Below are 57671 nucleotides of genomic sequence, written 5' to 3'. Positions count from 1 at the left end.
ACAATTAGGTAATTAGATCCTAATGTAGACGATCTTAGTAATCTGATAGGATTTTGATCACCTTTTGAGAGATTGAATTGAACCCCTTCAATGTTTTCGTTGATACTAATGGTATCGGTAATAAAATCAAATGCTTCTGACTTGTATTCTGCTTTAAGGCTATTATTGTCATCCTGCCAAGCATAAGCCAGATATTTGCCTGCTTTAATATTTGAGATATTGAATCTACGGGCTGAATCAACCTGAGTCAAGTAATATGGGGGTGCTATAAAGACATTTGTGGTATCATTTATTGGATATAAACCCACTATGGCGTCTTCCGGTTTGTCATTTTTTCCCGAAAAGTATGAATTCACTGATCCTGAAAATGTGAGACTGTCTATACTTTTCCCTGTTGAAAATACTAGCTTGAGATTTTCAGCCGGATTTCCTTCGGACAAATCTTGAATTGACTTCTGGAAGTTGAATACATAGGTTGTGCTATCTTCTAATTCCTGATTTAGCTTGATCACCAATGTATTTTTCAATGCAGTGAAAATTACTTCGTCCTTGTTTATTCTTGGTGTAATAAGAATGTTTTTGTTGGCATTATCGAGTTTGATGTATTCATCAAATGTTATGATGATCTCTTCAGGTTTTGTATTCAGACTTTGATCCTTTGGGTTCATGTCTGTAACTTTGGGTGGATCCTCATCCCTTGGCCCGCCCATTGGTGCACTTTGTTTTGCACATGAAAAAGCTAATATGCTTATAACTAAAAGTATGATTAGATTATGTTGTTTCACTTCTTTTTGAAAACGAATAAGTTGCTAGAATAATTTCCTGCAGTTTTAACTGCTTCTTTATTAGATTTTTTTCCTGAAATAATAGCTTTCCAATATTTCTTTAACGTTGATTGCTGTGGATCTGCATATCCTTCAGACAAGAGTGAGACGTAATAGCTGTCAAAAGACATTGGCAATATTTCCTTTAGTTGCAAATCGAAGATTTCTGCGAAATTTTCAATGGCTTGGAGATTGAAGTGGTAGAGATGTCTTGGTACATCCCAACCTGCCCAATGTTCACCATATTTTGTAGCATCATGACTTTCGGGATTTGGTATAGCAATTAATATATAACCATTTGATTTCAAGTGTTTTATAAGTGTTTTTACTGTTTTTCTGAGTGAATGAATATGCTCTAATACATGGTAGAGCGTTATGATGTCAAAGGAGCTTCCTTTAGGTAGCCCATTGATGGATTCGTATACCTTTCCACTTATTTTTGAGTTAGCTAGTTTTCTGGCTTTTTCATTTGGTTCTATACCTGTTACTTTCCATCCGAGGGTATGAGCATGTACCAATAACTCAGCAGTTCCGCATCCGAAATCCAAATAATTTCCTTTACGAGGCTTGAGACTGGTTAAAAACCTTAGTTTTTGGGATATATTGTATTTTCTGACTTTTTGATAGACGAGTTGGGTTAGGTTTTTAGCCTTATCATCGTGGGAGAAATATTCAGGGAAATCGTAATAGGGAGCAATTGTATCTTCAGTAGGTCTTGGGTTTGTGAATTTTAATCCACAGTTTGTACAGTTGCATAGCATGAAAGGCTCTTGGCTGACTGCGTAATCTTGTATTTCTCGATAGTTAAGAAAATGTCCACTCTTGCAGAGCGGACATTTAGTAAGTCTTTCCAACATTTTATCTTCCAAGGTAGACGGTAATTATGGATAAGTCTGCAGGAGTCACTCCGCTGATTCTAGAAGCTTGACCCATGGTCTCAGGTCTTATCTTATTGAGCTTTTGTTTTCCTTCGGCAGAAAGTGCAGGAATGGATATGTAGTCGAATTTTGAGGGGATTTTGAAGTTTTCCATATTACTGAGCTTCTCTACCATTTGCTGCTCTTTCTCTATGTAGCTGTCATACTTGATTTGTATCTCAGCCTGTTCAAGCACATCATTAGAATACTTGGATAGATACTCCCCTATTTCTGTATTGAAACTCTTCAAATGTTCCAGACCTATTTGTGGTCTTTTCAGCAGTTTTTCAACGGATATTTTTTCTTTGATTAATGCTGAGCCGGATTCTTCAAGGCCTTGATTGACACTTTCGGGACTTACTTTCTTTTGTTTTAGCTCATTGATCAGTTTTGCAGTCTGCTCCTTCTTAACGTTCATTTTCTCCAACCGCTTATCAGAAGCTAATCCTATATCATGTCCTTTCTTGGTTAGCCGAAGATCAGCATTATCCTGACGGAGTAGAAGCCTAAATTCAGCTCTGGAAGTAAACATTCTATAGGGCTCTTCAGTACCTTTATTGATCAGGTCGTCTATGAGTACGCCTATATAGGCATCTGATCTCTTTAGTAAGAAAGGATCTTTTTCTTGAGCTTTTAGGCTGGCATTGATTCCTGCTACCAATCCTTGTGAAGCTGCTTCCTCATATCCTGTAGTTCCGTTAATTTGGCCTGCGAAATATAAGTTCTCCATTAATTGAGTTTCTAACGTGAGTTTCAGCTGAGTTGGTGGAAAGAAATCATATTCTATTGCATAACCGGGGCGAAACATTCTTGCGTTCTCGAATCCCTCAATTTTCCGTAATGCTTTATATTGTACATCCTCAGGTAACGAAGTGGAGAAGCCGTTGATGTACATTTCCACGGTATTCCATCCTTCCGGCTCCACGAATATTTGATGTCTATCTCTCTCTGCAAAACGGTTGATTTTATCTTCGATGGATGGGCAGTATCTTGGTCCAAGCCCTTGTATTCTTCCATTGAACATGGGTGATCTATCAAATCCTTCTTCCAGACTGGAGTGGACTTCTTTATTTGTATAGGTAATCCAGCAAGTTCTTTGCTCCTTTAGTGTTGAAGTGGTATCAGAATAGCTGAATTTTTCCGGTTTTTCATCGCCATATTGAACTTCCATTTTCGAATAATCCAAACTTCTTCCGTCCACTCTTGGAGGCGTTCCGGTTTTCATTCGACCGGATTCGAAGCCTAATTGTACCAGTTGCTCGGTAATTCCTCGAGCTGCTGCCTCACCGGTTCTTCCTCCTCCAAATTGCTTCTCACCAATATGAATGAGGCCATTTAGAAATGTACCATTGGTTAATACAACACTTTTGGCTTGTATTTCTAGACCAATACTTGTTCTTACTCCCTTTAACTGTCCGTTTTTTACCAATAAACCTGTGATCATTTCCTGCCAGAAATCCACGTTTGGCGTTTGTTCTAAGGCTAACCGCCACTCTTCTGCGAATTTCATGCGATCATTCTGGGATCTTGGCGACCACATAGCAGGACCCTTAGACCTGTTAAGCATCCTGAACTGTATCATGGATTTATCTGAGATAATCCCTGACATTCCCCCCAGCGCATCTATTTCTCTTACAATTTGCCCTTTTGCCACCCCTCCCATTGCAGGATTGCATGACATTTGGGCAATAGTGTTCATGTTCATAGTACAAAGCAGTACTTTAGAACCCATCTGTGCCGCAGCATGTGCTGCTTCACAGCCTGCGTGCCCTGCCCCTACTACTATGACATCGTATATTGGAAACATTGTCTTCTCTCTCGTTTACTGTTTCACGTGAAACATTTTTAAATTCCCCACTGTACAGCGGGAACTGTTTCACGTGGAACGTTTAAGTTTCATCGAATAATTTTATTGCAAAATCCTCTTTGCTTCTCATTAAGCTCAGTTCTGTTTTTGACTTATCCTTGTAACCCAGCAAGTGAAAAAGACCATGACTGATTACTCTGCTAAGTTCTTTTTCCAGTTGGGTGTTTAGCATTTCCGCGTTTTCCTTTACGCGCTCTATACTTATGAATATATCGCCTTCTATAATTTCTTTGTCATCGGAATTATCAAAAGTGATAATATCGGTATAGGTGTCGTGGTCTAAATATTCTACATTAATGTTGTGCAGGTATTCGTCAGAACAGAAGATATAATTTAAATCTGTAATTGTGTGATTCTCTGCTTCAGCAAGCAGCTTGAGCCAAGTTTTTCTTTTTCTCTTTTCTTTTAGAGAAAATGAAACATCTTCAGTAAAGAAATTGACGGGCATAGCTTAATTCATATAGAATGATAAAACGGTCTTTGTGCCGTTCTCTTCAAATTTTACATCATCCGAAAGGTGCTTTATCAGGAATATTCCTCTGCCACCCGTTTTTTCGATATTTTCGGGAGATGTTGGATCCTTAAGCTCATTGTGGTCAAATCCACTTCCTTCATCCTGGATAGTGAATAGAAGTAGGTCTTCCTCAAGAGCTAATTCCAAATGGACAAGTTTGTTTTTATCGCCTTGATTTCCGTGTATGATAGCATTACTGATGCATTCAGTTACCGAAATCATGATATTGCCATAGATATCATCATTGATCTCAAATTTTTCACGAGCATTGTCGATGAAACTTTCAATTATTTTTATGTTCTCAAGAAGAGAAGGAATAGAAATTTTTATGCTTTTCATCATAGTTGTATTCAATGAGTAAGAAGTATCTATTTTTATTCTACTTCTATTAATATTGGACAATGATCGGAATGCTTAGCATCCGCTAGTATAACGGAATTTTTCAAACGCTCTTCCATAGAAGTGGTGGCCATGTGGTAATCAATTCTCCAGCCTAAATTTTTTGCCCGAGAGTTTGATCTATAACTCCACCAGGTATAATTATGAGGCTGGTCGTTGAATTTTCTGAAACTATCCACAAATCCTGATTCTGTAAATTTATCCATCCAAGCCCGCTCTTCAGGCAAGAAGCCTGAAGTGTTTTTATTAGATATTGGATTATGAATATCTATAGCTTTATGACAAATATTATAATCTCCACTCAATATGAAATTGGGGGTTGTCTGCTTTAGATCTTGTATATAACCAAAGATATCGTCTAAGAATTCGTATTTAAATGTTTGGCGAATATCACCAGTGGTGCCTGATGGGAAATAAGCTGTGAGAAATGAGAAATCTTCAAAATCTGCCTGAAGGAGCCTTCCTTCATCGTCGTATTTTGAATAATCCATTCCTAATTTTACCGACTTTGGCTTTATTTTACTCAAAATTGCTACTCCACTATACCCCTTTTTAAACGCTGGGTACCAATATATTTCGTAGCCCAAGTCTTGGAAAATAGTAGCATCTATCTGATCTAAATTGGCTTTAACTTCTTGTAAACCAATTATATCTGGATTTACTTGTTTAAGCCAATCTATAAAACCCTTATTCATCGCAGCACGAATGCCGTTAACGTTGTATGATACTATTTTCACAATTTATTCAATTACTATTTCGTATTCCTTTTCAAAATATTCCAATACCTGAATCTTTAAAAGCTTCTCTTGCTCTAGCAAATCAAAATGTGGGAGCTCCTTTATCAATTTCCAATGCGGCCAACCATCCTGATCCACATAGTCAAGTTCATAAAATCCATCGTAACTCAAAACTTTGCAAACAGCGATGTGCATCAAGTCTTGCTTTTGCTCTTTGCTGAATATTTTGTTTCCTTGGCCAAGTTCCTGAACACCTATAAGGAAGAGTACGCCATTTAGGTCCGCAGGTTTTTTACCTATGGTTTCTTTAAGGCCTTCTAGCAGCTTCGACCAGCGTTTTTCTAATTCCAGATCACGTTTGAACATTGTAATCTACTGATTTTCAAGTGTTTCCAAGTATTCTGTAGCTCTTCTCAAATGTGGGATTACTATTGTCCCTCCTATCAAAGTCGCGATCGAGAATACTTCAAATATTTGTTCTTTCGTCAGGCCTGCTTCATGGCATTTTCCTAAGTGATACTTGATACAGTCGTCACATCTTAATACCATAGAACAAGCGAGTCCAATCATTTCCTTAGACTTTATATCTATAGATCCTTCAGCGTATGCATTGGTATCAAGATTGAATATACGCTTGATTACTTTATTGTCTTCAGCCAAAATTTTATCATTCATCCGGCTGCGGTACTCGTTGAATTCCTCTATGAGATTCATTATCTTAACTGTTTAGGAAAGAATTAAGTAGCAAATATACCACTATTTGCCCTTGGCAGATATGAACAAGCCTTTTTCGCAATGCGTTTATTTTTTGTAAAAGATTTTTTGGATTTGGTCTTTCCACGCAATTGTCTTTTGTGTGGAACGTCTCTTCACGATCATGAGAAAAATCTATGTGTAATTTGTAAGGGCACACTTCCTGTTACCAGCTATCATTTAAGGCCAATTGACAATGATTTATGCGAAAAGGTAAAAGGACTAAGTACTGTAGGAATGGTAATGGCCTACCTGAAATTTACCAAAGGTGGGCGCAGCCAAAAACTTTTGCATCAGCTTAAGTACAGGAATAAGCCGCAATTGGCTCAAGAGCTGGGATACTTGTATGGTAAAACTCTAAGTGATCATGGATTTGAAAAGAACTGGGATGTCATCGTGCCTGTACCGTTGCACCCACTAAAGCAAAGCCGAAGAGGATACAACCAGAGTGAGCAATTTGGAATAGGCCTAAGCAAGGAATTGTCTGTGAAGTTGGAAAATGAATTAATTCGTGGAAAATTTACTGAAACACAAACCCAGAAATCCCGACTGGAGCGAATGAATAATATGGACGGTGTATTTCAGATTTCACCCCATAATTCTATCACCGATAAGTCAATCCTCCTAGTAGATGATGTGATGACGACAGGAGCTACTTTGTGTGCTTGCGCCAATGTGCTTTTGGCAAGTGGGGCAAAAAATGTAGATTTGGTTACCATCGCAGCCGGAGGATAAAATTATGATTGATATAGAATTATTGAAGTACCCAATAGGTAAATTTCTGAAGCCTGAAACTATTTCAGACCAACAGTTGAAAGAGGCTAGTGCCTATCTTCGTTTATTTCCAGAGTATTTAAAAGACACAGTGGGCACGTTCACAACTGAGCAATGGAATACGCATTATCGCCCGGGAGGCTGGACTGTAAGACAGGTAGTCCATCACCTATCCGATAGCCATATGAATGCGCTGATACGGTTCAAATTGGCTCTAACAGAGCAAAATCCCACCATCAAGCCTTATGATGAAGCTGCTTGGGCAAGAATGCCTGATTATTCTGTAGCTATCGATACCTCTCTTTCTTTGATAGAGGGCATCCATCTAAAATGGTCAGCTATATTGGAGAGCATGACTTCGTCAGATTTTCGTAGAACGTATTTTCATCCAGAACATCAATCTACCGTTCAGTTAGCTGAGGTTACACTGATGTATCATTGGCATTCGATGCATCATTTGGCACATATTCAGCATTTGATCATTCGTGAAAAGTGGTAATGGGATTGCTGTTTCTTCCAGAAAATTTCAGCTTTCATAAGCTTTAAAGAAAATTCAAGTCTATGAATATTTCCCTCAAAAATCAACGAATACTAGTTACAGGGGCTTCGAGAGGCATAGGTAGGGCTATTGCCAAGCAACTTTCGGAATCAGGTGCTGAAGTGATTATTCATTTTAACAGCAATGCCGCCGAAGCAGAAAAACTCTTGTCGGAATTGGTAAATCCGGCGTTTATTGAGTCTTGCGATCTTTCTGATGTAAACCAAGTTGTGGGTTTTATCCCAAAACTGGTAGAAAAATATGGGGCGATCTCGGGTTTGGTTAACAATGCGGGTATTGCCAGATCAGCACCGGACGACCTTCCAACAAGTAAATGGCTTGAGATTTGGCAAGAAACACTGCAAGTTAACACAACTGCTCTTGGCATTCTCTGCAAGGAATTTGTAGCGCAATCTCTAGTTAATCAAAATGGCAGAATTGTTACTATATCTTCCAGAGCTGCTTTTCGTGGGGATACCCCAGACTACCTTGCATATGCGGCTTCTAAAGGAGCAATCGTTAGTTTGACACGATCTATAGCGAGACATTATGGAAAGCAGGGAATCAAGGCTTTTCTGATTGCCCCGGGCTTCACCCGTACAGATATGGCCCATGACATTCTCTCTCAATACGGAGAGGATTTTGCCCTTAATGACATAGCACTAAATGAATTGACCAAACCTGACGACATTGCTCCGATGGTGACTCTTCTTTGTTCTGGATTAGCCGATCATGCCACCGGTACAAGTATCGACATCAATGCAGGCTCCTATGTACATTGATTCTTTCTATCGTTAAGTAAAATCATCATGCCTCAAAGGCGAAAAGCCAACGATACCCTTTCGCCCGAATTAATCAAAATTTTAAAGATTTTTGGGGTGATTTCTATTGGTTTGGTATTGCTTCTTTCTTTTTTCAATACCAAGCGGGCAAATAACTCGGGTGAAGATCTTAGTTTTCGGATGACTTCTTCGAGCCGTATGTATTTTCTGAATGTACGGGCAATCAACTATGACAGGGAGACCAGGTCTGATGCAGGTATGCTTCTTTTTCGTCATGGGAAAAGAAAAGTTTCCAAGAGTAGTCCTACGCTGGATTTGGTGATAATCCTGAATAGTCAAAAAGACGAGGCTTATTTGTATATAGAACCTGTAAATGTGGATTGGCCGCTGGAAATCCGAGCTTCTTCAGACGGCAAACAGGAGGAAGTTCAACTTCAAAATGGCAATAACTCTGAATTTTTAGGGTATGTTAGAAAACTTGAGCCTTGGATAACCAACGAGGCCAAATTTGAAATAAAGCAAAACGCGACTTGGGTCGATATTTGGGCTAATCCAAAAGAAAAAGTAGCGCTAAAAACTATATTGGAAGACTATTTTAGATTGATAAATAAACAAGGATAATGCTATGGAGAACTTGAATCCCTACTTGGAGCATTTTAGAAAATTGATTGGGCAAAAACTTGACAAAACACCTTCAATGGCTGGAAATTGGCTTGCTGGAACCCTTTTGGAAATTGACAAAGGAGTGATAAGAGTAGCTTATACTGTCCTACCCGTGATGTGTAACCCTGCCAAAATACTTCACGGAGGGGTCGCTTCCCTGATGATAGATGATGTGATCGGAATGGGAAATTTTGTGGCAGGTTCCGAGTACTTGATGACAAGCATCAATTTGAATGTTGACTTTTTATCAGCAGCTCAGATCGGGGAGACATTGGAAGTTTCTGCAAAATTAGTCCGCTCCGGATCGAACCTGAATCATTGGGATGCCGTAATTACTAAGGATTCAGGTAAACTTGTGGCTAAAGCCAGTTCTAACATGATTAAAACACATGTGAAGCTGAGTGAGCTTGAATTTTAAACTTTTATACAACCTAATTTTACACAAATGAAAAAAATCCTTTTGATTGTCTGTTTTAGTTTATTTTCGGTAGTTGGTTTTTCGCAGACTACGATTACTTTCCACCAAAGTAACTTGCCTTTTTTGGGCGTAAATTATCAATTTGGAGAACGGTTTATTCCGGAATTCAGGGTGGGTACAGATACTTTCTTAAGTGATTTGAGCGTAGAGTTGGTTGCCAATTACAAGTTCAAAACAACAGACAGATTTGAGTTTTACGGAGGGATAGGACCGAGAATAGGAAATTTTGATGGGATAGTAGTTCCGGTTGGATTAAACATCTACCCATTTGAGCAAAAAGATTTTGGATTCCATATAGAAGGGGCACCTATTATTGGGTTTAGTGATGATTCTATTTTTCGTGGATCGTTTGGTTTAAGGTACCGATTTAGCAAGAACTAGAACTGTTTCATTTTTACCATCAAATCCCAAACTGCTATCCCAAGTGATACGGAAATATTCAAGGAGTGTTTGGTGCCCAACTGGGGAATTTCTAACACCTCATCACAGGCATTAAGCACTTCTTCTTCTACTCCAAAAACTTCATTTCCAAATACCAGCGCATACTTTTTACCCTTTTCGGGTATAAAATCATTCAGCATCAGGGAGCGGTCCACTTGCTCTAGAGCACAAATATGATAGCCTTCTTCTTTTAGTTTTTCTAGTGCAAGCATGGTATTCAGGCAATACTCCCATTCGACCGACTCTGTAGCTCCCAGTGCGGTTTTCTGAATATCGCGGTGGGGAGGCGTACCTGTAATACCACAGAGGTAAATTTTTTCTATACCAAAAGCATCTCCTGTCCGGAAGGAGGAACCCACATTATTCAGACTGCGAACATTGTCCAGAACGAGCACAATCGGTGATTTATCCATTTTTTTAAACTCTTCCACAGATACCCTTTCGAGTTCTTCCATGCTTAATTTCTTCATCCTTTTTTGTTCTCCTTTGTGAATGGCTTATTTTCGACTTTATTCTGCGAGTGAATTTTCGAAATTAAGTATAAAAGTAAGCATACCCCATGAGTAAGTCTAAAGACGGCAAAGAAACGCCTTTAATGAAGCAATACAATGCTATTAAAGCTAAGCATCCCGGTGCATTATTGCTTTTTCGGGTAGGGGATTTCTATGAGACTTTTGGAGAAGATGCCGTTCGGGCCAGTAAAATCCTGGATATAGTCCTGACCAAACGGGCAAATGGCTCCGCATCACATATTGAGCTTGCGGGATTCCCGCACCATTCTTTGGATACTTATCTGCCCAAATTGGTACGTGCAGGAAATAGAGTGGCTATCTGTGATCAGTTGGAAGATCCCAAGTCCGTAAAAGGCATTGTAAAGCGAGGAGTGACGGAGCTGGTGACACCGGGACTTTCCTTTAATGACCAAGTCTTGGACACCAAGAGAAATAACTATTTGGCATCTATTTCTTTTGAGAAGGATAGGCATGGAATCGCTTTTCTGGATCTTTCTACTGGAGAATTTATGTGTGCGGAGGGGACTGCATCCTATTTGGAGAAGTTGATTCAAAGTTTTGCTCCGGCAGAGATTATTTTCTCGAAAGCCGCTAAAAAGGCTGCCGTCGATTTACTCAAGAATGATTTCATCACCTTTCACTGTGAAGATTGGGTCTATCAGTATGATTTCACCTACGAAAAACTCAAAACACATTTTGGCACAGCAAATCTCAAAGGGTTTGGTGTAGAAGAAATTGAGGCTGGAATTATAGCTGCAGGAGCGATTTTATACTATTTGGAAGAAACGGAGCACAAAGAAATACAGCATATTTCTTCGATTTCGCGGATAGCGGAGGAGAAATATGTGTGGCTGGACAAATTCACCATCCGTAATCTGGAACTGGTATTTCCTCAGCACGAAGGAGGAGTTCCATTGATCAATATTTTGGATCAGACAGTGACACCGATGGGTTCTCGCATGATGAAAAAATGGATGGTGTTGCCTCTGAAGGAGAAGTCAGCCATAGATGAACGGCTGAATGTAGTGGATTTTTTCTTCCAAAACTCAACCTTAATTGATGACATGGTTGATCCGCTTAAGCATATCGGCGATTTGGAACGATTGATTTCCAAAGTAGTGGTAGGGCGGGCAAATCCGCGTGAAATCAACCAAATCAAGCGGGCGTTGAAAAATACGAAGCCGATTAAGGAGCTCCTGAAAAACCAGAAGAATCCTACATTGAAGCGTCTTTCCGATCAGCTGTATCCATGTGAGTTTCTTCTTGAGAAGATTGATAAGGAGCTCAAGGAAGATGCGCCTATGCTTACCCATCAAGGAGGTATTATCAATGATGGGGTGGATGCGGAATTAGATGAATACCGTGGGTTGGCAAACACCGGAAAGGATTTCTTGGTACAAATCCAGCAGCGGGAAGTTCAAAAAACGGGCATTTCTTCACTTAAAATAGCCTTTAATAAAGTCTTCGGATATTATCTTGAAGTTACTCATTCTCATAAGGATAAGGTACCGGCGGAGTGGATTCGTAAGCAAACTCTGGTAAATGCAGAGCGGTATATCACACCGGAACTGAAGGAATATGAAGATAAAATCCTGAATGCAGAGGATAAAATGATTGCCATTGAGCAGCGGTTTTTTCTGGAGTTAGTGCAAGAGACTGCTCAGTTTGTTACTCAAATCCAGCAAAACGCCAGAGTTTTAGGTACGCTGGATGTATTACTTTCCTTTGCCCAAATTGCGCTTTCCAATGGCTATTGCAGACCAAAAATCTCAGACACAGAGACGTTGGAAATCAAAGACGGCAGACATCCGGTGATCGAGAAGCAGCTGCCTCCCGGTGAGGACTACGTGCCTAACGATATATATCTGGATCACGATTCTCAGCAGATCATGATCATTACCGGTCCAAATATGGCAGGTAAGTCAGCATTGCTACGCCAAACGGCACTGACAGTCTTGATGGCTCAGATGGGAAGCTTTGTTCCCGCATCTTTTGCGAGAATCGGGATAATTGACAAGGTTTTCACCCGTGTGGGAGCTTCAGATAATTTATCAAAAGGCGAGTCAACCTTTATGGTGGAGATGACAGAGACAGCAAGTATTTTGAATAACCTTTCGGATCGAAGCTTAGTTTTAATGGATGAAATCGGACGTGGTACGTCCACTTATGACGGAATTTCTATTGCTTGGTCCATCGTGGAATATTTGCACAATCACCCTACTTACCGGGCGAAGACTCTTTTTGCTACGCATTATCATGAGTTGAACCAACTGGCATCTGATTTTCCGAAAATCAAAAATTTTAATGTTTCCGTGAAAGAAGTAGGCAACAAGGTAATTTTCATGAGGAAGCTAAAGCCAGGCGGAAGTGAGCACAGCTTTGGTATTCACGTGGCCCAGATGGCAGGCATGCCTAACCCAATCGTATTGAGAGCAGCAGAGATTATGTCTCATCTGGAGAAGGACAAGGCTGTGGCAGACCAAAGGGAGAATATAAAATCTATTCCAAAGAACAACTATCAGCTAAGTATGTTCGAGCTTGATCCCAAGCTCCAAGAGGCTAAGGACTTAATAGAAGGAATTGATATCAATTCAATCTCGCCGATAGAAGCACTTTTAAAATTGCATGAAATCAAAAAGAAAATCGAAACATAAGAAGTTCGGTTTCGTGTATTAAATAAGCTTTTAGATAAATAGATTTTTTTATGGATAAGGTACTGTTGAAAGACCTTAGGAAGCAAAATACGTTCACTAAACTCTTTCAGGAATGGAAGGAGCAGGAATTTCAAGAGCATCCTGAGGAGCAAAAGAAAATGAATGAACTTGAGCAACTAAGCCAACATATCGGCATGCGGGAGGGAATGACTATTGCATGCTTTGACTATAGAAATCTGAGTTTGGCTTTTTTTACGGGAAACGTAGAAGAGTTGACTGGGTATCCTGAGTCGATGTTTCGATCTAAGGGAATGGAAACATCTTTTGCAATGATACATCCTGAGGACAGGCCTGAACTTTTTCGCTTTCAAAAAATAGTTTTTGACAGTTTTCATCAGCTTACTTTGGAAGAGAGGCATACATTCGAATTTTCATACACCACACGCTGGGTTCATCGTAAAACCAATGTAATCTCTTGGATGCTTGGCAAAGTACGGCCATACTTGATTGATTCAGTGGGTAATTTTGCCATGGATTTACATATCATTGTTCAGTTGCATACTCCACCCAAATCAACTGGTTATGATTGGAATTATTCTTACCAAAAAGAGGATGGGACGCGGATATTTGTGAGTAAAAATTCCCCTAGCAGTCGGGTAATTTCTTTGACTCGGAAGCAAAAAGAGATTGTAAAACTGATTTTGGACGGAAAGGAATCCAAGGAAATCGCGGCTGATTTGAATATTTCAGTGAATACAGTGGCGACGCATAGGAAAAACATCTTAAAGAAGCTCCAAGCTAGAAATGTGGGAGAAATGGTGAAAATATTATCAATGTATCCGTTTTCATAGTTCATTGAAAATCAATGACAAGAGCATTGAGTCGAGAAAATCAACAAAAAAATAACGGAGGAATGCTTGTGATTTTATTTCTGACGCTTACCTTTGCATCCACAATTCAACTGGATCACGTTCTGGTTAACACAATGCGAGAGTAGCTCAGCTGGTAGAGCACGACCTTGCCAAGGTCGGGGTCGCGAGTTCGAATCTCGTCTCCCGCTCAAAAAGCCCTTGATTCAAGGGCTTTCTTGTTTCAGGTAATTAGTAGTTCCGACACGTCGGAATGAAGCCGGGATGGTGGAATAGGTAGACACGCAAGACTTAAAATCTTGTGGGAGCAATCCCGTGCGGGTTCGATTCCCGCTCCTGGTACATAAGCCTCGTAGAGATACGGGGCTTTTTGTGTTTTACCGATTGTCTCTAGCTATCCATAAATATCCACAAAAGTATAAACTCTTACATAAGGGGTAACTCATTCTTCTTATTACCCGTACATTCATTTTTTGTACTTTAAGACCTATGAATGAATTAGAAAAGGCCGGCTTTAATATGCCCGGCCCGTATCGTGGAATTGAAGAATTATCAGGGAAAGGAATTGAAAACCTCCGCCTTGGATTCTTTATGATTTGATGATTCCCTCAAGATCAGCAGGTGAATAGGCTACGGATTTCAGTGTTTTTCTGTCCCCTTTCCTGAAGACCAAGTACAGATCACCTTCTTTTTCATAGAAGCATTCTGTTCCTTTGGAATCATAGTGTGCCACAGTAGCTTTTGCTTCCTCTTCCGTTTTGCAAGCTTTGCTCATATTTGAGCGCTGCACTTCGTCGAAGAGAGTTTTGAATTTCTCTCCTAAGCCAAACTCCAAAATTGCCCCGGAAAGCACATACTGGAGGTCACATAAAGCATCTGCCACTTCTACTAAATCATCGTTTGCGATAGCTTCTTCCAACTCTTTCAGCTCTTCGGCCAAAAGGGATACGCGTAAATCGCACCTTACTTTCTCCGGAATAGTTGGAGAAGGCAAAACGGGGTGCTTGAAGGTTTCGTGGAATAAAGCGACAGAAGTAAGTGACTTAGGATCTTGCATTTTTTTGATTAGTTGAAAGGCTGAAATAACTAAAAAAGACCGGGATTTCCGGCCTTTCTTGGATGGTTTTCTGACTTAGAATTATGTGGAAGCTGCAGCAAACCGCTCAGCTACTGTCTTCCAGTTCAATACATTCCAAAATGCAGAAACGTAATCAGGGCGTTTATTTTGATAGTTTAAGTAATAAGCATGTTCCCACACATCAAGCCCCACCAGCGGGGTTCCTTTGAAATCAGAAATATCCATCAAAGGATTGTCTTGGTTCGCAGAAGAGCCCACTGCAAGTTTTTTATCCTCTCCTATTACCAACCAAGCCCAGCCTGATCCAAATCTGGTTTTGGCGGCATTCTCAAATTCTGTTACAAATGCATCATAGCTACCGAAAGAAGAATCAATCGCTGTAGCTAGGTCACCTTCGGGCTTTCCACCTCCATCTGGGGACATGATGCTCCAGAAGAGTTCGTGGTTATAATGTCCTCCTCCGTTATTTCTCATTGCTGTAGAGTACTTGGAGATATTTTTCAGCACATCTTCTAGCGGCTTGTTAGTATCTACCTTTTCTTCTTCTAGTGCTGCTTTCAGGTTTGAAGCATAAGATGCAGCATGCTTAGTATAATGAATTTCCATTGTCTTGGCATCAATGTGCGGTGCCAATGCGGAATAGTCGTATGCCAAAGGGGTTTGGGAATAACCGGTGGCTAAAATGGCTTTTCCGTCTCCTTTGGCATCATTGGAGCAAGAAGAAAGAATACCCGTGCCCACGAAACCCATTGCGAGACTGGCTTTCGTGGTATTGGACATGAAAGTTCTCCTAGATATAGACTTTTCAAGTTGTTGCATAGATAAAATTTGGTTTAGTTGTCTTGATTTTGATCAAGTGAGCATGAAACTAAACATTTTCCGTCGGTTTTTAAATTGAGAATCAGACAATAAGTCTGATTTTGTGACAAGATGTTTAAGTTTGTATTTCAACGTTCGCTTGGATGGGTTTTTGTCCCGATGTACCACAACAATTTTCCATGGAAATATCATTTTATAAATATCAAGGAACCGGTAATGACTTCGTTATGATCGATGATCGTGCTCAGAAGTTTGATGATTTGGATTTGGCACTAGTAAGTAAGCTGTGCGACAGAAGGTTTGGTGTAGGCGCTGATGGATTGATTCTCATTAGAAATCATCCGTGGTATGATTTTGAGATGATCTATTTCAATGCCGACGGAAGCCAGAGCATGTGTGGCAACGGAGCGAGATGTGCAGTGGCCTTTTCGGCATTTCTGGGGATTGTGGCTGAGAAAACAAGTTTTCTGGCTATTGACGGAGCTCATGAGGCCATTCTGAAAGAGGGGCTGGTGCATCTGCTGATGGGCGATGTGGCCGGAATAGAGGAAAAAGGAGCTGATTCTTTTGTCAATACGGGCTCACCACACCACATTCGCTTTGTTCAAAACATTCATGAATACCCTGTTTTTGAGGAAGGGGCAAAAGTCAGGTATGATCAGATGTATGCTCCAGGGGGCACAAATGTCAACTTCGTGGAAAAAATAAGTGAGGATGAAATCTTTGTCAGGACTTATGAAAGAGGGGTTGAAGATGAGACACTATCCTGCGGGACAGGAGTCACAGCCGCTGCGATTGCAGTGGGCAAAGATCTACATGCCGCTACTATTAAAATCAAAACCCTTGGCGGTCAGCTATCTGTGAAATTTAAAGCGTCTGAAATGGGTAGCTTCAAAGAAATATGGCTGATAGGTCCTGCTGAGTCTGTTTTTGCCGGGAAAATAAGTGTTTAACCAGTCATTGGAGTTCTTCTTCCAAGAACCTGTTTTATTATCAATTATAACAAAAAGGGCTTAATTTTGAAGTCCTAATAGAGAATCACAATAAGCTAGCATGTTAGATATTATAGCAAAAGGACTTGCAAAAGTATTTGGAACCAAGTCCGACAGAGATATCAAGGAACTTCTTCCGATCGTAGCAAAGATCAATGAGGTTTTTTCCGGATTAAAGAGCCTCAGCGATGATCAATTGCGGGGCAAAACCGAAGAAATCAAAGCTGAAATCAATGCGCATCTGAAGGAATATGATGACAAGATCAGCACGATCAGATCAAAGGTAGATGAGTTGCCTGTGAAAGCTATTCATGAAAAAGATCAGCTTTTCAATCAAATAGATCAGATCGAAAAGGATCGAAATCAAGCGCTGGAAATAGTTTTGGAGAAAGTTTTGCCGCAGGCTTTTGCAGTAGTGAAGGAAACGGCAAGGCGCTTTAAAGAAAATGGAAAGCTGGTTGTGAAGGCTACTGATCGTGACCGTGAACTCTCTGCAGGCAAGCAGAATGTGGAGATTCAGGGAGATGATGCAATTTGGCATAACAAATGGATGGCAGCAGGCACTGAGGTGGTGTGGGATATGGTTCACTACGATGTGCAGTTGATCGGTGGGATGGTTCTTCATAAAGGGAAAATTGCCGAAATGGCGACAGGTGAAGGTAAAACGCTGGTTTCTACCCTACCCGCTTACCTTAATGCACTTGCCGGACGTGGAGTTCATATCGTAACAGTGAATGATTACTTGGCCAAGCGTGACTCTGAATGGAATGCGCCACTTTTTGAATTCCATGGTTTAAGCGTGGATTGTATAGATAAATATACTCCTAACTCAGCCGGACGCAAGAAAGCCTATAGATCGGATATTGTGTATGGTACCAATAACGAATTTGGCTTTGACTACCTAAGAGACAACATGGCCCGTGAGGCTGGGGATCTTGTTCAGGGCAAGCATCACTTCGCAATGATTGATGAGGTCGATTCTGTACTTATTGATGATGCAAGAACCCCATTGATTATATCCGGACCGGTACCAAAAGGCGATGTACATGAGTTTGATGACATGAAGCCGAGAGTTTCTACGCTGGTAGATGAGCAGCGCAAGCTGGTGCAGGGCTTCTTGAGTTCAGCCAAGAAAATGATTGCCGATGGCAATGAAAAAGAAGGCGGTTTGGCGCTTTTCCGCGCATTCAGGGGAATGCCTAAGTACAAGCCATTGATTAAATACCTTTCTGAACCGGGAATCCGCGTGATTCTTCAGAAGACAGAAAATTATTACTTGCAGGACAATAAGCGCCAGATGCCTGAAGCAGATGAGCCGCTATTGTTTACCATAGATGAAAAAACAAACGTAGTCGACCTGACCGATCGTGGGATAGAGACAATGACTACCAAGAATGAAAATACAGAATTCTTTATTCTTCCTGATATAGGGGTAGTGATTGCCGATTTGGAGAAGGAAGAAGGAATTACGGATACAGAAAAGCTTGTCCGTAAAGAAGAAGCAATCAAAGACTACAGCATAAAAGCGCAACGGATTCACACCGTAAACCAATTACTCAAGGCGTATTGTATGTTTGAGCGGGACACGGAGTATATTTTGGTGGACGGTAAAGTGAAAATTGTAGATGAGCAGACTGGCCGTGTGATGGAAGGGCGACGATACTCTGACGGATTGCATCAGGCTATTGAGGCGAAGGAAAATGTGAAAGTGGAAGACGCTACCCAAACGTATGCTACGATTACGCTACAGAACTATTTCAGAATGTATCACAAGCTGGCGGGGATGACCGGTACGGCGGAGACTGAAGCGGGAGAATTCTGGGAAATCTACAAATTGGACGTGGTGGTTATCCCTACCAACAAGCCGATTATCAGAGCAGACCGTGACGATAAAGTTTATAAAACTGTCCGTGAGAAATTCAATGCAGTAGGCGATGAGATCAATGAATTGGTCGCTGCAGGGAGACCTGTGTTGGTGGGTACTACTTCGGTAGAAATATCGGAAGTACTCAGCAGAATGCTGACTTTGAAGAAAATCCCCCATCAGGTATTGAATGCGAAGCAGCATGCTAAGGAAGCGGATGTAGTGGCTATTGCCGGTCAAGCAGGTACGGTTACAATTGCAACCAATATGGCTGGTCGTGGGACAGATATTAAGCTGACTCCTGAGGCCAGAAAAGCAGGAGGATTGGCAATCATAGGCACCGAGCGTCATGAATCCCGTCGTGTGGATAGACAGCTCCGAGGTAGATCGGGTCGTCAGGGGGACGTGGGATCTTCGCAGTTTTTCGTTTCCTTGGAAGATAGCTTAATGCGCCTTTTCGGGTCTGACCGTATCGCCAAATTGATGGATAGAATGGGTCTTGAAGAAGGTGAGGTGATCCAGCATAGCATGATATCCAAGTCTATAGAGCGAGCCCAGCGCAAAGTGGAGGAAAATAACTTCGGCACAAGAAAGAGACTGCTTGAGTACGATGATGTGATGAACTCGCAGCGTGAAGTAGTGTATAAGAGAAGAAGAAATGCGCTGAAAGGAGAAAGACTGGAACTGGATATCCTGAATATTCTCTATGATGTCTGCGAAAGCTTGGTAGATATGGGTAAATCCAATGCTGATTCGGAGGATTTCAGAATGAATGTATTCACTACGTTGGGTGTGGATTATAACATAACGGAAAGCGATCTGAAATCTAAAGACGCAGGGCAATTGACCCAAGAGCTTTATACAGTTGCTTTTGAAACCTATCAGAAGAAAAGTGAAGTGATGATGAATACGGCGTTTCCGATCTTCAAGCGGGTTCAAGATGAAAGAGGTGCTACTGTGAAGGATATCATGGTTCCTATTTCCGATGGAGTTAAGCAAATCGGGGTGGTGGTGAATCTAGAAGAGACGGTTAACTCTGAAGGCAGAGAATTAGTGAGAGCAATCGAGAAAAATGTATCGCTGGCTATCATTGACCAGAACTGGAAAGAGCATCTGAGAGATATGGATGACTTGAAGCAGTCGGTGCAAAATGCCGTTTATGAGCAAAAAGATCCACTTTTGATCTATAAGTTTGAAGCGTTTGAAATGTTTAAGCGTTTTATCGGCAAGCTTAATGAAGACATGACCACTTTCTTGACACGCGCAGATTTGCCTAAACAAGATCCGAATCAGGTACATGCTGCTGCTCCTCAGCGGAGCCCGGAGCCTCAAGTACAGGCTTCTAAGGCTGATGTAGATAGTACGTTAAATCCCGGTGCTAACCGTGCGGCAGTAGCAGCTTCCAACGCCGGAAGACCTGCCCCACAGGTAGTGGCACCTAGAAAATCTGATAAGGTGTACGGAAGAAATGACAAAGTTTCTGTCCAATACACGAATGGAACCACTAAAAATGATGTGAAATACAAAAGTGTGGAACAGGATGTGCAGGAAGGAAAATGTGTAATCATTGATAACTAAGCTAAACATGAGAATTTTCTGGATTTTAGGATTTGTAGTTATATTGGTGGGGTGTAAGACTTCTCGCAAGGCCTCTAGTTCTGCCTCAAACTATGCAAACTATCAGGAAAATTTGAATCCATCTCTTCCTCTATATCCTGATTATCGTGCGCAGATGAATTCAAAATCATCTGTTGGATCTTCTGAATCCACCGGAGCGATTGATGATGAGTTGGATCAGCTTCAGGCAAGTTTAATCAGTAAGAATAAGTCTGAGCCATATTTTAGCGGATATTCAGTTTTGGTTTATTCGGGAGTAGACCGGGATAAAGCATTCAAAACACGCAATGATATAACCATGAATTTTCCTGATCTTATACCGGAGATGCAATACCAGCAGCCAAGATATCTTGTGAAGATTGGAAGATTTGTACATAAAATAGAAGCTCAAAAAAGCTTTGCCGAAGTAAAAACACAATTCCCTACAGCGCGAATAATTCAAGATAGGTTTCAACGGGAAGATTTCAAGACTCAAAAAGAACCCAACCAATAAGATGCTGAAGGAAAAAATTAAATCTCTGGCTAAGGATTATAAGGAAGAAGTAATTGCAAATCGACGCCATCTTCATGCAAATCCCGAACTTTCTTTCCAAGAGTACAATACATCGAAATTTGTAAAGGAAAAATTACAAGAAATAGGAATTACGACCATTGAATCCAAGGCAGACACAGGCTGGTCAGCTTTGATTGAGGGCAAGAATCCCGGGAAGCGAGTGGTGGCACTTCGGGCAGATATGGACGCATTGCCAATCATTGAGGCAAATGAGGTTTCCTATAAATCCAAAAATCCGGGTGTGATGCATGCCTGTGGACATGACGCGCATACTGCATCTCTACTTGGAGCGGCCAAAATATTAAATGAAGTCAAGAATGACTTCGAAGGGACCATCAAGCTAATTTTTCAACCTGGGGAGGAAGTGGCTCCCGGTGGCGCGTCTTTGATGATTGCGGATAAAGTGCTGGAAAACCCAAGACCAAACGGAATTATTGGTCAGCATGTAATGCCTTTTATAGAAGTGGGCAAAGTAGGCTTCCGTCCCGGAATCTACATGGCCAGTGCTGATGAACTCTACGTGACAGTAAAAGGTAAAGGCGGTCATGCGGCTATGCCTGAGACATTGATTGATCCTGTTTTGATCGCATCCCATATGATTGTGGCTTTGCAGCAGGTGGTCAGTAGAGCTGCCAGTCCCAAGATTCCTTCTGTACTTTCCTTTGGAAGAGTGGAGGCATTGGGAGCTACCAATGTAATTCCTAATGAAGTGAAGATACAAGGTACATTCCGCACGTTAGACGAAGGTTGGAGAGCAAAAGCACATGAAAAAATGCTTTCAATTGCTAAAGGAATAGTAGAAGGAATGGGTGGAGAAGTGGATTTTGAGATCAAAAAAGGATACCCATTTTTGAAAAATGACCCAGAACTGACTGAACGATCCCATCAGGCAGCCATAGCCTATCTAGGAGAAGAGAATGTTCTCGATCTGGATATTTGGATGGCAGCAGAGGATTTTGCTTTTTATTCTCAGGAAGTTGCAGGCTGTTTCTACAGATTGGGTACAAGAAATGAAGCCAAAGGAATTACCTCAGGAGTTCATACGCCTACTTTTGATATTGATGAAGATGCGTTGGAAGTTGGAGCGGGACTAATGGCATTCTTGGCCGTGTCCGAACTCGAAAAAGCATAAACTTACCTTAACTTCCCTTCAGTTCTTTTCGAGTAAATTCCCACTTTATTAGACCCTCTCTACGATGAAAAAACTCCTTTCTACTTCAGTTTTTGCTTTTCTACTTGTTACCCAAACATTCGCTTGGGGTCAGCTAGGACACTATTTGATAGGCTATATGGCTGATAAGCAGTTAAAAAAGTCTGTGCGAAAAAAGGTAGAGAGCGTACTTTACCCGATGTCTATCGCTAGAAGTGGAACTTGGATGGATGATATCAAATCGGACCATGCATATGATTATGCTTATTCATGGCATTATATGACCAGCAAAACCGGAGAATATGATGAGTCCATTCAGGAAAAAGGAGGAAATATCTTTGCTGAAATCAACCGCATCAAAAGCGAGCTGAAAGCTGGGGATCTTGAGCCCCGGAAAGAAGCAGAACTGCTAAAAATGCTCATCCATATGGTAGAGGATATCCATCAGCCGCTGCACGTAGGAACGGGTGAAGATAAGGGAGGCAATGATGTGAAGCTCGAGTATTTTGGCAAAACTACCAATCTCCACGCGGTATGGGACAGCGGAATACTTGACGGGAAAGGGATGAGTTATTCTGAAATTGGAGATGAACTTTCGAGAAGGGTAAACAAGAAGATAATCTCAAAGTACCGTGCGGGCACTATGCAGGACTGGCTGGAAGAGGCGGTGGCAGCAAGACCAACAGTATATAAGTTACCGGAAAACAGGAAAATATCTTACGCATATGGCTATGAAAGTACCCCGCTTTTAGAGGAAAGATTAATTGCCGCCAGTGTTAGACTGGCACAGATTCTAGAGGAAATTTATAGATAAACAAGAAAAAATTTGGTAAATGCCGTTTGACTATTGATAACTAGCGGCATTTTTTTGTATTTTCCTAGCCATAACTTCAGGTAAATGCAAAGACTTCTCTCCTTGAGTCTAGTTTTCACTCTTATCTCTTTCGTTTCTTTTTCCCAAGACCTGAGAAAAAGACTTGGGAGAACGTATGCAAATCCTGATTCAGTAGACATTATTTTTGAGCTTGAAAAAGAGAATCTGCAAACGCCCAATGATAGTGGAGTTTATTATTTTTTTGTTGGGGAGAGATACAACCGGAATTATGAAAATGCGCTTGCACACGAAACTTTTCTTAAAAGTGCTTCCCTTCTTGATCCTACACTTAGTAATGACCTGATCAGTTTGTGCTATATCCGTTTAAATCGCCTTGAGGCCAACTCCGGTAATTGGGATCAGGCCTTGATGTACTCTCAAAAAGGTCTTGAAAATGCTACTTTCGGCCTGGATAGTAATTACATAGGTTATGCGCTTTTGGATATTTCTGTAGTTTATCATGACATGGAAGACTATGCCAAGGGAGTGGAATATGGGAAAAAAGCATATGATCTACTGACTCATTTTAGCAAAGCTAATCCTACCTTTGTCGCCTATTCATTGAATGCAATCGGGATCAATTTTGATGATTGGAATAAGCCGGATTCTGCCCTTTTTTACCATTATAAAATTTTTGAAAATATAGAAAAGCTAGATAGTACCAGGATCACTTTTACCTTCAATAATATAGGGAACACTCTCCTGAAACAGGAGAAATATAAGGAAGCGGAGTCTTGGATACTGACGGCTGTCAACTTGAACAGAAAAGATCAGGATTTCTATAGCTTAGCAGCAAATTATACCAATCTTGGTACGATTGCTTACAAGCTTCGGGACTTTTCAAATGCCGAAGTCCTTCTGGATTCTGCCTATAAATATGTGGAGCTGAGTCAATCCATGGAGAAAATGCGGGACTACCTGGAGGAGCAATACCTATTTCACAAAGCCAGAGGAGAACTAGCGGTTGCGATGGACTATCTAGAGCAATATTCTGCGCTCAAGGACTCTATTTTCAAAGAGGAGCGAGTGAAAATGCTAGGAGAACTGGAAGCGAAGTATCAGGTTCAGACGAAAGAACGTGAATTGGCTGAATCCAGAGCTGCACTTATTGAGCATGAACTATTGGTGAAAAACAGAAATAACCAGATTTTGCTATTAGTGGTCTCCCTGCTCATTATTTTGGGAGTGGCTTTTTTCTTTTACTACAGGCAGAAAACTAAAAACAGGCACTTAGAGCAGGAAGCGAAACTTCATAAGATCTATGCAGAGCAAGAAACCCAAAAACAGCTTCATGAGCAGCGTTACAGAATTTCCTCAGATCTTCATGACAATATTGGTGCGCAATTGACCTTTATAGTTTCTTCATTGGACAACTTGAAATTCTTTAAATTGAGCAAGGAAAAAATGGCCTTGAAAATAGATCAGATTTCATCATTTACTATCGAGACAGTGAATGAGCTTCGAGATACAATCTGGGCGATGAACAAGGATAGTGTCAGTCTTGGGGATTTGCAGGCTCGTTTAGCAGGATTAATAGTCAAAGCCAAAGAAGCTTGCCCACAGATTGAGTTTGACCTTGAACTGCAAGATGGCTTGCAAAATGACTTGCTGCTCAACTCCATGGAGGGGGTCAATTATTATCGAGTGGCACAGGAGGCGGTGAATAATGCCATTAAGCATTCGGGAGCAGATCATATTAAAATTGTCTTCTCCCGGCAGAATGGGCACATCCGTATTTGTATAGAAGATAATGGTAGAGGAATGGACCAAGCAGGTATTGGCAACGGGCTTATAAATATGAAAAACCGTGCAGAACGGATAGGAAGGGATTTGAAAATCCAGTCATCACTGGGGCAAGGCACACAAGTTTGTATCTTTTAGCTGCTTAAATCTCTCAACACTCATGTCAATAAAAATAGCAATTGCCGAAGACAACAGTTTTTTACTCAGGGCCATCTTGGAAAAGCTTTCTTTTTTTGATGAGCTGGAGGTGAAGTACTCCGCCTATAATGGGTTGGAACTCATGGAGAAGTTGGAAAAAGATTCTAATGTTCACCTGATCTTGATGGACATAGAAATGCCCAAAATGAATGGGATAGAGACGGTAGCTCAGCTTTCGCAGCGGTATCCACAGATCAAGACTATCATGCTTACGGTATTTGATGACGACGAGTATATTTTCAAGGCCATTCAATCCGGTGCCAATGGCTATTTTCTGAAAGAGGTAGATGCAAAAACCCTTCATCAAGGGATATTGGATACGATGGAGGGCGGTGCTGCAATGACTCCATCAGTTGCGATGAAAGCGCTTAAGCTACTTCGTAACCCGCCTAATTTCTCCGAACCTGCGGAAAATATAAAGCTGACAAGAAGGGAAATCGAGATTTTGGAGCAGACATCAAAAGGACTGAATTATAATCAGATCGGGGAAAATTTATTTATTTCTCCTAAAACCGTTCGGAAACACACTGAGAATATCTACCGAAAATTACGGGTTCACAGCAAGTTGGAAGCCGTACAAAAGGCTTTGAAAAACAGGATTATTGGAGGGTGAAAAATGATTTCTAATTTCGCACTATAGATGTCAGAGGAATTATGATCTTTCCAAAAATTTATGGAATCTATCTACATTTTCAGATAGCGTCCAGTCTATTCATGAAGCATTTTATCAGTGTCTTCTGATGAAGAAACCTTTTCTTCCTTTTTCAATCGCTGTTTTTTTGTTCAGGTGAAAGTTCATACACAGTATCCAACTCAGATTCTAAATCCACCGGCGTATTGATTTCCTCCAATATTTTCCCATCTGAAATTGAAGTAATTTTACTGATTAGTTGAATTTTAAGGTCTGATTATGGCTTTGATCTATTTCGTATTAGATAAGTTTGCATAAAATAATTGTTGATCCAAAACGAAGAAAAACTACTTAAGTTTTCACATCCCCTCAAACAACCCTCCCATTCCCTGAGCAGGCTTTATTTTCAAATGGGTATATGCTAATTCAGTAGCCATACGGCCACGGGCAGTTCGCTTCAAATACCCTTCTTGGATTAAAAAGGGTTCATATACTTCCTCTATAGTTTCTGCTTCCTCCCCACAAGCTGTGGCTATGGTACTAAGACCTACCGGTCCTCCTTTGAATTTTTCTATAATGGTCAGCAGGATCCGGTTATCCATTTCATCCAATCCATTTACATCTACATCCAGCGCATCCAAGGCGATTTTTGAGATTTCCAGCGTAATTGTTCCATCTCCTTTTACTTCTGCAAAGTCTCGGGTTCTCCGAAGTAGCATATTAGCTATTCTGGGTGTACCCCTGCTTCTTCTTGCGATTTCGTATGCAGCGATTTCGTCTATAGGAGTTTGCAAAATACCTGCGGAGCGCGTAACGATATCGGTCAGTAGCTTCGCATCGTAGTATTCCAGTCTGGAATTGATACCGAATCTCGCACGGAGCGGAGAAGTCAACAAACCTGAGCGAGTGGTAGCGCCTATCAAAGTAAACGGACTCAGGGAAATCTGAACGGAGCGGGCGTTTGGACCAGAATCCAGCATGATATCAATCCTGAAATCCTCCATTGCCGAATACAAATACTCTTCTACGATAGGATTCAGTCTGTGGATCTCATCTATAAAGAGTACATCACCTTCTTCCAGATTGGTCAGCAAGCCTGCCAGATCAGAAGGTTTGTCCAGTACAGGTCCAGAGGTGATTTTGATGCCGGCATGCAGTTCATTTGCGATGATGTGGCTTAGTGTGGTTTTGCCCAAGCCTGGGGGGCCGTGTAGAAGCACGTGATCCAAAGGCTCATTTCTGTTTTTTGCAGCGAGCACAAATACCCGTAAATTCTCTACGATTTTAAACTGGCCTGTGAAATCCTCAAAGCTTAAAGGCCGTAAAGCTTTTTCAAAATCCTTGTCCTTTGGGCTTAGATTTTCATCTTCCCCACTTAAATAATCTTCTCTCATAGTTTATCCGTACGCTCACAAATATAGAAAAATACGAACGGCTTCTTCCGCATTTTTGAATCCTTGGCTTTCCCGCAATACTGAAAAATAAGCCTTAAATTCGCCCTCAAATTCAGATGATCATGCGCCAAAACGCCCGGAAAAATATTATATATTCTATTGTACTTCTTACTGCCATCATGCTGGTGTACTCATGGCGGAACCGTGATAAGACAGAGACAGCTGTGACGGAAGATTCCGCTCCTGTGGCCGGAAAAATGACTCTTTCCGGCAAAACGATGGGCACCACATACAATATCACCTACCTGGACGAGGAAAACCGCGACCTTCAAGCTTCCATCGATTCTCTTTTGGGGGTCTTCAACCAAAGTTTGTCTACCTACATTCCAGACTCCGAATTAAGCCGATTTAATCTTAACGACACGCTGGACTTTGACTTGCCTTACTTGTTACCGATACTGGAAACTTCTAAAAAGATTTATGGTAATACCAATGGAGCTTTCGATCCTACAGTAGGTTCCTTGGTGAATGTTTGGGGGTTTGGTCCAGGCGGACCGGAACTTAAGGACAGTGTGGATATCAGAAACTTACTGGCTACAGTCGGCTTTTCCAAAATTGAGTTTGATCAGCGGCAGCTCCGTAAAAAAGTGCCTGGCGTTTACCTGGATTTCTCAGCCATTGCCAAAGGCTACGGTTCTGATGTGATCGCTGACTTCTTGAAAAATAGGGGAATAGGAAATCATTTGGTTGAAATAGGTGGAGAGCTTGTGGCAAATGGAGTGAATGAAAAAGGGGAACTATGGAAGGTTGGAGTAAACCGACCTGTGGAATCTGCAAATGCATCCGACCTGATCAGTATAATTGCTTTACAGGATCGGGCGATGGCAACATCAGGAAATTACCGCAATTTTTATATGCGTGACTCGGTAAGAATTTCCCATACAATCAATCCTGCCACGGGATATCCTGTAGATCATACATTACTTTCTGCTACGGTATTGGCTGATAATTGTATGACGGCAGATGCTTACGCCACAGCCATGATGGTGATGGGAAAAGATGAGGCAATCATCTTGGATGAAAAACTGGAGGAAATTGAAGTCTTTCTAATCTATGACGATGGAATGGGTGGATTTAAGACGTTTGCAAGCGAAAACCTGAAGCCATTTTTATCCTTTCCGCAGTAGATTAATTTTAAATGCAACCTTATTGAATTTTATTACCTTTGCCTGAGTTATAGCTTTCTCCTTTTCATCAAAAAAGGAAAGTAACCCAGGCCGATGGAATTCAAATTTTTACTTCTTTTTCTTACAGCCATGATCGCAGGATCAACGGTTTTTTTTGCTCCCAATTTTAGAGAGAAATACTTTCGACTCGTACTGGTATTTGCGGGATCTTATTTATTCTCGATTACAATTCTCCATATTTTACCCGAATTATTTGACAGTGGATTTGACAGTAAAAGAATGGGATTATACATCCTGATTGGGTTTCTTTTACAGCAATTGCTGGAATTCTGGTCCAGTGGAATAGAACACGGACATATTCATGTACACGAGCATCAGGGCAGTAAAGCTATGACTACTGTTATGCTGGGCTTGTTTATTCATGCATTCCTTGAAGGCACACTTCTATCGCATGGAGAATTGATGGATCAGGGGGAGCAAGCCCTTGGTCATGTGCATAATAGTAAAACTGTGCTGCTTGGGATTATCCTGCACAAAGGACCCGCTGCATTTGCTTTGGCTGCAGTATTATCAAGCACATTAAGTAAAAGAACGACACTTATATTATTGACTCTTTTTGCTTTGGCCTCCCCGCTTGGGATGATGTCCAGTTCATTTCTTTATGAAACTGGACTCCTAAACAAGCAGGGAATTGGGATTTTATATGGCTTGGTGGCTGGGGGTTTTCTGCATATTTCTACCACCATTTTTTTTGAAAGCAGTCCGCACCACAAATTCCAGCTCAATAAATTACTGGTAAGTTTTTTCGCTGCAGGGCTAGCAATTCTTTCGGAGTTTTTTATGAAGTAAACAGTTGGTGAAACCTCAATTGAATTGCGATTTATTCAGAAGACGAAGTTTTGCCCCAAATAATCTTGGGCATTATAGACTGTAGATGCTAAAATTTTAAATATTTCACATCAAACAGCTTGCATTCCTACGGATGCAATCACTAGCTTCAAGGCTTGTTTTATTTTCTAAGCCTAAACCCTAACCTATGCCTCCCCAAAATGAAAAAATGAAAGCCTATTGGAGGAAAAACCTCCAAACTCTTTTTGTACTGTTACTAGTATGGTTTGTTGTCTCTTTTGGCTGTGGGATTTTATTCGTAGACGAGCTCAATGAAATTCGACTGGGTGGTTATAAGCTGGGTTTTTGGTTTGCCCAGCAAGGGTCAATTTTCACGTTTGTTATTTTGATTTTTGTCTATGTGGTCAGAATGAACCGATTGGACAGGGAATTTGATGTGGACGAAGAATAACTTTTTAATTTAAACAACTATGGAAATTTTAACCTGGACTTACCTGCTGGTAGGCATTTCATTTGCGCTTTATATTGGTATTGCAATCTGGTCCCGCGCTGGATCTACTCAGGAATTCTATGTAGCGGGTGGAGGAGTTTCGCCTTTGGCCAATGGTATGGCAACTGCTGCAGATTGGATGTCTGCCGCCTCCTTTATCTCAATGGCAGGAATTATTTCATTCGCTGGTTACGATGGCTCGGTCTATTTGATGGGCTGGACGGGAGGTTATGTGCTGCTGGCGCTTTTGCTAGCCCCATACCTACGCAAATTTGGCAAATTCACCGTTCCGGATTTCGTAGGCGACCGATATTATTCCAATACGGCTAAAGTCGTAGCTGTGATCTGTGCTTTATTTATCTCCTTTACTTATGTGGCAGGGCAAATGCGTGGCGTTGGAATTGTATTTTCCAGATATCTGGAAGTGCCCATCGAATGGGGAGTGGTGATCGGTATGTGCATTGTGTTTTTTTATGCCGTGCTCGGCGGAATGAAAGGGATTACCTATACCCAAGTAGCCCAGTACTGTGTGCTGATCTTTGCTTATATGGTGCCTGCAATTTTTATTTCTATGCAACTGACGGGAAATCCTATTCCCCAGCTTGGATTGGGAGGTGCAGTAGCTGACGGATCGCCACTTCTGGATAAACTGGATGGAGTCCTCACCGAACTGGGCTTTGCCGCTTATACGTCGGGGCGAAAAAGCATCACGGATATGTTTATGATTACGCTGGCTTTGATGGTCGGTACGGCAGGATTGCCGCATGTGATCGTGAGGTTTTTCACGGTTCCAAGAGTGAAAGACGCAAGGCTTTCTGCAGGATATGCACTGGTCTTTATCGCTATTCTTTATACCACTGCGCCCGCTATTGCGGCTTTTGGTATATACAATGCGATAGAGAGCACTTCTGAGAAAAATATTTCCGAGCTACCTGAATGGATAAATACCTGGCAAAAAACCAATTTGATCAGTGTAGAGGATAAAAACGGTGATGGTAAAGTGCAGTATGTAGCCAATCCTGTAGCCAATGAATTGACTATAGACAGAGATATCATGGTACTGGCAAGCCCTGAGATAGCCCAGCTTCCCAATTGGGTGGTCGGGTTGGTCGCTGCGGGAGCTATGGCTGCGGCACTCTCAACTGCTGCCGGATTGCTTCTTGTTATTTCCACCTCTGTGTCCAGAGATTTGTTCAAGACTTTCAAGCCTGATATTACGGAGAAAAAAGAACTGCGAATTGCCCGAATAGCCGCTGCCGGTGCGGTACTTCTGGCAGGCTATTTCGGAGTGAACCCTCCTGGATTTGTGGCACAGGTTGTGGCTTTTGCCTTTGGCTTGGCAGCGGCATCTTTCTTCCCCGTGATTATTATGGGAATTTTCTCCTCGCGAATCAATAAAGAAGGAGCTATTTCAGGGATGATTACCGGCTTGGTTTTTACAATTGGCTACATTGTTTATTTTAAGTTTATCAGCCCCGAAACTAATACAGCGGAATATTGGTGGTTTGGTGTTTCTCCTGAGGGCATAGGGTCTATAGGAATGATTCTTAACTTTATAGTATGTGTGACAGTTTCCAAATTTACCCCTGCTCCGCCCCAAGCCGTGCAGGATATGGTACAGGAAATAAGAATCCCGCGTGGTGCAGGTAAAGCACAGGATCATTAAATTAGAGCGTATTTTACCCAGAACTGATAACATAAACCAAGATTACCATGAGTGACAGAATACATACCCTCAGTGGGTACCTATACGAATACCAAAAAAGCGTAACTCAGCCGGAAGAGTTTTGGGCTAGAATTGCAGATTCATTTCACTGGAGAAAACGCTGGTCAAAGGTATTGAAATGGAACTTTGAGGAGCCTGATATCAAGTGGTTTTTGGATGGCAAGCTTAACATCACTGAGAATATTTTCGAACGCCATCTTTTTACCATAGGAGACCGGCCGGCTATTATCTGGGAGGCAAATGATCCCAATGAAGAAGGAAGGACACTGACCTATCGAGCCCTTTTTTACGAAGTGAATCGCTTCGCAAATGCACTAAAACGTAAAGGAATAGGTAAGGGAGATAGGGTGATCATCTATATGCCGATGGTTCCGGAAGCAGCAATAGCCATGCTTGCCTGCGCTAGAATCGGCGCTATTCACTCGGTTGTTTTTGCAGGCTTTTCCAGCTCTGCATTGGCAGATAGGGTAATCGATTGTGGTGCCAAGGCAATTTTGACTTCGGATGGAAATTTCCGGGGAAGTAAAAAAATAGCTGTAAAAGCTGTAGTGGATGAAGCATTGGAGAAAAGCTCAGTGGAAACAGTAATCGTCTATGAGCGCACCAAGCAGGAAGTGACTATGAAAGAAGGTCGGGATTTCTGGTGGCATGAGGTGATAGCGGGGGAATCTGAGCAATGTCCTGCTGAAGAAATGGACAGTGAGGATATGCTGTTTATTCTTTACACTTCCGGTTCTACAGGAAAGCCAAAGGGTGTAGTTCATACGACGGGAGGATATATGGTATATTCTCAGTACTCCTTTGATAATGTCTTTCAGTATTCGGAAGGCGATGTTTATTGGTGTACAGCTGACGTAGGCTGGATTACGGGGCATTCCTATATAGTTTATGGACCATTGCTTGCCGGAGCCACGACGCTGATGTTTGAGGGAGTTCCTACTTTTCCGGATGCAGGGAGATTTTGGGCTGTCGTGGAAAAACATAAAGTCAATGTATTCTATACTGCGCCCACTGCTATCCGTGCATTGCAAGCCTATGGCACTGATCCTATCCATAAGTATGATCTGAGTTCTCTAAAAGTATTGGGATCGGTAGGCGAACCGATCAACGAAGAAGCTTGGCATTGGTACCACACGCACGTAGGAAAAAATAAATGTCCTATTGTAGATACGTGGTGGCAGACAGAAACCGGGGGAATTATGGTTTCACCAATTGCCGGAATCACTCCTACCAAACCGGCTTACGCCACCTTGCCGCTTCCCGGTGTACAGCTTTGCATTGTGGATCCTGAAGGAAATGAGCTTACGGGAAACTCAGTTGAAGGGAATCTCTGCATCAAATTTCCTTGGCCTGGAATGATTAGGACTACCTATGGAGATCATGAACGCTGTAAGCAGACCTATTTTTCCACTTACAAGGGAATGTATTTTACCGGTGATGGAGTAAAGCGCGATCACGATGGGTACTATAGAATCCTTGGTCGGGTGGATGATGTGATCAATGTCTCAGGACACAGAATGGGAACTGCTGAAGTGGAAAATGCCATAAACGAGCATCCGAAAGTTATTGAGTCAGCTGTAGTGGGCTATCCTCACGAGGTGAAGGGACAAGGAATCTACGCTTATGTAATCGCTGATCTGACTAACCGTACGGAGGATAACCTGATCAATGAGATTAAGGAAATGGTTTCGAAAATAATCGGACCGATAGCCAAGCCTGATAAAATTCAGCTTGTACCCGGCCTACCGAAAACCAGGTCAGGAAAGATCATGCGTAGGATTCTTCGTAAAGTAGCCGAGGGATCTCTTGATAATATGGGTGATACAAGTACTTTGCTTGATCCGGATGTAGTGACAAAAATTATTGAAGGGAAAAAGTAAGTGAAGAGCCAAGATTCTAGAATCAAGAAATTGACTCATGGATCTTGGCTCTTTTTTCAATCTTTTGGGGAGGAATCCTCCTCTTCTTCATCCAGCTGAATGGAAGATACTATAGAATCCGGAGAGTCCATTTCCTGTTTATAGAAGTTGTGAACCCCGACCATAAACGCCACTATCAGTGCCCACATCAGGCGTCTGCAATAGCGTAGAAATTGATAAGAGTATTTCATATCCATCTGATTATTGATATACCTGTTCAAAAGTCATTCCCCCACTGGATTTAGACAGATAGTCAGTAATTTACAGATGAAATCAACTGGTTATTCACGGATAATCTGACAACCCTTCCCCTAAATGGCCAATGTAATAGTCAATAGAGTAGCAGAATTTTTAAAGCGATTTCCGCCTTTTTCGTTTTTGTCTGAGGAGGAATTAGAAAAAATTTCGAGCGCTGTAGAAATCCAATTTTTAGAAAAGGGGGAAACACTTTTCAAGCAAGGCGATGCTCCTCAGGCTCACTTTTTTATCTTAAAAGAAGGTGAAATACATCTTACAGAAAGCAAGCCGTCTGGGGAGGAAATAAAAGAATACTTAGACGAGGGAGATGTATTTGGCGTATTGGCACTTTTGGGTAAAAGGGCCTACGTCCTAAATGCCCGAATCAGTCAAAGTAGTCTTATTTATGCTATTCCGGTACAGGTTTTTGAAGAAATACTAGCCACCAATAACCGGGTAGCAATTTACTTTGCAGCGGGATTTGCCTCTGGAAAGGTGGTCGTCAGGCAGGATTTGTCTCAGGGTCAGAAAGCTCGGGGAGCACTAAAAAATGAATCAAGAGATAATTCTCTGCTGATTTTCTCGGACCAGTCCGAGGTGAAAATTTCTGATAAAGTGCTCACCTGCGGCCCTTCCAATACAGTTCAGGAAGCCGCCCAGCTAATGGTGGAGGCAGATGTCAGCAGTATCGTAATCGTGGATGAGGGCTTCATGCCCATCGGTATAATCACCGACAAAGACCTGCGTTCCAAAATCTTGGCAAAAGCACTTTCCCTTTCCACGCCAGTCATCGAAGTAATGACTTCACCGGTGATCACCCGGAGCAAGGATGCGGGCTTTTCGGATCTTTATCTTACGATGATCAAAAACCGGCTGCATCATCTGATACTTACAGAGGATGGTTCAGATCAATCGAAGGTCTGTGGAATAATCTCAGATCATGATGTACTGGTTTCCATGGGAAATAGCCCTGCGGTGCTCATACATGGATTGCTGAATACTCAGGACATAAAAGAAATCAGGTCTATCAGAGACAGAGCAAGTAAGATGCTGGCATATTATCTGGAAAATGAGGTTGCTATGGATTTCGTGGCTTCCATCATGACCGAAATCAATGATGTGATTATCCGGCAGGCAATTAAGATCGCCGAAAAATCCCTCGCCGAAGAATATTCGGAAATGCAAGGCATACGCTATTGTTTTTTGACTTTAGGAAGTGAGGGACGTGAAGAACAATTGCTCAGGACGGATCAGGACAATGCGTTGGTTTATGAAAATGTGACAGAGGACTTAAAGTCATCAGCAGCAGAGTATTTTCTGAAGTTGGGAACTGCGGTGGTCGAGATTCTTATAGCCTGTGGATTTGCGCCATGTCCGGGAGAGATCATGGCCAGCAATCCCAAATGGGTTCAACCTGTAGCTCAATGGGAAAATTATTTTGCCAATTGGATTTTGACGCCTACCCAGGAAGCGTTGATTTCTGCCTCGATCTTTTTTGATTTTAGGGCAATCGGCGGAAGCAAAAGCCTATCGGAAGAGCTGAGTTTGTTTATCTATGATTCTCTAAAGAAAAAACCGGTTTTCCTCAATTTCTTGGCACAAAATACCCTAGCAACACCTCCTCCACTGGGGTTTTTCAGGAATTTTGTGGTAGAAAAATCGGGGGAACATAGAGATCAATTCGACATCAAAGCCAGGGCAATCCGGCCACTGGTTGATTTGGCAAGGCTGCTTACCTTAAGTCATGCAGTAATTGGCATTAACAATACCATTAGGCGATTTGAACGCTTGGCAGAACTGGAACCCAATTACAAGGAACTATTCAGTCAGGCAGGAAAAGCATTTGAGATACTCATTAGAATGAGAGCAATAGAAGGGATGAAAAATGGGAATGATGGAAGATTTATCCGTCCTGAATCCCTAGGAAAACTTCAGAGACAATTGCTGAAAAACACTTTTGTGCCTATTGATGAGCTTCAGGATATTGTAAAGGTACGTTTTCAGCTAGATCATTTTGGACGATGAGTTGGTGGCCATTTTCAACATCAAAAAGGATACGTCCTGATTTTGTTAAAGAGTATCTGGCAAAAAATGAATTGCCTATCCCCCCTATTCGTGCTCTAAATCAGCTTGATTTTGTAGTACTTGACACAGAAACCACGGGACTTGACCCGAATAATGACTCAATAGTGTCCTTTGGTGCTGTGAAAATTTCCGATGAGCGAATTCTAGTCAGTTCCGCAGTAGAATGGTATCCGGAATCCAATCAAAGCCTCAAACAATCCCCTTTGATCCATGGTCTTGTGGAGAGACAGAATCAGCTTTCTAAGACTCTGTTTATAAAGCAGGTGCTGGAATACATTTCCAATGCTATTCTGGTTGGGCACCACCTCGGTTTTGATCTGGATATGCTGCTACGAATTACAAAAGACTATGGCTTGACCCAATTCCAAAACCCAATCATAGACACCATGAATTTTGCTATCCGTCTAGACCATGGACCACAAACTAACCTTAGCCATATTCAGGTGAAAAACTACAGTCTGGATGTCCTGTGCGAGCGTTTTAATATCCCACTCGATGATCGTCATACTGCAGCAGGAGATGCACACCTTACTGCCTTACTTTTTCTGAAATTAGTAAAAATTGCTGAAGCAAAAGGCATAAAGAGTTATGCTCAGCTCATTCGCTAATAATTCTTGCCAAATTAACTTTATCAATAATTGAATTTTGCCAAACTGACAATCATAATTATCTATTTTTCAGCTAGTTAAAAGTAAATTTGGGAACTATTTTTATTCTCACTTCAACCTTTTAATTCAATGGCAAAACTAACAATTGAACCCAAATTGGCTCTTAAAAAGGAACTGAATTTGGAACTGCTGAAAGAGCTCAATGTTTTCCCTGCGCATCCGATTACTCAAAAGTATTGGGCACTGGGAGGAGCTAGTGGTTGGCTCGGTACCAACACAACACCGATCAACACCTGTCCGGATGGAATAGGCCGGTATCAACACTATGTGAATGGTTCTATTTATTACCATCCTTTGATAGGAGCACATGAAGTTCATGGGCTTATCCGGGCAAGGTGGCAATCCATGGGCTGGGAAAGAAGCCTGCTGGGCTACCCACTCACAGACGAATCCAAATGTCCCGATGGTATTGGGCGCTACAATCATTTTCAGGGAGGCAGCATTTATTGGAGCCCGTCCTCGGGAGCATGGGAAGTACACGGAGCAATAAGAGTAAAATATTCTAGCTTAGGCTGGGAGAAAAGTTTCCTCCGATATCCCCTCACCAATGAAAACACTTGCCCTGACGGAGTAGGTAGGTATAATCATTTCCAAGGAGGTAGCATTTACTGGACACCAAGTACAGGAGCACATGAAGTTCATGGAGCTATCCGTTCGCATTGGGCTTCTATGGGTTGGGAAAAGAGTGCTTTGGGATATCCTACCTCGGATGAGCTGGTGGTTTTTGGTGGTGCAGCACGGATTTCCCACTTCCAGCGGGGAAGTATCTACTGGTCACCTACAGCAGGTGTGCGGGTGCTGAGGGAGCGCATCAGGGTGCATGTGAAAATTTTGGAAACACCTACTTCTTTCACCGTCAATGAGCAATTTGCAGCGATGCAGGAAGTATATGCTGTGGCGGGTGTGAGAGTAGACTGTGCGTCTACCGAAAATCTTAACTTGCCTGCTCTCAAAGATGTGGATGTGGGAGGCTGTACCATGGGGTCAGTTTCTGCTGAGCAAGTGAGTCTATTTGGCAATAGGAATTTTGTAGGAACGAATGATGTAGTGGTGTATTATGTAAGGAGTACCGTGCCTGGATACAACGGCTGTGCTGCACATCCGTCTGGAAGGCCTGGCTGTGTGGTGGTTAGATCGGCCAGCCGATGGACTTTGGGGCATGAATTTGGACACGTGTTGGGGATTCATCACGTGAATGACAACAATCGTCTCATGACTGGCAATGGAACCTTCAATATCACAAATCCTCCACCTGATCTTATTTCCAGTGAGTCCACAAAAATGCGTAACTCAAGTCTAACTATTCCTCTCTAAACTGAAAAATCATGGCAAAGTCAAACAGTAACACAGCCGCGCAGGATTATGATGCGCAAGAACTCCTTGCTTTTCTCAGACAAGATGAGTTAGACTATCCGGCAGGAGCGAAGAAATTCGGAAAAGCCGCTCTCCCATTTCTCGCAGAACTGGTGCAGGGAGCTGATGAGAATCTTTCTATTAAAGCCGCCTACCTAGTTGGGTATATTGATGATGAAGCCGGAAATGCTATTCTGCAAATGGCTGCCGAAAAAGGCAGTGCTCCGGTAAGAATTGCGGCAGCTTTTGGTGCTCAAAAGAGGGGTGCTAAAGCAGCTGAATCAATCTTGAGCAAATCGTTGGATGATACTGATCCCTCCGTAGTGAAATTTGCTTTGAGATCAGCGTCTGTGATGAAAATGGAGAAAACCTTCAAAACAAAAATTGATAAGATTTCAAAATCTTTCCTGGATGAAGGCATCAAGTCAGAAGCACTGAATGTGATGAAAAGGATGAAATAATTTTCAAAAGAGTAAGCCTGGAAGGCCGCCGAAATATGCGGCCTTTTTTATTTCCAGACTACATCTACTTTTCCACTCGCTTTCATATGGATTACCAAATCTTTTGCCATAGGGTAAAATCCTGAAGGCTCTATCGTAAGATCGGCAACGCTCAAATCCATGATCGGTGTGCTCAATCCCAGTCGATCGGTCATACTTCCCAAACTTTCAGTCAGCACATCTTCTATTGGGAAAATGGCTCTGCTTTCAATCTTTCGGATGATTTTACGCTTTTTCAATCCTACACCGGCCTGAGCTCCGAAGCTTCCGCTTTCCATTTTAAAATTGATGTCATCAAATTTTAAACTTTGTGAACCCGCATCGTAGGTTGGCTTACCGACCACGAACAATGTTCCGTTCAAGGTTTTTCCATCGATCTGCTCAGCAGTGAAATTCAAAGCTATGGCCAATAAATCTCCAAAAGGCTGAGTCTTGATGTTGGATGGAATCATGGTGGTTTTCCTGTCCACTCGAAATGCTTTTCCGTCCAAATTCTGCTTTAGAAGCTCGTCAAGTTTATCATAGCTTACCGTAAGTGGAATGATCATCTCTACTTTGTTGGCCGGATTGTCATTTTGGCTGAGTCCCGTCAATGGAAATGCCCGTGAAGGAGCAGCATTGGCAGGATGGGAGTTGACTTTCCCATCCATACCTAGCCAGAGATTATAATTCTGATCGGTATCGAAATATTCATTGAGGTTTATCTGTTGAGGTTGGATGGAAAAAGCAGTATTTCCGCCAAGCCACTCAACGGCAAAAGGTTTGCCCACTTGAGCCCAGGCAAGATCTACTATGGTTTTTAAACTGGCTATTTTTTTTCCTCCTGTCAGGTGTTCATTTCCCCATTTCCTTATCTCTTTGCTTAGTAGGCCACTGAAATCCACCTGAATTCCCAACACTTCGACGGCTAAATTACCGCCCAAATCCACCAATTCGAAACTTTGGGATCCTATGCTCCAATCCGGATTGATCACTGGGTCGATCACGAATACGGGAGAGAAATTCTCATTCAACGGCAGCTTAGACTGAAATAAATTTCCCAGCCCTTTTGGCTTGAGACCTACTTCTCCGACTACATTGATGGGAACAGTCAATTGGATCCGCTGACTATCTAGCGCTGTCCATATGATTGTGCCATTTCTCCTCATCTGCAAATCACCAGTAACACCGCTGCCCATATCCAGTCCTTTTTCCTGAAGCAGCACAGTGGGAATCTGGCTATTCAATAGTTTGCTTAACGTTTCTTTCGGGACTTTTAGAGGTACATTTACCCCTGCAGTGGCAGAAGGTGGTGGAGTGCTAGGCCCAGGACTGCCGGCAGGATTTATGCTTTTGCAGGAAAATAATAAAACACCTATTAGCACGATAGGCATCTGAAAGTTTAAAAACCGGTGGAGGAACTGTATTTTCATAAATGAAGTTTGATTTTTAAAGGATGATCTTTCTTCTACAACTATTGCCCCAAAAATAAAAAATCACCAAAATGAATTGGAATAAACTCACTGATGCTAATCAATTAGAGGAAATTAAAGCTCTTAGCAAGGATAAACCCTTTCTGATTTTCAAGCATAGTACACGATGCTCGATCAGCAGTATGTCATTAGACCGTTTGCTTAGGAAATGGAAGGATGCAGATGAGGAAAAAGTGACTCCTTATTTTTTGGATTTGATAGCTTACAGGGAATTGTCAGATTTAGTCGCAAAGGAATTTAAGGTGCCTCACGAATCGCCGCAGGTACTGTTAATCAAAGATGGAGAGGCGGTTTATGATAATAGCCACTATGGGATTTCCTATGAAGATCTCATGGGAAAAATTTAGTTTTTCGGAACTTAAACGGTTTTTATACCACTTATCCTTTTCCCTATCCATCCTTGTTTTTCTTCAAATGCTGAATAAACCTTTGACATTGCTATTAGGTCAAAGAAGTAGAAATTAGCATCCACATGAAGAACAGCTACGCATTTGTTATTTTGATTTTTAGCCTATTAATCGGCACATCGGCTTTTGCACAACGTCCTACTGGACAAGATCGTGCCGAAAGAAAATTCACAGGTATTGTTATGGATGGGTCGACAAAGACACCGATGGCGGGAGCAAATGTGCTGATCAAAACAGTGGCAGATTCACTTTTGGCAGGTACAGTGACAGATGCCAAAGGACAGTTTGAAATTGCCAGGCCTGAAATACCTTCTGTAAAAATTGAAATCAAGTTTATAGGATACGAAACGATCACCAAGACCCATAAGGGAAGAGAGCCTGTTGACCTTGGAGTGCTGACAATTATGGAAGATGCTCAGGTACTTGGTGAGGTGGTGATACAGGGACAAAGCCCCTTAGGTGAGATGAGAGGTGATACCACTTCGTTCAATGCCAGTGCATTTAAGACTAGAGAAAATGGAATGGCCGAAGATCTGATAGGAAAACTTCCCGGGGTTACCATACAGAACGGGGAAGTTCAGGCTCAAGGGGAGGCAGTTCAGAAGATCTTGGTAGATGGTCGTGAGTTTTTCGGGTCTGACCCAAATATCGCCCTGAGAAATCTCCCTGCTGATGCAATTGATAGGGTAGAAGTATTGGATCAAAAGTCTGACCAAAGCCGATTGACAGGTTTTGACGACGGAACTTACACGAAGACTATTAATATTATACTGCGGGAGGATCGCAAAAACGGGCAGTTCGGCAGAGTATATGGTGGCTATGGAACTGACGAGAGGTACAATGCAGGTGGAAGTGTAAACCTTTTTGCCGGAGATAGAAGAGTCTCTATACTTGGGCTTTTCAATAACATCAACCAACAGAATTTCTCCAGTGATGATCTAGCAGGTGTCAATGCCAATGCTTCCGGAGGAGGTAGAGGGCGGGGAGGTTTTGGAGGTGGTAACAGTAATTTTTATGGAGGAAATGACATTGGCTCAATTACTACCAATGCGATGGGACTCAACTACAGTGACAAATGGGGGTCAAAGGTCAATTTCTCGGGAAGCTATTTGTTCAACAATACGCAGAATACCTTAAGGCAGGTTACCAACCGGCAGACGGTAATAAACGAAAGCACAACACAGAATTACCAAGAGAACTTGATCAATTCTGTGGAGAACTTCAATCACAGAGCAAATGCGCGAATCGAAGCAGATCTGAATGACAAGAACTCATTGATTCTTACGCCAACTATTTCCTTCCGTACAAGCAATAATTTCAGTGATAGGGATGCACTGACTTTGGCAAATGACACTGATTCACTGTCCGCACTTCGCACAATCACCAATGCTGAGACGAATTCTTATAGCATTGGAAACAACCTGACCTACCGATATAAATTTGATAAGAAAGGAAGGACGTTTTCCACAGATATGAATACTTCCTGGAGCAGCAATGATGAAGACTCTGAGCTTTCTGGAGCTAGCATGGATTACGGGAGAAACCAATTGGACACCACGCTCCAGAACACAGAGTTACTTTCTAAAGGTTTTAATTATAGAGTGAATGCAACCTTGACAGAACCTTTGGGCGAAAAATCCATCGCAACTATTGGGTACCAGATCAGCAATAACAAAACCGGTTCAGATCAAAAGACCAGAGTCCTAAATGATGAGAACATCGCTGTTTTGGACACCGCTTTGAGTAATGAGTTTAATAATAAATTTATTACTCAACGATTGAGAACCGGCTATGCCTACACAAATAATGGCTGGAATTTAAACGCTAATTTAGATTATCAGTATGCCAAATTGGATAATGAAGCTTTCTTCCCGGTGGAAGGCGTCTTCCAACGTGATTTCAACAATATCTTACCAAGTGCGAATGTCAGTTATAGAAATAGAGAAAGCGGGCTTAACTTCCGATTAAGGTATAGAACGGGTACAGATGAACCTTCGGTGAGACAGTTGCAAAATGTAGTGAACAACCAAAATCCACTTAATTTAAGTGTAGGCAACCCCAATTTGGCCCAGAGCTTCCAAAATAGCATATTCGCCAATATCGGTAAATTCAATATGGAGAAAAATCGTACCTTCTTCGTTTTTGCCAATATTTCCACCACCAAGAATTACATAGGCAGTAGTACTTCCATTGTAGCGCAGGATTCATTGATTAATGGAGAAATCCTCTTACGCCCAGGAGGACAGATCACCCAGCCGGTCAATTTGGATGGGAATTTTAACAGTCGAATGTTTATGAACTATGGGGCTCCCCTCAAAGGACTTAAAACGAATATTAACTTAAATACGCGAGTTGGGTTTAATAGAACCCCAGGCCTGATCAACGGGGAGAAAAACATCAATGAGAATATTGACTTGGGGCAGGGGGTAACATTTACTTCTAACATCAGCAAGAATTTTGACTTTACCTTAAGCACAGCAGGAACCTACACCATAGTGAATTCCAGTTTACAGGAGAATCTAGACAACAACTACTACATCCAAGAATCAAACCTGCGCTTGTACTATTCCCCAAATGACGGAAAGCTGTTTGTGGGAAACACGGTCAACAACAGTTTGTATCGTGGGCTTTCGGAAGGGTTTGACCAGTCAGTATGGTTATGGAATATAGAAGCGGGTTGTAGATTTGCAAAAAGCAATAAGGCCGAGCTCAAAGTAGTCATCTTCGATTTGCTCAATCAGAATAATAGCATTTCCCGTACCATTTCAGATGTATCTGTTTCCGATGTTTACACCAATGTTTTGACCCGATACGGCTTACTTACATTCACCTACATCATAGGCAATTTCAAGCAGCCCGAACAGGCAGAGCAACCTTGGAGAGGCGGTCCGCCAAGGGGTGGAAGAACTTGGTAAGAATAAATTGTGAGTTTTGAATTGCGATTTATGATGCTCTAGAAGTAGTAAGCCGATTGAATTATTTCCATCGGCTTTTTTGTATAGATGAAATCTCGATTTTGCTGAAATTTTTTAAACTAGTAGTTTACGTTATATAATAAACTGCTTAATTTTTAGAGATGAACAGATTTATTTTACTCCTATTACTTTTTGCATTGGTTTCCTGTGGTAAAAACAGCGAGGAAGAGAACTATAGAACAATAAAAAAGGAAGATTTCAGGGAGATCTCAGTCACCTCGGAAAAGCATTATTTTGAGGTAATTATAAACCCATCTGATATTGGACTTTCCCAAGGCAAACTTCTGATTGCTGAAGCGTGGCGGGTTCCGGAGGAATTTCCGAGAATGCATCTAATTAATTCCTCCAATTGGACTTATGACAAACCAAAGGGAAAGCATGGCCAAGGACCACTTGAGATTACCGATGCAGCCCAGTTTTTATATTCTCCTGATTTAGGGTTTTTCTGGATTTATAATATGAATAGGAGGAAACTGGTAGAATTTTCAATTAACGACACTTCATTACTCGCAACTAAAGACTGGAAATTCCCAGAACCCATGATGGATCTTTGGTTTGTAGAATTTGGGCCAGATGGCCATTATTTAGGAGTCCCTAGAGAAGGTGAAAATAAAATATTGGAGTTTGATCCTAAGGGAAACCTTATTGGAAAATATGGAGAATTTGAAGTGTTAGAGGATAGACCGGATCTTACCAAATTGCAAATATCATTATTAGAGGATGGTTGGTTTAAAGGTGATCCAACTAGAGGGCTCTATGTCAGAGCCTGTCTCCGTAGGGACATCCTGGAAATCTTTGATTATAAAACAAAGGACTTGATTAGGATCATGGGGCCTGATACTTCTCTCCCAGAGTTTCAATACCTAGAATCTGAACTTGGAGGAACGATGATGTATGATCGAAATGTGACCTATAGATACCGAGACATTGCTTTTACGGACGATTACATTTTTGCACTATATGCGGGACATGGCCAGTTGGATTTCAATGAAACGGGAATCATGGCTGAGCAGATATGGGTTTTTGACCACAAAGGGAAGCCACTTTATAATTTAAAGCTGGATCGATCCATCATCCAAATTTTAGTTAACGAACAAACCAATGAAATTTACGGACTGACTACAGATGAAAATCCTGGGATTGCAGTGTTTCAGATTCCAGAGGAGCTTTTAAGGTAACACGGCAAAAATTCTCAAGCGACAAATAAGGTACTAGTGATCTTTGCGCTTTCTTTGTGGGCTTTGTGGTTAAATCAGAAAAGCCGACTCCATCAGGAATCGGCTTCGCAATTGGGTTACGCAGTTATTATATTTTGGGAAGCAACACTGTATCCACAGAGTGAATCACACCATTTGACTGCCACACATCTGCAATGGTCACTTTGGATTCTCCACCATTTTCATCCGTGATGTACAGATCTTTTCCTTTCATCCAAGCAGTTAGCTTACCGCCTTGCACTGTAGTAACGATAGCTTTGCCGTCACCTTTTTTGATCGCAGCAGAGATTTCTTTCGATCCCATTTTGCCCGCTACTACATGATAAGTAAGCACTGCCTGTAGCTGAGTTTTATTTTCTGGCTTCAAGAGCGACTCTACTGTTCCTGCAGGAAGTTTGTCGAAGGCCATATTATCAGGTGCAAAAACAGTAAACGGTCCTGCTCCCTGAAGAGTCTCCACCAATCCGGCAGCTTTTACCGCAGCCACCAATGTGGTGTGGTCTTTAGAATTCACCGCGTTTTCCACGATATTTTTGGAAGGATACATTTCTGCCCCTCCTACTGTTTTCGTTTTTTCCATTTGAGCAAAAGCTAGATTTGAAGAAAGAAAAATAAAGGCTGCTAGGGCGAGTTTGAAGTAATTTTGGATTTTCATGATCTTTTTAGTTTGATGATTTTATTGGAAGTGTATTTGGAAGGAGATACGAGCGCATTTGTAGGGGTGGATTTAGTGCCAATCAAAAAAAGATTTCAGCAACAACTCAAAAGCTTGCTGTAAACGAAGTAGTTTATGCATTCACCCGGTCTTTTATACCCAAAAAACATCAAAAGCATTAGCTTTGTGGCTTGATTAACCAGTAAGTGATGTACCAGGAGAAAATCGAAGCTATCAAAGCCGCTATTGCAGCAGCAGACGCCAACAGTCCGGAGGAGTTAGAAACCTACAGAATGGAGTATATCTCCAAAAAAAGTGTAGTGGGCGAGCTCTTTGCAGGAATGGGAAAAATCCCCAATGAGGAGAAAAAATCCTATGGACAGTTGGTAAATGGAGTAAAGCAACTCGCTGAGTCGAAATTCCAAGAGCTGATCGAAAAAGTTAATCAGGCAAATAAAAAGTCAAAATCGGCTGATATTGATTTGACGCTTCCTCCTACCAATCAAAGCTTGGGAGGAATTCACCCCTTGACGGCTACCCGTCAGCGTATCATTGAGATTTTCGAACGCATCGGATTCAACCTTTCGGAAGGGCCCGAGATTGAGGACGATTGGCATAACTTCACCGCGCTGAATTTTCCTGAAAATCACCCTGCCCGCGAGATGCAGGATACCTTCTTTATTGAGAAAAATCCTGATATAGCCTTACGAACGCATACTTCTTCTGTGCAGGTACGGGTGATGGAAAATCAGAAACCTCCGATTCGCACGCTGTCCCCGGGGAGAGTGTATAGAAATGAAGCGATCTCAGCCAGGGCGCATTGTATTTTCCACCAAGTGGAAGGGCTTTATGTGGATGAAAATGTTGGGTTCGCAGATTTGAAGAATACACTGTATCACTTTGCCAAAGAGATGTTTGGAAAGGAAACCAAGGTCCGTTTCAGACCGTCATATTTCCCGTTTACCGAACCAAGTGCGGAGATCGATATATCTTGTCTGATCTGTGGCGGTAAGGGTTGCAATGTCTGCAAAGGCAGCGGCTGGGTAGAGATCGGCGGTTCGGGAATGGTAGATCCCAATGTGTTGGAAAACTGCGGGATAGATTCTAAAAAGTATACAGGTTTTGCCTTCGGTATGGGAATCGAGCGAATTGCTATGCTGAAATACCAGATCAAAGATCTTCGTCTATTCACCGAGAATGATGTGAGATTCCTGAGGCAGTTTAGGCCGCTTTTATAAAATTTAAGGCGTTGAGCAATCAGTGCTTTTTTTATAAATTCTTTTTTAACCACAGAGAGCGCAAAGAATTACGCTGAGGTCACAAATTAGTGTTATCCTGCTTCTACAGAAGCTGGATATTCTCATCCATTCAACAGCTCAAAGATTCAGATGGACTAGTTGGATTTAATAGCACTGTATAGTTGCTCGCTCATAAGGCACGAATAGCGGTAAGTGTACCCAATAGAGCTTAGCTCAAAAGCTGCCTTCTATGCAAAACTTTAGAGCCTTTGCGGTTAAGAAAGCTACACCGCTTTTGTCGTTTCCATTTTATAGATAATATCCTCATAGTCGAGTTTATTCCAATTCTCAGTGATCAGCGGATCAGCCATCACGCGATCCATTACAGCCTCTTGCAATTTTCCCTGTGCATAGGCTTCCGAATACCTCATATCCGTAAAAGTCACCATGGAATACAAAGGGATCCAGTCATTTGGATACAGTTCGTATAGTTTGGCTTCGATTTTCTTACGAAGGACAAACTTAGGATCCGCCACAGAATCTTTCATTTCTTCAAAATTCTCCATAGCCAATTGACAGATGGCATCCGTATCCACTTTGCGCTTTTTCTGAAATTTCTCAAAAACCAAATCCCATGAGTTAGTCCCGTACTTATCGATTAGTCCATTCAAGATCGAGCAATCCTCAAAACCACAGTTCATCCCTTGACCATAGAAGGGAACCATCGCATGGCTCGCATCTCCCATCAGCAAACTTGTACCTTGCACCCATGGAAAGCACTCCACATTAATCAGGGCTGAGGTAGGGTTGGCAAAAAACTCAGTCTTGAGATCAGGCATCAATTGATATGCATCATCAAAATAATTAGAGAATAAGATTTCTAAATCATGCTCATCATTGATTTTGTCAAAGCATACTTTAGTGCCACCATGCGGCAAAAACAGTGTACAGGTGAATGTTTTGTCAGGATTTGGAAGTGCGATCAGCATAAACTTGCCTCTTGGCCAGATATGCAATGCATGTGGATCCATGGCAAATTCACCATCAGCGGTTGCCGGAATCGTCAACTCTTTGTATTCGTGGGAGATGTATTCTTGCTTGTAATTGAAGCGGATTTGTTTTTGCATAGCCAGTCTTAGGGAAGAATATGCTCCATCTGATCCGAATAATACAGGAGCCAGCACTTTCTTTTCGCCCTCAGGTGTCTTGAAATCAATCTGCTGATTGCGGAAATCTACATCGGTGCATTTGTGTTCGAAATTGAAGTTAACGCCCAGCCGCTCCCCTTCTTCTACAAGTAACTGATTGAATTTGCCTCTTGAGAGAGAATATATGGCCTGATTTTCTTTTCCGTAGGAAATAAACGTAGTACCGCCATGCTCATCGTGAACTTTGCGACCATACATCGGAATGGCCAGAGGCATTACCTTATCCTTTAGCCCGACTTCCTCAAGTGCTTTCCATCCGCGGTGGCTAAGTGCCATGTTGATGGATCTTTTTCCTTCTTCAAAAGGTGATGTGCGCTTGTCGGGTCTTTTGTCATATACTTCCACTTGTAAGCCCTGACGCTTAAGGTATATAGCCATTAGGGAACCAATAAGTCCGGCTCCCAATACGGTAACTTGATTCTTTTTCATTTGGATTGTTTTATCCACGCTTCCTTTAAGCGAATTTCTTCAGAGATTGTTCCAAAATCTGCGCAAATCGGAACACGTCTAGGAAGCTGTTATAGAGTGGCGTAGGTGCCAGACGGATCACATTCGGATTGCGCCAGTCTCCCACTATTCCTTGTTTATACCATTCATCAAATACAGACTTGCCGCCTCGATGAATGTGCAAAGATAACTGACAACCTCTTTCCGCAGGATTTTTAGGAGTAATAATTTCCAAAACCCCTGATTTTCCGCTGATTTCTTCTATTAAATAGGCCAAATATGCTGTCAACTGCTCAGATTTATGTCTCAAATTTGCCATTCCGGCCTCTTGGAAAATATCCAAAGAAGCCTGATGAACTGCCAGTCCGAGAATATCAGAATTGGAAAGCTGCCAACCATCCGCACCATGCATAGGGACAAATCCCTTTTCCATTTTAAAGCGCTGCTCCTGATCATGCCCCCACCAACCTGCAAAACGATTCATATCAGCCCGCTCAGCAAAGCGCTCATGGACAAACACTCCGGACACATTTCCGGGCCCTGAATTCATATATTTATAGCTGCACCATGTCGCAAAATCCACATCCCAATCATGCAAACTCAGGAGAACATTGCCGGCAGCATGTGCCAAATCAAACCCGGCATAAGCCCCTACTTTATGGGCTGCAGCCGTAATGGCTTTCATGTCGAAAACCTGCCCTGTGTAATATTGCAGACCGGCCATATTGACCAAGGCAAGTGAATCTCCCAGACTATGTATTTCAGCTATAATGTCTTCCGTACGAAGTGTGTGCTCACCTGCTCTCGGCTTAAGTTCCACAATTACCTCCTCAGGATCCAAGCCATGAAACTTTGCCTGAGTTTCCAGCATGTATTGGTCTGAGGGAAAAGCCCCGGCTTCCACGATTATTTTATATCGATCTTTGGTAGGTCGATAAAATGAAACCATCAGGAGATGTAGATTTACCGACAAGTTGTTCATAGCGACTACCTCATGCTCATGGGCTCCGATGATTTCTGAAAGTGCAGGCTTTGATTTTTGCTTTGCGAAAAACCAGGCGTCTTCTCCATGAAAATGACCATCCACCCCCATTTCTGCCCAATTTGACAATTCCCTAGCGATGTAATCTTTTGCGGATTTAGGCTGTAATCCCAGAGAATTTCCGCAGAGATAAATTGCGTCTTTTCCATTTACTTTTGGGAAAAGGAAGTGGTCTCGAAAGCGGGAAAGAGAATCCTTTTCATCCATTTGCTGAGCAAATTGGGCTGAGTATTGATAGTTCATTTTTAAAATAGTTGGGCTATAAATCAGTTTTTCTCGGCAATAGTTTACGGTCAACAGTCTATAGCTGTTGATTCTGAAACTTTGACGCCTTACCACTGATAACTTTATTTCTCCATCACTGTCCCGCAATTATTGCAAGTAATGTGCTCTGGGTTACCCCAAAACCTGGCCATAATCGGAGGCAGCTGATTTACAATGTCAGTCACTTCGGCATACTCTTCGTAGAGTTTTTCTCCACAGTTTTCGCAATGCCAAATAAATCCATCAACCTCACCATTTCTTCTGTATCGCTCGATCACCAATCCGATAGTATTGGCAGGTCGGCGCGGAGAATGAGGCACTTTAGCCGGTAGAAGGAATATTTCTCCCTCTCGGATAGGAATGTCCTTTGGCTTGCCATCTTCTATTACCTTCAGTGTGATATCTCCTTCCAGCTGATAGAAAAATTCCTCCCCTTCATTATAGTGGTAGTCTTTTCGGGAATTTGGTCCACCGACTACCATCACAATAAAATCATCATTTCCTTTATAAACCTGCTGATTTCCAATTGGAGGCTTGAGCAAAGGTCTATTTTCGTCTATCCATTTCTTGAAGTTGAAGGGTTGGGCTAAGGCCATAGTGCTTGTTGTTCTGGTGAAATTGAAATCTATCCTGAAACTACATACTGTAATCCTCCCTAAAAGTATTAAAAAACGTACGTTTTTTTGGCTTACTTTGTCTTAACCCCAAAAAACGATGAAATGGAGCCTGATAAGGCAGACAGGCATAGTTCCGTAACTACGGGATCACACACTGGCATGGTTGTAAGTCAATGTGTGATTTCTCCCGATCCGCCGCAGCGGACGGGACTGGCATCCCGTTTCCTTCATCACTGGACAGGTTATGGTCTATGAAAATCAAATTATAATCAGATGAAATTTCCCATAGTTGACATGCATTGTGATTTATTATCCTATCTGGCAAGAATCCCGGATGCAAGTCCTTATTTGAAGCATGATATAGCCTGTGCGATTCCCTGGCTACAAGCCGGAAATGTACGTATGCAGATTTTGGCAATTTATACCGATGTAAAGTCGGAGAGCATGGCCATGGCCACGAGACAAGCACAGATTTTCTCTGACTTGTTGGGCAAGCATGATAGCGATATTGCATTTGCCGGCGCAGATTTTCTGCTGAATTGGGAGAAGCAGAAACGAATAGGAGTCATGGCTGCTATAGAAAATGCTGCCGGATTGGGAAATGAGGACGCAAGTTGGGAAGATATCTATAGTCAGTTTGATGGAATTCTGGCAAAAGTGAATAAACTAGCCTACATAGGTTTGACACACCATACCGAAAACCGTTTTGGTGGAGGGAATTATACTGAGGGAATAGGGTTGAAGGATGATGGCAAAAAGTTGCTTGACTACATCTCAGGCAAAAACATCCCAATAGACTTTTCACATACCTCAGATTTGCTTGCCGAAGGGATTCTCGATCATATTGATAGACAGAATCTAAAAATACCAGTGATTGCAAGCCATTCAAATTTTCGGGAGATCTATACCCATCCCCGCAATCTCACAGATGAATTTGCCAAAGAAATTATACACCGTGATGGGATTATTGGGGTAAATTTCCTCAGGGCTTTTCTGGATCCGGAAGTGCCCGAGCGCTTGTTTGATCATATTTTCCATGGTTTTCAGATTGGAGGGCAAAAGGCTATCTGCTTTGGCGCTGACTATTTTTACACCAAGGACTTCGAAGATTCGTCCCGGCACCCATTTTATTTTCCCTTAGTAGAGAATGCGGGAAAATACCCCTCTTTGATAGAAAGTCTGAAAGATAAATTGAGTGAAGAAGATCTGGAAAATCTATCCTATAGAAATTCGCTTGAGTTCTATCGCAAAATCCAAAACTAATGTCATCTCATCATTTCGTCAAAGAGCAGCAGGAGCCGGCAGTACTTATTCTAGAAGTAGATCGGGTTAGATTTGGTCAAGTATCTCCCCTTTTGGAATGGGTTCCGACAGTTTTAGTCAGTGAAAAGGCGCTTGAGCAAGTATTGAGTTGGGGAATAAAGATTGATGTTATTCTGGCTTCAGAGTCTTTTCAATCGGAAAACCAACACCTGCTGGAAGAACAATATCCGGTGAGGTTTATCAGTGCTTCAGCAGATGATTATTTGCAAACGGGGCTGGATTACCTTATCTCCAGCGATCACAGCGCAGTGCATTTGGTGGGATTAGCTCATCTGAAAGCACTTGACCTGCGGGAAAAACTTGACCTGCTCAATCTTACCATTTTGGATGGTGACTGGAAGTATTATCCTGTAACATCAGGGGGATTCAAAAAGTGGTTTGCTGAAAGCACCATCCATATCCACGGAGAGGAAGGGATGCCTGTCCAAATCCGAAATGAAAATGGGGAGTTGATTTTGCCAATTACCTATGCTACAATGCTGGAAGTGCCGGAGGGCATCACAGAGATTAAAGCACCGGGTGATTTTTGGATTGGAGAACAGGTTTATTCATAAACTTATAAAATACCAGGGAGCCGAGTGCATAACAAACTATATCCAGAATATCGGCAGTATAAGTTGATGAGACTAGTGGCAAGACGGCTTCAAACACGACAGAAAAATAAACTAACCCTACCAGCACTTGGGTTCTTGTGAATGTAAGTCCTGAACCTGCGGGGTACCACCACCTCATTACTTGCAAACAAATCCCGAAAGCTACAGGCATAGCCATCAAATCATCGCCATAAGCATGATAAACGGGAACAAATATCCCGAGCGATTTTTCGAGGTATTGATTCACCCAAAAAGCGACAGAGGCGAAAATAAAAATTGGATTTTTGAATACACTGATCATCCCGGTAAAGCAGCTATCAACCACATAATAAAAGTCATGATGGCCATAAATACAGTATAAAACAGGTTGCCGGATTTTTTGAAAAACTTCACGATGGAGCTGTCATCCGGATTTATATAGAACATCCAGTCCTTTTCGTTTTTCTCCTTATCCTTTTCAAATTTATCCTGACGCTCCATCTCTACAGGAGACAAATATGCTCCGCAGTGCTCGCAGCGATCTTTGTAGTTGTTCGTCCAGACAGACCATTGTCCACAGTTTGGGCATTTTTTCTGACTCATAGGTTTATGCAATTTCTTTGTTTGATCTACCTACCAAAACCTCAATCGGCAGGCCAAGCTTTTTGCTTAATCCACGACCCATATCCAGCGTCAGACTCTTTTTTAAGATTTTAGAAATATTCCCGGCATCACCCATAATAGGCTCTAGGTCTTTATTCTTTAGATTTGGATCTTCCATTCTGTTTTTATTGCTCCTATAGGATCAAAGGTCGGTAAAGGAAAAGTCTCCCATTAATAAAGCCTAACTAGAGTTACCAATAATTCTAATTCCGCGCCTTCTCGAGTTCCTTATTTAGCATCAAAAAGCTGATCTATCCTAGCTAGAGCCTTGATAGTTCGAGTTATTGCTGACCGCCTTTATCATTCGACAATCTAATTACTTGATACTTAAATCTAGCATCTAGCGACTACAATCCTATCCTTTCCATTCAAATCTTTCAACACCCGTATCTCCGAATAACCCGACTCCTGCATCAATAAGGAAACTGCATTCCCATACTTTTCATTGATTTCAAAATATATTTTTCCTCCTGACTTCAGCAGTTGCTTTCCTTTTTCTGCGATAGTTCTGTAAAAGAGTAATGGGTCTTCATTGCTTACAAACAAGGCTAGCCCCGGCTCAAAATCCAGTACATTTTTCTGCATTTCACTTTTTTCCTGCTCAGGAATGTATGGAGGATTGCTTACCAAAATATCCAATTCCGCGACTTCAGGTAGCTCGGAAAGAATATCACATTTAGAAAAAACAACCTCTGCTCCCAGTGCATCTCCATTTTTACGGGCGATGGCTAATGCTTCTTCAGAAATATCCACTGCGTACACTTCAGGATCTTCCATTTCCAAAGCCAGTGATACCGGGATACATCCTGTTCCTGTTCCGATGTCCAATAGTTTCAAGCTTGCTTTAGGATTTTCCTTGATGATCAGGTGAACCAATTCCTCGGTTTCATTTCTGGGAATCAACGTATCCGGGCTGACGAAAAAGTCTCTTCCATAGAATGGCCCTTTTCCAATAATATACTGAATAGGCTCTCCCATCTTTAATCGCTCTAGGTCTTCAAGGATTTTTGGAGGAAAGGAGCCTTCGTCAGCATCATTTAACAGATCACTTTTTCTCCATCCCAGATGATGCTCGAACAGCCAGCTTACTATAGATTCAGCCTCTTGTTTTTCATAATCGGTAAGTTTTTCAGCCCAGGAAGTTATAATTTCATGGAATACAGGCATGTTATTTAGCGATAGAGGATTAAGGTTCGTAAAGTTATAAAAACCATGACGCTTATGAAGAACCTATACTTGGTTTTAGCATTTGTGTGCTTTGTTTCAGAAGCGTTTGGACAAAGCCAATCCAAATTTTGGTTTGGTGTGGATGGCAGTGGAGTTAAGAGCAAATCTTTTGGAGTTTAGAAGGCAAATCTTGCAGGATAATGCTCCTCCGATCTTGGATTCCGGATTCGGCGGATATTACAATCTATATAATTATTTTGGAACCAGCGAGGATTTTGGGTCTGCGGTGAAGCGTGATGGAATTCGCTTAGGGCTAGTTTTTCAACCCTTCTAAAATCTCATTCTGACAGACTCAGAAAGAAAAACTACCTTTGTGGAGAATTTATTTCCCATGAAGCTACACAACAATACCATTCGCGGAGTTCATACCGCACTTGCCGCAATTTTTGAAGAAGGTCAATACGCTGATAAAGTAATCGAGCGCACGTTGAAATCCAACCCAAAATGGGGTGCCCGTGACCGTTCATTTATAGCTGAAACTACCTATGAGATGGTTCGTTGGTGGCGGCTGATCAATTTCTTGAGCCCAAGCAAGGAACCTTATGATCTTTTTGGAACTTATTGGCTGATGCAGGGTCATAGCCTGCCACCGTGGGAGGAGTTTGCCAAAATCAATCCTGAAAAGATAAGAGAGAAGTACGAAAAGCTAGAAGATCCTGCCAAGCTGGAGTCTGTGCCGGATTGGCTATTTGACCTTGGGAAAAAAGAACTAGGAGATAAATGGGAAGCAGAGATCCACAGTTTGAATCAGGAGGCACAAGTGGTATTGCGTGTAAACACGCTTAAAATCACCCGCGAGCAACTGAAAAATAGGTTGGCAGAGGATAATATTCACACGCACATTATCAAAGGCTATCCAGATGCGCTGATTTTGGACGAGCGAACGAATGTATTCCGTAATCCAGCTTTCAAAGAAGGGATGTTTGAAGTGCAGGATGCTTCCTCCCAACTGGTAGCTGCAGCACTTGCCGTGGAGCCGGGAATGCGTGTAATTGATGCTTGTGCAGGCGCAGGAGGAAAATCACTTCACATTGCGGCTCTGATGCAAAACAAAGGGAAAGTACTTTCCATGGATGTGGAGGAGTGGAAACTACAGCAGACCAAGCTTAGAGCTCGCCGCGATGGAGTTTCTATTATCGAGCGCAAGGTGATCGAGGGCTCCAAAACAATCAAAAGACTGAAAGAATCAGCGGATAGATTGCTACTTGATGTGCCTTGTTCCGGTTTGGGAGTTCTTCGTAGAAATCCGGACACAAAGTGGAAACTCAGTGAAGAATCCATAGCAAAAGTCCAGGCGACACAACAGGAAATCCTTCAAAGCTACCCTTCGATGGTGAAACCCGGTGGACAAATGGTCTATGCTACTTGCAGTATTTTACCTTCTGAAAACCAAGATCAAATTGCCAAATTCTTGGCAAGTGAAGCTGGAAAGGATTTTGAATTAATCGAGGATCAAAAGGTTCTGGCACAGGAGAGTGGCTTTGACGGATTCTATATTGCCAGACTTCAGAAGAAGTAGGAGCTTCGATACATTTTATGAGACGCTTTCCGAAAAGGAAGTTCATATAACTGTAGATGTATCTGTTTTCTGTCAGCTGAAGTAGAAAACAATAAAGGGTTTGGTAAACTCTATTATTTAGGCCACTTCGGACTGCCTACCTGCAAAGGCTGGTCATCCCTGCCTCGCTGTGGAGGGTATTCAAGCGACCTAAGCCAAGAAAATAATGTGACTGGCATCATTGCGGATAATCATAAAATTTTATGTCTCCTTCAAAATTTATTTTGGAGGAGACTAGTTTGGCATTGGATTTTGTGTGTAACTTTGACGGGCAAATAGGGTTACCTCTACACCAATATTTGCCATGAACAGAAATTCCGATAAGTTCCTCTACGAAGCACTCACCTACGACGACGTGCTTCTTGTTCCAGGTTATTCTGAAGTCCTTCCACGAGACACGAATACCTCTACTCAGCTCACCAAGAAAATCAGACTAAATATTCCGTTGGTGTCAGCTGCTATGGATACCGTCACCGAAGCTGAACTGGCTATTGCTATTGCGCTTGAAGGCGGCCTTGGATTTGTTCACAAGAACATGTCTATAGAGCAGCAGGCAGCACAAGTACGCAAAGTAAAGCGATCTCAGGCGGGAATGATCCTAGATCCCATCACACTTCACATAGATGCGAAAGTACGCGATGCGGAGCAGATCATGCGTGAATATCATATTGGAGGGATTCCTGTGGTGGATGAAAATAAGATCTTAAAAGGAATCATCACTAACCGCGATCTCCGCTTCATCAAGGATCAGAATCGGCCTATCCGTGAGATCATGACCGTCGAAAATCTTATCACTGCCAAATCCGGCATTTCATTGGAGCAGGCAGAGGAAATTCTTCAGGAATATAAAATCGAAAAACTTCCGATAGTAGATGATGAATACAAGCTTTCAGGGTTGATCACATATAAGGATATTTTAAAGCGACGTGACAAGCCAAATGCCTGTAAGGATGAATTCGGAAGATTGAGAGTAGGGGCGGCCGTAGGGGTGACACCTGATATTGTAGACCGGGTGGAGGCTTTGAAAAACGCAGGAGTAGATGTAGTATCGATCGATACTGCCCACGGGCATTCTAAAGGCGTAATTGAGACCTGTAGAAAAATCAAGGATGCGTTTCCGGATCTGGAAGTGATCGTGGGAAATATTGCTACTCCCGAAGCAGCTATTGCGTTGGCAGATGCTGGAGCAGATGCAGTGAAAGTAGGCGTAGGCCCGGGCTCTATTTGTACCACAAGAATAATTGCCGGTGTGGGAGTACCACAGCTGTCTGCTGTTTTTGAATGCGCCGAAGCACTGAAGGGCAGAGATGTACCGGTAATCGCAGATGGAGGAATAAGATATTCGGGTGACTTGGTGAAAGCGATTGCCGCCGGTGGAAGTTCTATTATGATAGGATCACTTTTGGCAGGAACTGAGGAAGCTCCGGGAGAGATGATTATTTTTGAAGGGAGAAAGTTTAAGTCCTATAGAGGTATGGGTTCTTTGGAAGCAATGGAATCAGGTTCCAAAGACCGTTATTTCCAAGATGCGGAGGACAATATCAAAAAATTGGTTCCTGAAGGAATCGTTGGCCGTGTTCCTTTCAAAGGGTTGGTATCTGAGGTTCTTTACCAATTAGTCGGAGGACTTCAGGCTGGAATGGGATACTGTGGTACACAGACGATCGAAGATCTTCAAAATAATGGGAAATTCGTGAAAATCACAGCTGCAGGGGTAAAAGAATCACATCCGCATGATGTAAGTGTAACCAGAGAAGCTCCAAATTATAGTTTGAAGGGATAATCAATTTATTTTGAATCTTGCAATATTGGAAAGGCCGAGAGAATTCCCGGTCTTTTTGCGTTAGCCAAGAAGTATTTTTTAAGCCGGATTATGCATTAGGTTTCGTTATGAGGACATTAATTGCAAGAAAATCAGGCTGTTTGGAGACTGAGGCATAGCACCGCTATGGTGAAGTCGAAAATAGCAATGTAATGGCTGATTCTGAAGCAATTAATGGCTGCAATAGAATTGCTAATGCATATTTCGGGTTTAATAGTTTAATCTTTCAATAGCTAATTTCAACAGTTCACCTCAAAACTCACATCCCATTCTTGCATAGGTTTTACTGAGGTTTGAAAATCAGCGTGCAGCGGATTTATCAACAAATTATGCTCGCTTGAATAGCTTTGTAAAGGAATCCGGCATGAGGGGATTTTGAGAACCGGGGAGATCATACCTTTAGCCCAAGCTGTACCAAACTCCTGTGTAGACCTTGGGTGCGGTCTATTTTTCCAATCAGGCGGCAACAGTGTAGCATCTAGTTCCGGTATTTGTCCGGTAATTTCAAGGACGACCAGCTTCCACTTACTTTGGGTGACTACCGTACCCTTGATACTAAGAAGTTCCAGGAAATTAAGTGAAGAAATACTGCATCCGTAGATTATCGGGGTTCCGTATTGATTCCACCTTCCGGCTCCCAACCCATAGCCAAGAGAACTTCTACCGCTAAGATGCTCTATCAGTCGGAAATACCTCATAAATTATAAAACAGCTCCCCATGACATGGCCTCTATGGCTTCATCCACACGATCAGTGCCATAAGGGTTTTTCATTAGAGTAGCCGGCTTTTGATTGCCCAAGGATGCATTTTCAGTGTGAAGCCATTGCGAAAGCAACTCCTCCGAACCGAAAATCCGGACTCCTTTCGCAATAACCTGATCTATCTCCAGAATACTCTTAGTAAGGATCTTAGTAAGCTTTCTGTCTTCTTTGCGCCAACGTGACAATGTGCTGGGATCCACCTCTAGCATTTCTGAAACATCCTGCTGGGTAAAGTCAAGAAAATCAAAAAGCTCACCTGTATCATGAAACGAAACGGCCACCCCATAAGTCTGCGATGGCTCACTTACCATGGATATAGTCTCTTGAAAAAAATAATAGGAATCATTGCCTGTACGGATGATCTCAGACTCCTTTTCTCCTAATGATATCTTCCAAGTATGTGTCATGGTTATTCATTTAACGCTCACTAATTTACAAAAAAAATATTGCAAACACAATATCATATTCTTGTATCTGCAATATTTTTATTTACGCTAATCAAGGAGCTGCTTTATTTCATAGTCTTGTAAGTGTGCGTTTAGCCACCCTGCTT

Annotated in this window: 59 protein-coding genes and 2 tRNA genes (2 of these 61 only partly in view); 36 read left to right on the top strand and 25 right to left on the bottom strand. The window is 42.0% G+C overall.

Annotation, left to right across the window (positions count from 1 at the left end):
• The 8 genes from ID165_RS21285 to ID165_RS21250 form a co-directional block, all read right to left on the bottom strand.
• Positions 1 to 785: the 5' end (the start) of an Ig-like domain-containing domain gene (locus ID165_RS21285; RefSeq protein WP_192347438.1), read on the bottom strand. It extends 889 nt beyond the left edge of the window; 785 of the gene's 1674 nt are visible here — the first part of the coding sequence; the start codon lies at positions 783 to 785; its stop codon lies beyond the left edge, outside the window.
• Complete coding sequence (locus ID165_RS21280; protein ID WP_225586861.1) at positions 782 to 1693, bottom strand: class I SAM-dependent methyltransferase; 912 nt, start codon at positions 1691 to 1693, stop codon at positions 782 to 784. Before ID165_RS21280 ends, ID165_RS21285 begins: the two co-directional genes overlap by 4 nt.
• A complete protein-coding gene (gene mnmG, locus ID165_RS21275) occupies positions 1683 to 3548 on the bottom strand; it encodes a tRNA uridine-5-carboxymethylaminomethyl(34) synthesis enzyme MnmG (protein ID WP_192347437.1) in 1866 nt (621 codons plus the stop codon). Before mnmG ends, ID165_RS21280 begins: the two co-directional genes overlap by 11 nt.
• Positions 3549 to 3630: 82 nt before the next feature.
• Entirely contained in the window at positions 3631 to 4056 is a 426-nt protein-coding gene (gene ybeY / locus ID165_RS21270; RefSeq protein ID WP_192347436.1) for an rRNA maturation RNase YbeY, read from the bottom strand.
• A 3-nt stretch (positions 4057 to 4059) separates the two neighbouring features.
• Positions 4060 to 4461, bottom strand: a complete 402-nt coding sequence (locus ID165_RS21265) for an ATP-binding protein (protein WP_192351695.1) — start codon at positions 4459 to 4461, stop codon at positions 4060 to 4062.
• A 35-nt stretch (positions 4462 to 4496) separates the two neighbouring features.
• Positions 4497 to 5258 (bottom strand): exodeoxyribonuclease III, encoded by a 762-nt coding sequence (locus tag ID165_RS21260; RefSeq protein ID WP_192347435.1) that lies wholly within the window; start codon positions 5256 to 5258, stop codon positions 4497 to 4499.
• Positions 5259 to 5261: 3 nt separating this feature from the next.
• Positions 5262 to 5624: a hypothetical protein gene (locus ID165_RS21255; protein WP_192347434.1), complete on the bottom strand. Its 363-nt coding sequence runs from the start codon at positions 5622 to 5624 to the stop codon at positions 5262 to 5264.
• Positions 5625 to 5630: 6 nt separating this feature from the next.
• The gene (locus ID165_RS21250; protein ID WP_192347433.1) at positions 5631 to 5972 is read right to left on the bottom strand and encodes a carboxymuconolactone decarboxylase family protein; all 342 of its coding nucleotides are present in this window, start codon (positions 5970 to 5972) and stop codon (positions 5631 to 5633) included.
• An 81-nt stretch (positions 5973 to 6053) separates the two neighbouring features.
• Here ID165_RS21250 and ID165_RS21245 point away from each other — a divergent pair, with 81 nt between their 5' ends.
• The 6 genes from ID165_RS21245 (at position 6054) to ID165_RS21220 (ending at position 9627) form a co-directional block, all read left to right on the top strand.
• Entirely contained in the window at positions 6054 to 6746 is a 693-nt protein-coding gene (locus ID165_RS21245; RefSeq protein ID WP_192347432.1) for a ComF family protein, read from the top strand.
• Between the two features lie 4 nt (positions 6747 to 6750).
• Positions 6751 to 7284 (top strand): YfiT family bacillithiol transferase, encoded by a 534-nt coding sequence (locus ID165_RS21240; RefSeq protein ID WP_192347431.1) that lies wholly within the window; start codon positions 6751 to 6753, stop codon positions 7282 to 7284.
• Between the two features lie 62 nt (positions 7285 to 7346).
• Positions 7347 to 8105, top strand: coding sequence for an SDR family NAD(P)-dependent oxidoreductase (locus tag ID165_RS21235; protein WP_192347430.1), 759 nt, complete (start codon positions 7347 to 7349; stop codon positions 8103 to 8105).
• 27 nt (positions 8106 to 8132) lie between these two features.
• Positions 8133 to 8726, top strand: coding sequence for a hypothetical protein (locus tag ID165_RS21230; protein WP_192347429.1), 594 nt, complete (start codon positions 8133 to 8135; stop codon positions 8724 to 8726).
• A 4-nt stretch (positions 8727 to 8730) separates the two neighbouring features.
• Positions 8731 to 9186 (top strand): PaaI family thioesterase, encoded by a 456-nt coding sequence (locus ID165_RS21225; RefSeq protein WP_192347428.1) that lies wholly within the window; start codon positions 8731 to 8733, stop codon positions 9184 to 9186.
• A gap of 27 nt (positions 9187 to 9213) precedes the next feature.
• Complete coding sequence (locus ID165_RS21220; protein WP_192347427.1) at positions 9214 to 9627, top strand: hypothetical protein; 414 nt, start codon at positions 9214 to 9216, stop codon at positions 9625 to 9627.
• Here ID165_RS21220 and ID165_RS21215 read toward each other — a convergent pair.
• The gene (locus ID165_RS21215; protein WP_192347426.1) at positions 9624 to 10157 is read right to left on the bottom strand and encodes an RNA methyltransferase; all 534 of its coding nucleotides are present in this window, start codon (positions 10155 to 10157) and stop codon (positions 9624 to 9626) included. The two genes, ID165_RS21220 and ID165_RS21215, sit on opposite strands and share 4 nt — an antisense overlap.
• Before the next feature lie 89 nt (positions 10158 to 10246).
• Here ID165_RS21215 and mutS point away from each other — a divergent pair, with 89 nt between their 5' ends.
• The 4 genes from mutS to ID165_RS21195 all read left to right on the top strand — a co-directional run bounded on the left by mutS (position 10247) and on the right by ID165_RS21195 (position 14064).
• Complete coding sequence (gene mutS, locus ID165_RS21210; RefSeq protein WP_192347425.1) at positions 10247 to 12853, top strand: DNA mismatch repair protein MutS; 2607 nt, start codon at positions 10247 to 10249, stop codon at positions 12851 to 12853.
• Positions 12854 to 12903: 50 nt separating this feature from the next.
• A complete protein-coding gene (locus ID165_RS21205) occupies positions 12904 to 13704 on the top strand; it encodes a LuxR C-terminal-related transcriptional regulator (RefSeq protein WP_192347424.1) in 801 nt (266 codons plus the stop codon).
• A gap of 136 nt (positions 13705 to 13840) precedes the next feature.
• Positions 13841 to 13913 (top strand) — tRNA-Gly (locus tag ID165_RS21200).
• Positions 13914 to 13980: 67 nt separating this feature from the next.
• Positions 13981 to 14064, top strand: a tRNA-Leu gene (locus ID165_RS21195).
• Positions 14065 to 14311: 247 nt separating this feature from the next.
• Here ID165_RS21195 and ID165_RS21190 read toward each other — a convergent pair.
• Positions 14312 to 14779 (bottom strand): nucleoside triphosphate pyrophosphohydrolase family protein, encoded by a 468-nt coding sequence (locus tag ID165_RS21190; RefSeq protein WP_192347423.1) that lies wholly within the window; start codon positions 14777 to 14779, stop codon positions 14312 to 14314.
• A gap of 81 nt (positions 14780 to 14860) precedes the next feature.
• A complete protein-coding gene (locus ID165_RS21185) occupies positions 14861 to 15619 on the bottom strand; it encodes a superoxide dismutase (RefSeq protein WP_192347422.1) in 759 nt (252 codons plus the stop codon).
• Positions 15620 to 15798: 179 nt separating this feature from the next.
• On the opposite strand from ID165_RS21185, the gene dapF reads away from it, so the two are divergent.
• From dapF to ID165_RS21150, 7 genes are all read left to right on the top strand, one after another.
• Entirely contained in the window at positions 15799 to 16572 is a 774-nt protein-coding gene (dapF, locus tag ID165_RS21180; RefSeq protein ID WP_192347421.1) for a diaminopimelate epimerase, read from the top strand.
• 100 nt (positions 16573 to 16672) lie between these two features.
• Entirely contained in the window at positions 16673 to 20053 is a 3381-nt protein-coding gene (gene secA / locus ID165_RS21175; protein ID WP_192347420.1) for a preprotein translocase subunit SecA, read from the top strand.
• A gap of 7 nt (positions 20054 to 20060) precedes the next feature.
• A complete protein-coding gene (locus tag ID165_RS21170; RefSeq protein WP_192347419.1) occupies positions 20061 to 20585 on the top strand; it encodes a hypothetical protein in 525 nt (174 codons plus the stop codon).
• A 1-nt stretch (position 20586) separates the two neighbouring features.
• Positions 20587 to 21777, top strand: coding sequence for a M20 family metallopeptidase (locus ID165_RS21165; RefSeq protein WP_192347418.1), 1191 nt, complete (start codon positions 20587 to 20589; stop codon positions 21775 to 21777).
• Positions 21778 to 21841: 64 nt separating this feature from the next.
• Positions 21842 to 22609 (top strand): S1/P1 nuclease, encoded by a 768-nt coding sequence (locus tag ID165_RS21160; RefSeq protein ID WP_192347417.1) that lies wholly within the window; start codon positions 21842 to 21844, stop codon positions 22607 to 22609.
• A gap of 84 nt (positions 22610 to 22693) precedes the next feature.
• On the top strand, positions 22694 to 24550 hold the full coding sequence (locus tag ID165_RS21155; protein WP_192347416.1) for an ATP-binding protein: 1857 nt from the start codon (positions 22694 to 22696) through the stop codon (positions 24548 to 24550).
• A 22-nt stretch (positions 24551 to 24572) separates the two neighbouring features.
• The gene (locus ID165_RS21150; protein ID WP_192347415.1) at positions 24573 to 25223 is read left to right on the top strand and encodes a response regulator transcription factor; all 651 of its coding nucleotides are present in this window, start codon (positions 24573 to 24575) and stop codon (positions 25221 to 25223) included.
• Between the two features lie 377 nt (positions 25224 to 25600).
• Here ID165_RS21150 and ruvB read toward each other — a convergent pair whose 3' ends face one another.
• A complete protein-coding gene (gene ruvB, locus ID165_RS21145; RefSeq protein ID WP_192347414.1) occupies positions 25601 to 26635 on the bottom strand; it encodes a Holliday junction branch migration DNA helicase RuvB in 1035 nt (344 codons plus the stop codon).
• A 122-nt stretch (positions 26636 to 26757) separates the two neighbouring features.
• On the opposite strand from ruvB, the gene ID165_RS21140 reads away from it, so the two are divergent.
• The 5 genes from ID165_RS21140 (at position 26758) to acs (ending at position 32767) form a co-directional block, all read left to right on the top strand.
• Positions 26758 to 27822, top strand: a complete 1065-nt coding sequence (locus ID165_RS21140; protein ID WP_192347413.1) for an FAD:protein FMN transferase — start codon at positions 26758 to 26760, stop codon at positions 27820 to 27822.
• A gap of 93 nt (positions 27823 to 27915) precedes the next feature.
• Positions 27916 to 28671: a ZIP family metal transporter gene (locus ID165_RS21135; protein ID WP_192347412.1), complete on the top strand. Its 756-nt coding sequence runs from the start codon at positions 27916 to 27918 to the stop codon at positions 28669 to 28671.
• Positions 28672 to 28858: 187 nt separating this feature from the next.
• On the top strand, positions 28859 to 29122 hold the full coding sequence (locus ID165_RS21130; RefSeq protein WP_192347411.1) for a DUF4212 domain-containing protein: 264 nt from the start codon (positions 28859 to 28861) through the stop codon (positions 29120 to 29122).
• A 19-nt stretch (positions 29123 to 29141) separates the two neighbouring features.
• Positions 29142 to 30827: a sodium:solute symporter family protein gene (locus tag ID165_RS21125; protein WP_192347410.1), complete on the top strand. Its 1686-nt coding sequence runs from the start codon at positions 29142 to 29144 to the stop codon at positions 30825 to 30827.
• Between the two features lie 47 nt (positions 30828 to 30874).
• Positions 30875 to 32767, top strand: a complete 1893-nt coding sequence (gene acs / locus ID165_RS21120) for an acetate--CoA ligase (RefSeq protein WP_192347409.1) — start codon at positions 30875 to 30877, stop codon at positions 32765 to 32767.
• 56 nt (positions 32768 to 32823) lie between these two features.
• Here the strand turns inward: acs and ID165_RS21115 are convergent, their stop codons facing one another.
• Positions 32824 to 32997 carry a hypothetical protein gene (locus ID165_RS21115; protein ID WP_192347408.1) on the bottom strand — a complete coding sequence of 58 codons (174 nt, stop codon included), beginning with the start codon at positions 32995 to 32997 and terminating at the stop codon, positions 32824 to 32826.
• A gap of 124 nt (positions 32998 to 33121) precedes the next feature.
• On the opposite strand from ID165_RS21115, the gene ID165_RS21110 reads away from it, so the two are divergent.
• The 4 genes from ID165_RS21110 (at position 33122) to ID165_RS21095 (ending at position 37610) form a co-directional block, all read left to right on the top strand.
• Positions 33122 to 35068 (top strand): DUF294 nucleotidyltransferase-like domain-containing protein, encoded by a 1947-nt coding sequence (locus ID165_RS21110; protein ID WP_192347407.1) that lies wholly within the window; start codon positions 33122 to 33124, stop codon positions 35066 to 35068.
• Entirely contained in the window at positions 35065 to 35736 is a 672-nt protein-coding gene (locus ID165_RS21105; RefSeq protein WP_192347406.1) for a PolC-type DNA polymerase III, read from the top strand. Before ID165_RS21110 ends, ID165_RS21105 begins: the two co-directional genes overlap by 4 nt.
• Before the next feature lie 129 nt (positions 35737 to 35865).
• Positions 35866 to 37110, top strand: coding sequence for an LGFP repeat-containing protein (locus ID165_RS21100; RefSeq protein WP_192347405.1), 1245 nt, complete (start codon positions 35866 to 35868; stop codon positions 37108 to 37110).
• A gap of 11 nt (positions 37111 to 37121) precedes the next feature.
• Positions 37122 to 37610, top strand: coding sequence for a HEAT repeat domain-containing protein (locus ID165_RS21095; protein WP_192347404.1), 489 nt, complete (start codon positions 37122 to 37124; stop codon positions 37608 to 37610).
• A 47-nt stretch (positions 37611 to 37657) separates the two neighbouring features.
• Here ID165_RS21095 and ID165_RS21090 read toward each other — a convergent pair whose 3' ends face one another.
• Complete coding sequence (locus ID165_RS21090; RefSeq protein WP_192347403.1) at positions 37658 to 39061, bottom strand: DUF4403 family protein; 1404 nt, start codon at positions 39059 to 39061, stop codon at positions 37658 to 37660.
• 71 nt (positions 39062 to 39132) lie between these two features.
• Between ID165_RS21090 and ytxJ the strand changes: the two genes are divergently transcribed.
• The 3 genes from ytxJ to ID165_RS21075 all read left to right on the top strand — a co-directional run bounded on the left by ytxJ (position 39133) and on the right by ID165_RS21075 (position 43681).
• A complete protein-coding gene (gene ytxJ, locus ID165_RS21085; RefSeq protein ID WP_192347402.1) occupies positions 39133 to 39468 on the top strand; it encodes a bacillithiol system redox-active protein YtxJ in 336 nt (111 codons plus the stop codon).
• A gap of 125 nt (positions 39469 to 39593) precedes the next feature.
• On the top strand, positions 39594 to 42443 hold the full coding sequence (locus tag ID165_RS21080; protein ID WP_192347401.1) for a TonB-dependent receptor: 2850 nt from the start codon (positions 39594 to 39596) through the stop codon (positions 42441 to 42443).
• 161 nt (positions 42444 to 42604) lie between these two features.
• Positions 42605 to 43681, top strand: a complete 1077-nt coding sequence (locus ID165_RS21075) for a BF3164 family lipoprotein (RefSeq protein WP_192347400.1) — start codon at positions 42605 to 42607, stop codon at positions 43679 to 43681.
• A 127-nt stretch (positions 43682 to 43808) separates the two neighbouring features.
• Here the strand turns inward: ID165_RS21075 and ID165_RS21070 are convergent, their stop codons facing one another.
• Positions 43809 to 44375: a fasciclin domain-containing protein gene (locus ID165_RS21070; protein WP_192347399.1), complete on the bottom strand. Its 567-nt coding sequence runs from the start codon at positions 44373 to 44375 to the stop codon at positions 43809 to 43811.
• Between the two features lie 209 nt (positions 44376 to 44584).
• On the opposite strand from ID165_RS21070, the gene pheS reads away from it, so the two are divergent.
• Positions 44585 to 45613 (top strand): phenylalanine--tRNA ligase subunit alpha, encoded by a 1029-nt coding sequence (pheS, locus tag ID165_RS21065; RefSeq protein ID WP_192347398.1) that lies wholly within the window; start codon positions 44585 to 44587, stop codon positions 45611 to 45613.
• Between the two features lie 284 nt (positions 45614 to 45897).
• On the opposite strand, the gene ID165_RS21060 is transcribed toward pheS, so the two are convergent.
• The 3 genes from ID165_RS21060 to ID165_RS21050 form a co-directional block, all read right to left on the bottom strand.
• Entirely contained in the window at positions 45898 to 47250 is a 1353-nt protein-coding gene (locus ID165_RS21060; RefSeq protein WP_192347397.1) for an NAD(P)/FAD-dependent oxidoreductase, read from the bottom strand.
• Between the two features lie 25 nt (positions 47251 to 47275).
• Positions 47276 to 48553 carry a kynureninase gene (kynU, locus tag ID165_RS21055; protein WP_192347396.1) on the bottom strand — a complete coding sequence of 426 codons (1278 nt, stop codon included), beginning with the start codon at positions 48551 to 48553 and terminating at the stop codon, positions 47276 to 47278.
• 104 nt (positions 48554 to 48657) lie between these two features.
• Positions 48658 to 49170 (bottom strand): 3-hydroxyanthranilate 3,4-dioxygenase, encoded by a 513-nt coding sequence (locus tag ID165_RS21050; protein WP_192347395.1) that lies wholly within the window; start codon positions 49168 to 49170, stop codon positions 48658 to 48660.
• Positions 49171 to 49293: 123 nt separating this feature from the next.
• Here ID165_RS21050 and ID165_RS21045 point away from each other — a divergent pair, with 123 nt between their 5' ends.
• From ID165_RS21045 to ID165_RS21035, 3 genes are read left to right on the top strand one after another with little or no spacing between them, the layout of a single operon-like run.
• Positions 49294 to 49446 (top strand): hypothetical protein, encoded by a 153-nt coding sequence (locus tag ID165_RS21045; protein ID WP_192347394.1) that lies wholly within the window; start codon positions 49294 to 49296, stop codon positions 49444 to 49446.
• 18 nt (positions 49447 to 49464) lie between these two features.
• Positions 49465 to 50454, top strand: a complete 990-nt coding sequence (locus tag ID165_RS21040; RefSeq protein ID WP_192347393.1) for a dipeptidase — start codon at positions 49465 to 49467, stop codon at positions 50452 to 50454.
• Positions 50454 to 51068 (top strand): thiamine pyrophosphokinase, encoded by a 615-nt coding sequence (locus tag ID165_RS21035; protein WP_192347392.1) that lies wholly within the window; start codon positions 50454 to 50456, stop codon positions 51066 to 51068. Before ID165_RS21040 ends, ID165_RS21035 begins: the two co-directional genes overlap by 1 nt.
• Here ID165_RS21035 and ID165_RS21030 read toward each other — a convergent pair.
• From ID165_RS21030 to prmC, 4 genes are all read right to left on the bottom strand, one after another.
• Positions 51022 to 51408, bottom strand: a complete 387-nt coding sequence (locus tag ID165_RS21030) for a magnesium citrate secondary transporter (RefSeq protein WP_192347391.1) — start codon at positions 51406 to 51408, stop codon at positions 51022 to 51024. The two genes, ID165_RS21035 and ID165_RS21030, sit on opposite strands and share 47 nt — an antisense overlap.
• A complete protein-coding gene (locus ID165_RS21025) occupies positions 51405 to 51689 on the bottom strand; it encodes a hypothetical protein (protein ID WP_192347390.1) in 285 nt (94 codons plus the stop codon). Before ID165_RS21025 ends, ID165_RS21030 begins: the two co-directional genes overlap by 4 nt.
• A 4-nt stretch (positions 51690 to 51693) precedes the next feature.
• Entirely contained in the window at positions 51694 to 51867 is a 174-nt protein-coding gene (locus ID165_RS21020) for a hypothetical protein (protein ID WP_192347389.1), read from the bottom strand.
• A 215-nt stretch (positions 51868 to 52082) separates the two neighbouring features.
• Entirely contained in the window at positions 52083 to 52916 is an 834-nt protein-coding gene (gene prmC, locus ID165_RS21015) for a peptide chain release factor N(5)-glutamine methyltransferase (RefSeq protein WP_192347388.1), read from the bottom strand.
• Between the two features lie 91 nt (positions 52917 to 53007).
• Between prmC and ID165_RS21010 the strand changes: the two genes are divergently transcribed.
• From ID165_RS21010 to guaB, 3 genes are all read left to right on the top strand, one after another.
• On the top strand, positions 53008 to 53250 hold the full coding sequence (locus tag ID165_RS21010) for a hypothetical protein (protein WP_192347387.1): 243 nt from the start codon (positions 53008 to 53010) through the stop codon (positions 53248 to 53250).
• 57 nt (positions 53251 to 53307) lie between these two features.
• Positions 53308 to 54495, top strand: coding sequence for a methyltransferase domain-containing protein (locus tag ID165_RS21005; protein WP_192347386.1), 1188 nt, complete (start codon positions 53308 to 53310; stop codon positions 54493 to 54495).
• Between the two features lie 343 nt (positions 54496 to 54838).
• A complete protein-coding gene (guaB, locus tag ID165_RS21000; RefSeq protein WP_192347385.1) occupies positions 54839 to 56317 on the top strand; it encodes an IMP dehydrogenase in 1479 nt (492 codons plus the stop codon).
• Positions 56318 to 56595: 278 nt separating this feature from the next.
• Here the strand turns inward: guaB and ID165_RS20995 are convergent, their stop codons facing one another.
• The 3 genes from ID165_RS20995 to ID165_RS20985 form a co-directional block, all read right to left on the bottom strand.
• Positions 56596 to 57054 carry an RES family NAD+ phosphorylase gene (locus ID165_RS20995; RefSeq protein ID WP_192347384.1) on the bottom strand — a complete coding sequence of 153 codons (459 nt, stop codon included), beginning with the start codon at positions 57052 to 57054 and terminating at the stop codon, positions 56596 to 56598.
• Between the two features lie 3 nt (positions 57055 to 57057).
• Positions 57058 to 57525 (bottom strand): antitoxin Xre/MbcA/ParS toxin-binding domain-containing protein, encoded by a 468-nt coding sequence (locus ID165_RS20990; RefSeq protein ID WP_192347383.1) that lies wholly within the window; start codon positions 57523 to 57525, stop codon positions 57058 to 57060.
• A gap of 87 nt (positions 57526 to 57612) precedes the next feature.
• Positions 57613 to 57671, bottom strand: partial view of a GNAT family N-acetyltransferase gene (locus ID165_RS20985; RefSeq protein WP_192347382.1) — the 3' portion only. 418 nt of this gene lie beyond the right edge of the window; 59 of the gene's 477 nt are visible here — the last part of the coding sequence; the start codon falls outside the window, past its right edge; the stop codon is at positions 57613 to 57615.

This window comes from Algoriphagus sp. Y33 (genome assembly GCF_014838715.1).
In the GTDB taxonomy this organism is placed as follows: domain Bacteria; phylum Bacteroidota; class Bacteroidia; order Cytophagales; family Cyclobacteriaceae; genus Algoriphagus.
The sequence above is the reverse complement of the archived record's forward strand: the minus strand, read 5'-3'. Positions and strand labels throughout refer to the sequence as shown.

Bases quoted from the DNA above. Each gene is read 5' to 3' on its own strand.
- ID165_RS21050 (WP_192347395.1), bottom strand. From the start codon at position 49,170: ATGGCCTTAGCCCAACCCTTCAACTTCAAGAAATGGATAGACGAAAAT.
- ID165_RS21080 (WP_192347401.1), top strand. From the start codon at position 39,594: ATGAAGAACAGCTACGCATTTGTTATTTTGATTTTTAGCCTATTAATC.
- ID165_RS21075 (WP_192347400.1), top strand. From the start codon at position 42,605: ATGAACAGATTTATTTTACTCCTATTACTTTTTGCATTGGTTTCCTGT.
- ID165_RS21030 (WP_192347391.1), bottom strand. From the start codon at position 51,408: ATGATCAGTGTATTCAAAAATCCAATTTTTATTTTCGCCTCTGTCGCT.
- ID165_RS21020 (WP_192347389.1), bottom strand. From the start codon at position 51,867: ATGGAAGATCCAAATCTAAAGAATAAAGACCTAGAGCCTATTATGGGT.
- ID165_RS21130 (WP_192347411.1), top strand. From the start codon at position 28,859: ATGCCTCCCCAAAATGAAAAAATGAAAGCCTATTGGAGGAAAAACCTC.
- ID165_RS21190 (WP_192347423.1), bottom strand. From the start codon at position 14,779: ATGCAAGATCCTAAGTCACTTACTTCTGTCGCTTTATTCCACGAAACC.
- prmC (WP_192347388.1), bottom strand. From the start codon at position 52,916: ATGCCTGTATTCCATGAAATTATAACTTCCTGGGCTGAAAAACTTACC.
- secA (WP_192347420.1), top strand. From the start codon at position 16,673: ATGTTAGATATTATAGCAAAAGGACTTGCAAAAGTATTTGGAACCAAG.
- ID165_RS21205 (WP_192347424.1), top strand. From the start codon at position 12,904: ATGGATAAGGTACTGTTGAAAGACCTTAGGAAGCAAAATACGTTCACT.
- acs (WP_192347409.1), top strand. From the start codon at position 30,875: ATGAGTGACAGAATACATACCCTCAGTGGGTACCTATACGAATACCAA.
- ID165_RS21005 (WP_192347386.1), top strand. From the start codon at position 53,308: ATGAAGCTACACAACAATACCATTCGCGGAGTTCATACCGCACTTGCC.
- ID165_RS21225 (WP_192347428.1), top strand. From the start codon at position 8,731: ATGGAGAACTTGAATCCCTACTTGGAGCATTTTAGAAAATTGATTGGG.
- ID165_RS21035 (WP_192347392.1), top strand. From the start codon at position 50,454: ATGTCATCTCATCATTTCGTCAAAGAGCAGCAGGAGCCGGCAGTACTT.
- ruvB (WP_192347414.1), bottom strand. From the start codon at position 26,635: ATGAGAGAAGATTATTTAAGTGGGGAAGATGAAAATCTAAGCCCAAAG.
- ID165_RS21235 (WP_192347430.1), top strand. From the start codon at position 7,347: ATGAATATTTCCCTCAAAAATCAACGAATACTAGTTACAGGGGCTTCG.
- dapF (WP_192347421.1), top strand. From the start codon at position 15,799: ATGGAAATATCATTTTATAAATATCAAGGAACCGGTAATGACTTCGTT.
- mnmG (WP_192347437.1), bottom strand. From the start codon at position 3,548: ATGTTTCCAATATACGATGTCATAGTAGTAGGGGCAGGGCACGCAGGC.
- guaB (WP_192347385.1), top strand. From the start codon at position 54,839: ATGAACAGAAATTCCGATAAGTTCCTCTACGAAGCACTCACCTACGAC.
- ID165_RS21165 (WP_192347418.1), top strand. From the start codon at position 20,587: ATGCTGAAGGAAAAAATTAAATCTCTGGCTAAGGATTATAAGGAAGAA.
- kynU (WP_192347396.1), bottom strand. From the start codon at position 48,553: ATGAACTATCAATACTCAGCCCAATTTGCTCAGCAAATGGATGAAAAG.
- pheS (WP_192347398.1), top strand. From the start codon at position 44,585: ATGTACCAGGAGAAAATCGAAGCTATCAAAGCCGCTATTGCAGCAGCA.
- ID165_RS21220 (WP_192347427.1), top strand. From the start codon at position 9,214: ATGAAAAAAATCCTTTTGATTGTCTGTTTTAGTTTATTTTCGGTAGTT.
- ID165_RS21105 (WP_192347406.1), top strand. From the start codon at position 35,065: ATGAGTTGGTGGCCATTTTCAACATCAAAAAGGATACGTCCTGATTTT.
- ID165_RS21090 (WP_192347403.1), bottom strand. From the start codon at position 39,061: ATGAAAATACAGTTCCTCCACCGGTTTTTAAACTTTCAGATGCCTATC.
- ID165_RS21110 (WP_192347407.1), top strand. From the start codon at position 33,122: ATGGCCAATGTAATAGTCAATAGAGTAGCAGAATTTTTAAAGCGATTT.
- ID165_RS20990 (WP_192347383.1), bottom strand. From the start codon at position 57,525: ATGACACATACTTGGAAGATATCATTAGGAGAAAAGGAGTCTGAGATC.
- ID165_RS21100 (WP_192347405.1), top strand. From the start codon at position 35,866: ATGGCAAAACTAACAATTGAACCCAAATTGGCTCTTAAAAAGGAACTG.
- mutS (WP_192347425.1), top strand. From the start codon at position 10,247: ATGAGTAAGTCTAAAGACGGCAAAGAAACGCCTTTAATGAAGCAATAC.
- ID165_RS21255 (WP_192347434.1), bottom strand. From the start codon at position 5,624: ATGTTCAAACGTGATCTGGAATTAGAAAAACGCTGGTCGAAGCTGCTA.
- ID165_RS21060 (WP_192347397.1), bottom strand. From the start codon at position 47,250: ATGAAAAAGAATCAAGTTACCGTATTGGGAGCCGGACTTATTGGTTCC.
- ID165_RS21140 (WP_192347413.1), top strand. From the start codon at position 26,758: ATGCGCCAAAACGCCCGGAAAAATATTATATATTCTATTGTACTTCTT.
- ID165_RS21170 (WP_192347419.1), top strand. From the start codon at position 20,061: ATGAGAATTTTCTGGATTTTAGGATTTGTAGTTATATTGGTGGGGTGT.
- ID165_RS21125 (WP_192347410.1), top strand. From the start codon at position 29,142: ATGGAAATTTTAACCTGGACTTACCTGCTGGTAGGCATTTCATTTGCG.
- ID165_RS21160 (WP_192347417.1), top strand. From the start codon at position 21,842: ATGAAAAAACTCCTTTCTACTTCAGTTTTTGCTTTTCTACTTGTTACC.
- ID165_RS21155 (WP_192347416.1), top strand. From the start codon at position 22,694: ATGCAAAGACTTCTCTCCTTGAGTCTAGTTTTCACTCTTATCTCTTTC.
- ID165_RS21095 (WP_192347404.1), top strand. From the start codon at position 37,122: ATGGCAAAGTCAAACAGTAACACAGCCGCGCAGGATTATGATGCGCAA.
- ID165_RS21240 (WP_192347431.1), top strand. From the start codon at position 6,751: ATGATTGATATAGAATTATTGAAGTACCCAATAGGTAAATTTCTGAAG.
- ID165_RS21135 (WP_192347412.1), top strand. From the start codon at position 27,916: ATGGAATTCAAATTTTTACTTCTTTTTCTTACAGCCATGATCGCAGGA.
- ID165_RS21040 (WP_192347393.1), top strand. From the start codon at position 49,465: ATGAAATTTCCCATAGTTGACATGCATTGTGATTTATTATCCTATCTG.
- ID165_RS21215 (WP_192347426.1), bottom strand. From the start codon at position 10,157: ATGAAGAAATTAAGCATGGAAGAACTCGAAAGGGTATCTGTGGAAGAG.
- ID165_RS21250 (WP_192347433.1), bottom strand. From the start codon at position 5,972: ATGAATCTCATAGAGGAATTCAACGAGTACCGCAGCCGGATGAATGAT.
- ID165_RS21025 (WP_192347390.1), bottom strand. From the start codon at position 51,689: ATGAGTCAGAAAAAATGCCCAAACTGTGGACAATGGTCTGTCTGGACG.
- ybeY (WP_192347436.1), bottom strand. From the start codon at position 4,056: ATGCCCGTCAATTTCTTTACTGAAGATGTTTCATTTTCTCTAAAAGAA.
- ID165_RS20995 (WP_192347384.1), bottom strand. From the start codon at position 57,054: ATGAGGTATTTCCGACTGATAGAGCATCTTAGCGGTAGAAGTTCTCTT.
- ytxJ (WP_192347402.1), top strand. From the start codon at position 39,133: ATGAATTGGAATAAACTCACTGATGCTAATCAATTAGAGGAAATTAAA.
- ID165_RS21150 (WP_192347415.1), top strand. From the start codon at position 24,573: ATGTCAATAAAAATAGCAATTGCCGAAGACAACAGTTTTTTACTCAGG.
- ID165_RS21115 (WP_192347408.1), bottom strand. From the start codon at position 32,997: ATGAAATACTCTTATCAATTTCTACGCTATTGCAGACGCCTGATGTGG.
- ID165_RS21070 (WP_192347399.1), bottom strand. From the start codon at position 44,375: ATGAAAATCCAAAATTACTTCAAACTCGCCCTAGCAGCCTTTATTTTT.
- ID165_RS21185 (WP_192347422.1), bottom strand. From the start codon at position 15,619: ATGCAACAACTTGAAAAGTCTATATCTAGGAGAACTTTCATGTCCAAT.
- ID165_RS21230 (WP_192347429.1), top strand. From the start codon at position 8,133: ATGCCTCAAAGGCGAAAAGCCAACGATACCCTTTCGCCCGAATTAATC.
- ID165_RS21245 (WP_192347432.1), top strand. From the start codon at position 6,054: ATGCGTTTATTTTTTGTAAAAGATTTTTTGGATTTGGTCTTTCCACGC.
- ID165_RS21265 (WP_192351695.1), bottom strand. From the start codon at position 4,461: ATGAAAAGCATAAAAATTTCTATTCCTTCTCTTCTTGAGAACATAAAA.
- ID165_RS21045 (WP_192347394.1), top strand. From the start codon at position 49,294: ATGGAGCCTGATAAGGCAGACAGGCATAGTTCCGTAACTACGGGATCA.